This is a genomic window from Ruegeria atlantica (assembly GCF_013032455.1).
GTDB classification, from domain to species: domain Bacteria; phylum Pseudomonadota; class Alphaproteobacteria; order Rhodobacterales; family Rhodobacteraceae; genus Ruegeria; species Ruegeria atlantica_B.
Genome location: NZ_WQCF01000002.1, coordinates 452,804 through 508,683, shown reverse-complemented (window position 1 = coordinate 508,683; position 55,880 = coordinate 452,804). Strand labels below are relative to the sequence as shown.

Annotated in this window: 59 protein-coding genes (2 of these 59 running past the window's edge); 32 read left to right on the top strand and 27 right to left on the bottom strand. The window is 56.6% G+C overall.

Going from position 1 to position 55,880, the window contains the following annotated elements:
* Positions 1 to 927, bottom strand: the 5' portion of a protein-coding gene (locus tag GOW93_RS06550) for a COG4223 family protein (protein ID WP_170381827.1). The gene continues 348 nt to the left of window position 1, outside the view; 927 of the gene's 1,275 nt are visible here — the first part of the coding sequence; it begins with the start codon at positions 925 to 927; its stop codon lies beyond the left edge, outside the window.
* Between the two features lie 54 nt (positions 928 to 981).
* Positions 982 to 1,707 carry a uroporphyrinogen-III synthase gene (locus GOW93_RS06545; protein WP_254443474.1) on the bottom strand — a complete coding sequence of 242 codons (726 nt, stop codon included), beginning with the start codon at positions 1,705 to 1,707 and terminating at the stop codon, positions 982 to 984.
* Positions 1,708 to 1,792: 85 nt separating this feature from the next.
* Here GOW93_RS06545 and tsaD point away from each other — a divergent pair, with 85 nt between their 5' ends.
* From tsaD to GOW93_RS06525, 4 genes are read left to right on the top strand one after another with little or no spacing between them, the layout of a single operon-like run.
* Positions 1,793 to 2,890 carry a tRNA (adenosine(37)-N6)-threonylcarbamoyltransferase complex transferase subunit TsaD gene (gene tsaD, locus GOW93_RS06540; RefSeq protein WP_170382408.1) on the top strand — a complete coding sequence of 366 codons (1,098 nt, stop codon included), beginning with the start codon at positions 1,793 to 1,795 and terminating at the stop codon, positions 2,888 to 2,890.
* Entirely contained in the window at positions 2,887 to 3,849 is a 963-nt protein-coding gene (locus GOW93_RS06535) for an NAD(P)H-dependent glycerol-3-phosphate dehydrogenase (RefSeq protein ID WP_170382406.1), read from the top strand. Before tsaD ends, GOW93_RS06535 begins: the two co-directional genes overlap by 4 nt.
* Position 3,850: 1 nt before the next feature.
* Positions 3,851 to 4,120 carry a YciI family protein gene (locus GOW93_RS06530; RefSeq protein ID WP_170382404.1) on the top strand — a complete coding sequence of 90 codons (270 nt, stop codon included), beginning with the start codon at positions 3,851 to 3,853 and terminating at the stop codon, positions 4,118 to 4,120.
* Positions 4,120 to 4,542, top strand: coding sequence for an EVE domain-containing protein (locus GOW93_RS06525; protein WP_170382402.1), 423 nt, complete (start codon positions 4,120 to 4,122; stop codon positions 4,540 to 4,542). Before GOW93_RS06530 ends, GOW93_RS06525 begins: the two co-directional genes overlap by 1 nt.
* A 238-nt stretch (positions 4,543 to 4,780) precedes the next feature.
* Here the strand turns inward: GOW93_RS06525 and GOW93_RS06520 are convergent, their stop codons facing one another.
* The 4 genes from GOW93_RS06520 to GOW93_RS06505 form a co-directional block, all read right to left on the bottom strand.
* Entirely contained in the window at positions 4,781 to 5,122 is a 342-nt protein-coding gene (locus tag GOW93_RS06520; protein ID WP_170382400.1) for a DUF2853 family protein, read from the bottom strand.
* 138 nt (positions 5,123 to 5,260) lie between these two features.
* The gene (locus GOW93_RS06515; RefSeq protein WP_170382398.1) at positions 5,261 to 6,007 is read right to left on the bottom strand and encodes an extensin-like domain-containing protein; all 747 of its coding nucleotides are present in this window, start codon (positions 6,005 to 6,007) and stop codon (positions 5,261 to 5,263) included.
* Between the two features lie 13 nt (positions 6,008 to 6,020).
* Entirely contained in the window at positions 6,021 to 7,409 is a 1,389-nt protein-coding gene (gene ahcY, locus GOW93_RS06510) for an adenosylhomocysteinase (protein WP_170382396.1), read from the bottom strand.
* Positions 7,410 to 7,510: 101 nt separating this feature from the next.
* Positions 7,511 to 7,825: a hypothetical protein gene (locus GOW93_RS06505; protein ID WP_170382394.1), complete on the bottom strand. Its 315-nt coding sequence runs from the start codon at positions 7,823 to 7,825 to the stop codon at positions 7,511 to 7,513.
* 206 nt (positions 7,826 to 8,031) lie between these two features.
* Here GOW93_RS06505 and GOW93_RS06500 point away from each other — a divergent pair, with 206 nt between their 5' ends.
* Positions 8,032 to 8,625 (top strand): HD domain-containing protein, encoded by a 594-nt coding sequence (locus GOW93_RS06500; protein ID WP_170382392.1) that lies wholly within the window; start codon positions 8,032 to 8,034, stop codon positions 8,623 to 8,625.
* 21 nt (positions 8,626 to 8,646) lie between these two features.
* Here the strand turns inward: GOW93_RS06500 and GOW93_RS06495 are convergent, their stop codons facing one another.
* The 3 genes from GOW93_RS06495 to GOW93_RS06485 form a co-directional block, all read right to left on the bottom strand.
* The gene (locus GOW93_RS06495; RefSeq protein ID WP_170382390.1) at positions 8,647 to 9,240 is read right to left on the bottom strand and encodes a hypothetical protein; all 594 of its coding nucleotides are present in this window, start codon (positions 9,238 to 9,240) and stop codon (positions 8,647 to 8,649) included.
* 27 nt (positions 9,241 to 9,267) lie between these two features.
* Positions 9,268 to 9,822, bottom strand: coding sequence for an ActR/PrrA/RegA family redox response regulator transcription factor (locus GOW93_RS06490; RefSeq protein ID WP_058283361.1), 555 nt, complete (start codon positions 9,820 to 9,822; stop codon positions 9,268 to 9,270).
* Positions 9,823 to 9,907: 85 nt separating this feature from the next.
* Entirely contained in the window at positions 9,908 to 10,528 is a 621-nt protein-coding gene (locus GOW93_RS06485) for an SCO family protein (protein ID WP_170382388.1), read from the bottom strand.
* A 92-nt stretch (positions 10,529 to 10,620) separates the two neighbouring features.
* On the opposite strand from GOW93_RS06485, the gene regB reads away from it, so the two are divergent.
* The 10 genes from regB (at position 10,621) to GOW93_RS06435 (ending at position 23,223) form a co-directional block, all read left to right on the top strand.
* Positions 10,621 to 12,018 (top strand): sensor histidine kinase RegB, encoded by a 1,398-nt coding sequence (gene regB, locus GOW93_RS06480; RefSeq protein WP_170382386.1) that lies wholly within the window; start codon positions 10,621 to 10,623, stop codon positions 12,016 to 12,018.
* A gap of 64 nt (positions 12,019 to 12,082) precedes the next feature.
* Positions 12,083 to 13,588, top strand: coding sequence for a PAS-domain containing protein (locus GOW93_RS06475; protein ID WP_170382384.1), 1,506 nt, complete (start codon positions 12,083 to 12,085; stop codon positions 13,586 to 13,588).
* A gap of 41 nt (positions 13,589 to 13,629) precedes the next feature.
* On the top strand, positions 13,630 to 14,103 hold the full coding sequence (gene tsaE, locus GOW93_RS06470; protein WP_170382383.1) for a tRNA (adenosine(37)-N6)-threonylcarbamoyltransferase complex ATPase subunit type 1 TsaE: 474 nt from the start codon (positions 13,630 to 13,632) through the stop codon (positions 14,101 to 14,103).
* Positions 14,100 to 15,104 (top strand): aminoglycoside phosphotransferase family protein, encoded by a 1,005-nt coding sequence (locus GOW93_RS06465; RefSeq protein WP_170382374.1) that lies wholly within the window; start codon positions 14,100 to 14,102, stop codon positions 15,102 to 15,104. Before tsaE ends, GOW93_RS06465 begins: the two co-directional genes overlap by 4 nt.
* On the top strand, positions 15,101 to 15,787 hold the full coding sequence (locus GOW93_RS06460; RefSeq protein ID WP_170382372.1) for a nucleotidyltransferase family protein: 687 nt from the start codon (positions 15,101 to 15,103) through the stop codon (positions 15,785 to 15,787). The genes GOW93_RS06465 and GOW93_RS06460 overlap by 4 nt, the downstream gene beginning before the upstream one ends.
* On the top strand, positions 15,780 to 18,707 hold the full coding sequence (addB, locus tag GOW93_RS06455; protein ID WP_170382363.1) for a double-strand break repair protein AddB: 2,928 nt from the start codon (positions 15,780 to 15,782) through the stop codon (positions 18,705 to 18,707). Before GOW93_RS06460 ends, addB begins: the two co-directional genes overlap by 8 nt.
* Complete coding sequence (gene addA, locus GOW93_RS06450) at positions 18,704 to 22,063, top strand: double-strand break repair helicase AddA (protein ID WP_170382361.1); 3,360 nt, start codon at positions 18,704 to 18,706, stop codon at positions 22,061 to 22,063. Before addB ends, addA begins: the two co-directional genes overlap by 4 nt.
* Positions 22,064 to 22,069: 6 nt before the next feature.
* Entirely contained in the window at positions 22,070 to 22,444 is a 375-nt protein-coding gene (gene trxA / locus GOW93_RS06445) for a thioredoxin (RefSeq protein WP_368039644.1), read from the top strand.
* A gap of 69 nt (positions 22,445 to 22,513) precedes the next feature.
* Positions 22,514 to 22,864 carry a Lin0512 family protein gene (locus tag GOW93_RS06440; RefSeq protein WP_170382357.1) on the top strand — a complete coding sequence of 117 codons (351 nt, stop codon included), beginning with the start codon at positions 22,514 to 22,516 and terminating at the stop codon, positions 22,862 to 22,864.
* The gene (locus GOW93_RS06435; protein WP_170382355.1) at positions 22,861 to 23,223 is read left to right on the top strand and encodes a Lin0512 family protein; all 363 of its coding nucleotides are present in this window, start codon (positions 22,861 to 22,863) and stop codon (positions 23,221 to 23,223) included. Before GOW93_RS06440 ends, GOW93_RS06435 begins: the two co-directional genes overlap by 4 nt.
* Positions 23,224 to 23,279: 56 nt before the next feature.
* On the opposite strand, the gene GOW93_RS06430 is transcribed toward GOW93_RS06435, so the two are convergent.
* Complete coding sequence (locus tag GOW93_RS06430) at positions 23,280 to 23,474, bottom strand: DUF1127 domain-containing protein (protein WP_170382353.1); 195 nt, start codon at positions 23,472 to 23,474, stop codon at positions 23,280 to 23,282.
* 197 nt (positions 23,475 to 23,671) lie between these two features.
* On the opposite strand from GOW93_RS06430, the gene hslV reads away from it, so the two are divergent.
* Entirely contained in the window at positions 23,672 to 24,223 is a 552-nt protein-coding gene (hslV, locus tag GOW93_RS06425) for an ATP-dependent protease subunit HslV (RefSeq protein ID WP_170382351.1), read from the top strand.
* Between the two features lie 96 nt (positions 24,224 to 24,319).
* Here hslV and GOW93_RS06420 read toward each other — a convergent pair whose 3' ends face one another.
* Both GOW93_RS06420 and GOW93_RS06415 read right to left on the bottom strand, forming a co-directional pair.
* Entirely contained in the window at positions 24,320 to 25,561 is a 1,242-nt protein-coding gene (locus GOW93_RS06420; RefSeq protein ID WP_170382349.1) for an MFS transporter, read from the bottom strand.
* A gap of 106 nt (positions 25,562 to 25,667) precedes the next feature.
* Positions 25,668 to 26,069: a DM13 domain-containing protein gene (locus GOW93_RS06415; RefSeq protein ID WP_170382347.1), complete on the bottom strand. Its 402-nt coding sequence runs from the start codon at positions 26,067 to 26,069 to the stop codon at positions 25,668 to 25,670.
* 200 nt (positions 26,070 to 26,269) lie between these two features.
* On the opposite strand from GOW93_RS06415, the gene hslU reads away from it, so the two are divergent.
* The 3 genes from hslU (at position 26,270) to GOW93_RS06400 (ending at position 29,988) form a co-directional block, all read left to right on the top strand.
* Positions 26,270 to 27,577: an ATP-dependent protease ATPase subunit HslU gene (gene hslU / locus GOW93_RS06410; protein ID WP_170382345.1), complete on the top strand. Its 1,308-nt coding sequence runs from the start codon at positions 26,270 to 26,272 to the stop codon at positions 27,575 to 27,577.
* A 99-nt stretch (positions 27,578 to 27,676) separates the two neighbouring features.
* The gene (locus tag GOW93_RS06405) at positions 27,677 to 28,771 is read left to right on the top strand and encodes an alpha/beta hydrolase (protein WP_170382343.1); all 1,095 of its coding nucleotides are present in this window, start codon (positions 27,677 to 27,679) and stop codon (positions 28,769 to 28,771) included.
* The gene (locus tag GOW93_RS06400) at positions 28,768 to 29,988 is read left to right on the top strand and encodes an MFS transporter (protein WP_170382341.1); all 1,221 of its coding nucleotides are present in this window, start codon (positions 28,768 to 28,770) and stop codon (positions 29,986 to 29,988) included. The genes GOW93_RS06405 and GOW93_RS06400 overlap by 4 nt, the downstream gene beginning before the upstream one ends.
* Here GOW93_RS06400 and GOW93_RS06395 read toward each other — a convergent pair.
* From GOW93_RS06395 to GOW93_RS06385, 3 genes are read right to left on the bottom strand one after another with little or no spacing between them, the layout of a single operon-like run.
* On the bottom strand, positions 29,985 to 30,572 hold the full coding sequence (locus tag GOW93_RS06395) for a Smr/MutS family protein (protein ID WP_170382339.1): 588 nt from the start codon (positions 30,570 to 30,572) through the stop codon (positions 29,985 to 29,987). The genes GOW93_RS06400 and GOW93_RS06395 overlap by 4 nt on opposite strands.
* A complete protein-coding gene (gene mltA, locus GOW93_RS06390; protein WP_170382337.1) occupies positions 30,572 to 31,612 on the bottom strand; it encodes a murein transglycosylase A in 1,041 nt (346 codons plus the stop codon). Before mltA ends, GOW93_RS06395 begins: the two co-directional genes overlap by 1 nt.
* Positions 31,609 to 32,268 carry a Tim44/TimA family putative adaptor protein gene (locus GOW93_RS06385; RefSeq protein WP_170382335.1) on the bottom strand — a complete coding sequence of 220 codons (660 nt, stop codon included), beginning with the start codon at positions 32,266 to 32,268 and terminating at the stop codon, positions 31,609 to 31,611. Before GOW93_RS06385 ends, mltA begins: the two co-directional genes overlap by 4 nt.
* Before the next feature lie 107 nt (positions 32,269 to 32,375).
* On the opposite strand from GOW93_RS06385, the gene GOW93_RS06380 reads away from it, so the two are divergent.
* Complete coding sequence (locus GOW93_RS06380) at positions 32,376 to 32,873, top strand: FxsA family protein (protein WP_170382333.1); 498 nt, start codon at positions 32,376 to 32,378, stop codon at positions 32,871 to 32,873.
* Positions 32,874 to 32,927: 54 nt separating this feature from the next.
* Positions 32,928 to 33,425, top strand: a complete 498-nt coding sequence (gene secB / locus GOW93_RS06375) for a protein-export chaperone SecB (RefSeq protein WP_170382331.1) — start codon at positions 32,928 to 32,930, stop codon at positions 33,423 to 33,425.
* A gap of 28 nt (positions 33,426 to 33,453) precedes the next feature.
* On the opposite strand, the gene dnaQ is transcribed toward secB, so the two are convergent.
* Genes dnaQ through GOW93_RS06355 form a run of 4 tightly spaced genes read right to left on the bottom strand, consistent with a single transcriptional unit; the run spans position 33,454 to position 36,188 of the window.
* The gene (gene dnaQ, locus GOW93_RS06370) at positions 33,454 to 34,176 is read right to left on the bottom strand and encodes a DNA polymerase III subunit epsilon (RefSeq protein WP_170382329.1); all 723 of its coding nucleotides are present in this window, start codon (positions 34,174 to 34,176) and stop codon (positions 33,454 to 33,456) included.
* Positions 34,169 to 34,762 (bottom strand): dephospho-CoA kinase, encoded by a 594-nt coding sequence (coaE, locus tag GOW93_RS06365; RefSeq protein ID WP_170382327.1) that lies wholly within the window; start codon positions 34,760 to 34,762, stop codon positions 34,169 to 34,171. The genes dnaQ and coaE overlap by 8 nt, the downstream gene beginning before the upstream one ends.
* Complete coding sequence (locus GOW93_RS06360) at positions 34,759 to 35,592, bottom strand: shikimate dehydrogenase (RefSeq protein WP_170382325.1); 834 nt, start codon at positions 35,590 to 35,592, stop codon at positions 34,759 to 34,761. Before GOW93_RS06360 ends, coaE begins: the two co-directional genes overlap by 4 nt.
* Entirely contained in the window at positions 35,589 to 36,188 is a 600-nt protein-coding gene (locus GOW93_RS06355) for a Maf family protein (protein WP_170382323.1), read from the bottom strand. Before GOW93_RS06355 ends, GOW93_RS06360 begins: the two co-directional genes overlap by 4 nt.
* Positions 36,189 to 36,592: 404 nt before the next feature.
* Between GOW93_RS06355 and GOW93_RS06350 the strand changes: the two genes are divergently transcribed.
* From GOW93_RS06350 to GOW93_RS06320, 7 genes are all read left to right on the top strand, one after another.
* The gene (locus GOW93_RS06350) at positions 36,593 to 37,042 is read left to right on the top strand and encodes a CopD family protein (protein WP_170382321.1); all 450 of its coding nucleotides are present in this window, start codon (positions 36,593 to 36,595) and stop codon (positions 37,040 to 37,042) included.
* 122 nt (positions 37,043 to 37,164) lie between these two features.
* Positions 37,165 to 38,436, top strand: coding sequence for a transcription termination factor Rho (gene rho, locus GOW93_RS06345; protein ID WP_170382319.1), 1,272 nt, complete (start codon positions 37,165 to 37,167; stop codon positions 38,434 to 38,436).
* Between the two features lie 30 nt (positions 38,437 to 38,466).
* Positions 38,467 to 39,753 (top strand): tRNA uridine-5-carboxymethylaminomethyl(34) synthesis GTPase MnmE, encoded by a 1,287-nt coding sequence (gene mnmE / locus GOW93_RS06340; protein ID WP_170382317.1) that lies wholly within the window; start codon positions 38,467 to 38,469, stop codon positions 39,751 to 39,753.
* Positions 39,754 to 39,765: 12 nt separating this feature from the next.
* A complete protein-coding gene (gene mnmG, locus GOW93_RS06335; protein ID WP_170382315.1) occupies positions 39,766 to 41,634 on the top strand; it encodes a tRNA uridine-5-carboxymethylaminomethyl(34) synthesis enzyme MnmG in 1,869 nt (622 codons plus the stop codon).
* Positions 41,631 to 42,245 carry a 16S rRNA (guanine(527)-N(7))-methyltransferase RsmG gene (rsmG, locus tag GOW93_RS06330; RefSeq protein WP_170382312.1) on the top strand — a complete coding sequence of 205 codons (615 nt, stop codon included), beginning with the start codon at positions 41,631 to 41,633 and terminating at the stop codon, positions 42,243 to 42,245. Before mnmG ends, rsmG begins: the two co-directional genes overlap by 4 nt.
* Positions 42,238 to 43,041: a ParA family protein gene (locus tag GOW93_RS06325; protein ID WP_170382310.1), complete on the top strand. Its 804-nt coding sequence runs from the start codon at positions 42,238 to 42,240 to the stop codon at positions 43,039 to 43,041. The genes rsmG and GOW93_RS06325 overlap by 8 nt, the downstream gene beginning before the upstream one ends.
* A 20-nt stretch (positions 43,042 to 43,061) precedes the next feature.
* Complete coding sequence (locus tag GOW93_RS06320) at positions 43,062 to 43,955, top strand: ParB/RepB/Spo0J family partition protein (protein ID WP_170382308.1); 894 nt, start codon at positions 43,062 to 43,064, stop codon at positions 43,953 to 43,955.
* On the opposite strand, the gene GOW93_RS06315 is transcribed toward GOW93_RS06320, so the two are convergent.
* The 4 genes from GOW93_RS06315 to rph are packed head-to-tail and all read right to left on the bottom strand — an operon-like array spanning position 43,945 to position 46,769.
* Positions 43,945 to 44,298 carry a YbaN family protein gene (locus GOW93_RS06315; protein WP_170382306.1) on the bottom strand — a complete coding sequence of 118 codons (354 nt, stop codon included), beginning with the start codon at positions 44,296 to 44,298 and terminating at the stop codon, positions 43,945 to 43,947. The genes GOW93_RS06320 and GOW93_RS06315 overlap by 11 nt on opposite strands.
* Before the next feature lie 2 nt (positions 44,299 to 44,300).
* On the bottom strand, positions 44,301 to 45,455 hold the full coding sequence (gene hemW / locus GOW93_RS06310) for a radical SAM family heme chaperone HemW (protein WP_170382304.1): 1,155 nt from the start codon (positions 45,453 to 45,455) through the stop codon (positions 44,301 to 44,303).
* Positions 45,445 to 46,059, bottom strand: a complete 615-nt coding sequence (gene rdgB / locus GOW93_RS06305; RefSeq protein WP_170382302.1) for an RdgB/HAM1 family non-canonical purine NTP pyrophosphatase — start codon at positions 46,057 to 46,059, stop codon at positions 45,445 to 45,447. Before rdgB ends, hemW begins: the two co-directional genes overlap by 11 nt.
* On the bottom strand, positions 46,056 to 46,769 hold the full coding sequence (gene rph, locus GOW93_RS06300; protein WP_170382300.1) for a ribonuclease PH: 714 nt from the start codon (positions 46,767 to 46,769) through the stop codon (positions 46,056 to 46,058). Before rph ends, rdgB begins: the two co-directional genes overlap by 4 nt.
* Before the next feature lie 112 nt (positions 46,770 to 46,881).
* Between rph and hrcA the strand changes: the two genes are divergently transcribed.
* Complete coding sequence (hrcA, locus tag GOW93_RS06295; protein WP_170382298.1) at positions 46,882 to 47,946, top strand: heat-inducible transcriptional repressor HrcA; 1,065 nt, start codon at positions 46,882 to 46,884, stop codon at positions 47,944 to 47,946.
* A gap of 10 nt (positions 47,947 to 47,956) precedes the next feature.
* Positions 47,957 to 48,520, top strand: coding sequence for a nucleotide exchange factor GrpE (locus GOW93_RS06290; protein ID WP_170382296.1), 564 nt, complete (start codon positions 47,957 to 47,959; stop codon positions 48,518 to 48,520).
* A 58-nt stretch (positions 48,521 to 48,578) separates the two neighbouring features.
* Here the strand turns inward: GOW93_RS06290 and mutS are convergent, their stop codons facing one another.
* Positions 48,579 to 51,194: a DNA mismatch repair protein MutS gene (gene mutS, locus GOW93_RS06285; RefSeq protein ID WP_170382526.1), complete on the bottom strand. Its 2,616-nt coding sequence runs from the start codon at positions 51,192 to 51,194 to the stop codon at positions 48,579 to 48,581.
* Positions 51,195 to 51,357: 163 nt separating this feature from the next.
* Between mutS and GOW93_RS06280 the strand changes: the two genes are divergently transcribed.
* On the top strand, positions 51,358 to 53,613 hold the full coding sequence (locus tag GOW93_RS06280) for an NADP-dependent malic enzyme (protein WP_170382294.1): 2,256 nt from the start codon (positions 51,358 to 51,360) through the stop codon (positions 53,611 to 53,613).
* Between the two features lie 3 nt (positions 53,614 to 53,616).
* Positions 53,617 to 54,486 carry a ribokinase gene (locus tag GOW93_RS06275; protein ID WP_170382292.1) on the top strand — a complete coding sequence of 290 codons (870 nt, stop codon included), beginning with the start codon at positions 53,617 to 53,619 and terminating at the stop codon, positions 54,484 to 54,486.
* Here the strand turns inward: GOW93_RS06275 and msrA are convergent.
* From msrA to GOW93_RS06260, 3 genes are all read right to left on the bottom strand, one after another.
* Complete coding sequence (gene msrA / locus GOW93_RS06270) at positions 54,483 to 55,154, bottom strand: peptide-methionine (S)-S-oxide reductase MsrA (protein WP_170382290.1); 672 nt, start codon at positions 55,152 to 55,154, stop codon at positions 54,483 to 54,485. The genes GOW93_RS06275 and msrA overlap by 4 nt on opposite strands.
* 95 nt (positions 55,155 to 55,249) lie before the next feature.
* Positions 55,250 to 55,531 carry an SCP2 sterol-binding domain-containing protein gene (locus GOW93_RS06265; RefSeq protein WP_170382288.1) on the bottom strand — a complete coding sequence of 94 codons (282 nt, stop codon included), beginning with the start codon at positions 55,529 to 55,531 and terminating at the stop codon, positions 55,250 to 55,252.
* 79 nt (positions 55,532 to 55,610) lie between these two features.
* Positions 55,611 to 55,880: the 3' portion of a DUF1810 domain-containing protein gene (locus tag GOW93_RS06260; protein WP_170382525.1), read on the bottom strand. It continues 135 nt past the right edge of the window; 270 of the gene's 405 nt are visible here — the last part of the coding sequence; its start codon lies off the right edge, out of view — the gene reads right to left on this strand; the stop codon is at positions 55,611 to 55,613.

The following is a 55,880-nucleotide window of genomic DNA, read 5'->3' as shown; positions in this document are numbered from 1 at the left end:
GCTTGCTGGGGCTGAAAGGGCCTCAGGCACGCTCAGGCCACCTGCTGCCAGTTCGGCGATCAGATCCCCATAAGGCTGGCCTGCATCCAATTGCCCGTGGATCTGAGACAGGACGGCAGCATTGGTCGCCGCCTTGGCGTCGGCGGCGGCCTTGGCCTCAAGCGCCTGCGCATCTGAAACCATTTTCTCAACCTCAGCCCGCTGTGCAGCCAAAGAGTCTTGCAGTTTCTTTAACTCGGCTTCAAACGCAGCGGTCGTATCAGGTGAGGCGCCCTGCGTCACTGCGCTGTTTTCCAACTCATTCAGGCGACTGGCCAGTGGGTCGACCTTAGCCGTCAACTCTTCGAGGCTGGATTTCAGCGCTTCCATATCCGCGCTAAGCGGTGTGACTTGATCGGTCAGAGCAGCGATTTTGCCGTCTACATCCGAACTGCCGGGCAAGGATTTCGTCAGGTCCTCAATCTGCCCAGCTTGGGTGCGAATGTTCGCCCTCAATTCGGCAATCGCATCAGGCTGATCGGAATTGAATAGTCCAGCGGTACCTGCCACAAACCCGATCGCCGCCGCAACCGCACCTCCGACCAAGGCGGGGAAGAAGCCACCACGCCTCTCATCCTCGTGCGCGACAGGATCTTCATAAGTTGCCGCTAGTGCGGCTTCGGCTTCGGCTTCGGCTTCGGCTTCGGCTTCGGCTTCGGCTTCGGCTTCGGCTTCGGCTTCGGCTTCGGCTTCGGAAAGAAGCTCGTCAGCCGGATCGGCCGCGTCAATACCGGTCTCTTTGGGCTCGGTCAGCTCGCCCTCCGCCGGTTCACCCTTTGGATCAGACAGTTCAACAGGTGACTCTTCCAAGGTTACTGCAGGATCCTTCAGGTCGTCCGACTTGGGGTCTTCCACCGGCTTTTGATCGGATTTCTTCTTACCAGCCACCGCAACATTCCCCTTATCGAATCCAAAATACCATGAATAACAGACCACTCTAAGTTAATCGGTGGTCTCGTCACCCTCAACCCGCATCGCATGTTTCACAAGCTTTTTAACGGCTTTCCGCATTTTCTTTGGGGTCGGCTCCTTGGCGATCTGCAAACGCACATAGTCCAAGGAATAAAGGGAATTGGCCGTTGCTTCGCTAATTGCCACCAACCACAACGGCGCTGTCCCGCCCCAAACTTCGGCAAAATGTCGCGCCGTCCTGGGAGAAAACAGGGGCGCAACAACGGCTGCTTTGCCCCTGGCGGCTGCGACAGCTTCGGGTGTTAGTGGTAACAAATGCTGTTGGTAGACGGCCTGTTCGCGCACGGTCAGCCCCGACTCGGTCAAGCGGGCAGCCACATTTCCCCGACTGTGCTCTCCGCGCAGATGCAACAGAGGGCTGTCGGGTCGATGTTTGATCAAATAAGCCACAAGTTCCTCAGCAGTTGCACCGACCATCTGTGCATTCCAGCCAGCACCTTTGGCGGTACCGGTGGTCGCCGGACCAACACAAAAGGCAGGAATATCCCGCGGCAATCCCTTTGAAATAGCTGCATTCACACCATTTGCCGACGTGAAGATCAGCCCCCTTACCCCTTCAGTATCTACACTGATTGGCAAGGGTTTGATTTCAAGGATCGGGGAATAGATGACTTTAACCCGGGATCTGGTGCGGGTTGAAAGCTGCGCGACGAACCGTTCAGAGGCCGCGCGCGGGCGGGTCATCAGCAAATACAACTGTCGGCGTCCTCGGCCTTGGGATTGTTTGCATCCGCGCAGGGTGATACCCCGCTTGGCAGTCATGATGTAACGGATCAGGCCAATGGTGCAAACACTTACCGTCCTCGGGTTGGAAAGTAGCTGTGATGACACAGCAGCAGCCGTCGTGCGCCAGACCGATGGCACGAGGGCCGAAGTTTTGTCGTCAGTCGTGCATGGCCAAACCGAATTGCACAGCGCTTTCGGCGGCGTTGTCCCCGAGATCGCCGCACGGGCACATGCAGAGAAACTGGATACATGCGTGGTTCAAGCGCTGGAGGCCGCAGGTCTGAGCCTGTCCGATATGGACGCAATCGCCGTAACTGCCGGGCCGGGTTTGATTGGCGGCGTCATGTCCGGCGTCATGTGCGCCAAAGGGTTAAGTGCTGCAACCGGGCTACCGTTGATCGGAGTGAACCACCTGGCTGGGCATGCCCTGACACCCCGCCTGACCAATGGCATTGCGTTCCCTTACCTGATGCTGCTGGTCTCGGGCGGGCATTGCCAATATCTGATCGCCCACGGACCTGAAAAATTCACCCGCCTAGGCGGCACCATCGACGACGCGCCGGGCGAGGCTTTCGACAAAACCGCCCGGCTGCTGGGCCTGCCGCAACCCGGTGGCCCCTCGGTTGAGGCCGAGGCGCGGTCGGGCGATCCCAAACGGTTCCGCTTTCCGCGCCCACTGCTGGACCGGCCCGGATGTGACCTGTCCTTCTCGGGGCTCAAGACCGCACTGATGCGGATGCGAGATCAGATTGTTGCCGAAAAGGGCGGCTTGACCCGTCAGGACCGCGCCGATCTGTGTGCAGGGTTTCAACAGGCGATCGTGGACACACTGGCCGAAAAAACGCGCAGGGCTATCGACCGTTATTTAGAAGAAGCCCCCTCAGACCCGGTGATCGCGGTCGCTGGTGGCGTGGCAGCAAATTCGGCTATTCGCGCTGCGTTAGAGACTGTTTGCGCCGAAAAAGGTGCAAGGTTTACCGCTCCGCCGCTGAACTTGTGCACCGACAACGCCGCGATGATCGCCTATGCCGGTATGGAGAGGTTTCGCACCGGGGCACGGGATGGTCTGGATCTGACCGCCCGCCCCCGCTGGCCTCTGGATCAAACCAGCCCGGCGATGCTGGGCAGCGGTAAGAAAGGGGCCAAAGCATGAGCGTTTCGGTTCTCGGATCAGGTGCGTTTGGCACGGCTCTGGCGATTTCACTGGCCGGAAACGGGCCGGTGACTTTGTGGTCTCGTAGTGCGGAACAGGCCCATCACATGCAGGACAGCCGCGAAAACACCGCGCGCCTACCGGATGTGACCTTACCGGACGGGATTGCGGTAACTGCGGACATTCAGGATGCTGTAACCGCCGATGTGCTGCTGCTGGCCGTACCAATGCAGAAACTGCGTTCGGCCCTGACCGAACATGCGTCGGTTCTGGCCGGGAAAACGCTGGTGGCCTGCTGCAAGGGGATTGAGCTGTCCTCGGGCCTGGGACCGCTTTCGGTGATCCGCCAGACAATCCCGGATGCGCGCCCGGCCCTTCTGACCGGACCCAGCTTTGCCGATGACATTGCGCGAGGCCTGCCCACAGCGCTGACCCTAGCCTGCGCAGACGCCGATCTGAGCAAAACCCTGCAGTCCGAGCTGACGACGGCCAATCTGCGCCTTTATCGCACGACGGATGTGATCGGCGCGGAGCTGGGCGGTGCATTGAAGAATGTCATGGCCATCGGCTGCGGGGCCGCCATCGGTGCAGGGCTGGGCGACAGTGCCCGCGCCGCCCTGATGACCCGCGGCTTTGCCGAGATGCAACGCTTTGCATTGATGCGCGGCGCTCGGCCTGACACCTTGATGGGGCTTTCAGGGTTGGGTGATCTGGTGCTGACGTGTTCTTCTGAATTGTCCCGAAACTACCGTTTTGGCCTTTGTTTGGGTCAAAATCGCCCGTTTGATTCCCATACCACCGTCGAAGGCGTTGCCACCGCCCGCGCCATGGCCGAGATCGCCGCAGCCGAGGGGCTGGACATGCCCATCAGCGCCGCAGTGGCCGACCTGAGCCACGGCACCTATAGTGTGGCCCAAGCCATTCAAACCCTGCTCAACCGACCCCTCAAGGAGGAATAATATGCTGATAGCCCTGATCGCCAAGGACAAGGACGACGCCCTGCAAACCCGCAAGGACAACCGCGCCGACCATTTGGCCTATATCGAGGAAACCGGAGTTGTCTCACAGGCCGGTCCGCTGATGAATGGCGATGACATGATCGGCTCTCTTGTCATTCTGGATGTCGAGGATATGGCTGCGGCGCAACGCTGGGCGGACAATGATCCTTATGCCAAGGCAGGGCTGTTCCAATCAGTTGAGCTGATCCACTGGAAAAAGGTCATCGGCTGATGGCGTATTGGCTGTTCAAATCCGAACCCTCGACCTGGAGCTGGGATCAGCAGGTCGCCAAAGGGGACGCAGGTGAGGAATGGGACGGCGTGCGAAATTATCAGGCGCGCAATTTCATGCGTCAGATGCAAAACGGCGATCGCGGGTTCTTTTACCATTCGCAAAAAGACAAGGCGATCGTCGGCATTGTTGAGGTTTGCGCCGAGGCCCATCCAGACAGCACCACCGACGACGAACGCTGGGAATGCGTGGATATCAAAGCGGTGCGCCCATTTTCAACGCCTGTCACGCTGGACCAGATCAAGTCAGACGAACGTCTGGCTGAGATGGTGTTGGTAAAAAACTCTCGCCTGTCGGTACAGCCGGTAAGCGAAGCGGAATGGCAGGTAATCTGCGATTTAGGTCAGACACTGGCAGACTGACCATATCCGGCAGATAGTCCAAAAAAGGGAAGGCCCTGACGGATGCAGAACCTTCCCTACCCCCGCGTGCTCCCTACTCACCACACGCGCATGGAATCTCTGGTTCTGACCGTCCTGGTCATACTTGGACCATAGCCGGGTTTCGGCAGGCGTTTCAAATGCCAAGTCTTTAAAATAAGGATCAAATACAAAACGCCCGCCGATGGGGAGGCGGGCGTTTCATTAGAAAGCGTGTGGCTTAGGCGTAGACGGCTTCTTTGCCGAAATGCTTGGTCAGCATGTAATACACAACGGCGCGGTATTTGTTACGCTCGGACATGCCATAGGTTTCCAGAACCGAATTGATCGCTTCCATCAGTTCGGGGCCATCCGCCAAACCCAGTTTCTTGATCAGAAAATTGTTTTTGACCGTTTCAAGTTCACCGTCCTGCGTGGCTGCTACGGTCGACGCGTCGGCGTCATAGATCGCCGGACCGCAACCGATGGTGACCTTGGTCAACAGGTCCATATCAGGGTCCATTCCGCATTTGTTTTTCAGATCATCAGCGTATTTGGCAATCAGCTCGTCGCGTTTTCCCATACCCCAGTCTCCTTAATCCGTTTCTGTGTCACTGTTTAGCTATGCCGGAAAGACTAACCTCCTCTCCCTGCTCGCATAAGGAAAAAAAACTGCAAATTCTCCCCCTTAGCTAACTTTCTGTGCATTTGGACGAGTGGGTCAGCGACAATAACCCCAACCGGGACCCTGCAGGTGGAAATGGTCAGCATGTAAATGGTTGAAATCAGGGCTAAGAACCACACGAAACCAATCACAGGCCCCGCGCCAGATATGACGCAGAAATAGGGCTTTTGACCCTGTCCCCTGCCAATCCTCCAGCAAGGTCAGATTACGACCATCTGTCAGCTCTACACCAATGATGTCGATCGAGTCTGCGCGGGCATGACTGCTCCACCGGCTGTTTTCGCCCTGCGCGGTCCGCATCCGACGACAATTGTAACTGCCGATATGGCGCAGTTTGGCCACGCCTGAACCAAACGCATCCCGCGCGGCAGGTTGCACCACGTGATGCTCCCACATGGCCAGCCGCAAAGTTGTGGTGCAGCTGGTTTCAACCGGATCGACCCTGGCTATCGTCAAACCCGACAACAAGCCTCGCCCGACAATGCCACAGTTCGGATCAATGGTCAGATCCTCCATGGCATCAAAGGTCACGCCGGCATCTGACAATGTTCCACGGCACAGCGCCTCATCCGCCAAGGCACGGGTCAGCTGATACGACGTGACCGGCGTGACCGGCGCGGTCACGGACAGGTCACGCAGAGGGTTCCAGTGGTCGGGCAGCGGTGATTTGGGATGCGACAGCAGCACATATCCGGCCGACCCAACAAGAAATAGAAATACGATGATCGAAAAGAAAGACGCCGCCAGATACAAGATCCGGCGGCGTCCTGTGCGTTTCGTCATACCCGATCAGCAATCAGTAGCGGTAATGCTCGGGCTTGTACGGGCCTTCCGGCGCAACACCGATATAGGCCGCTTGCTCGTTGTCCATTTTGGTCAGCTTCACGCCGATGCGATCCAGATGCAGGCGGGCTACTTTCTCATCCAGATGCTTGGGCAGGATGTAGACCTTGTTTTCGTACTGGTCACCCTTGGTGAACAGCTCGATCTGCGCCAGAACTTGGTTGGTGAACGATGCCGACATAACAAACGAGGGGTGCCCGGTGGCGTTACCCAGGTTCAGCAGACGACCTTCGGACAGCAGGATCAGGCGATTGCCCGAGGGCATCTCGATCATGTCCACCTGTTCCTTGATGTTGGTCCATTTGTGGTTCTTCAGGCTGGCCACCTGAATTTCGTTGTCAAAATGGCCGATGTTGCCGACGATGGCCATGTCCTTCATCGCGCGCATATGCTCGATCCGGATCACGTCCTTGTTGCCGGTGGTGGTGATGAAGATATCCGCGCTGGCAACTTCGTCTTCCAGCAGGGTGACCTCAAACCCGTCCATCGCAGCTTGCAGGGCGCAGATCGGGTCAACTTCGGTCACTTTCACACGGGCACCAGCGCCGCGCAGCGATGCAGCCGAGCCTTTGCCCACGTCGCCGTAACCGCAGACAACGGCAACTTTACCCGCCATCATGGTGTCGGTGGCGCGGCGGATACCGTCGACCAGCGATTCCTTGCAGCCATATTTGTTGTCGAATTTCGACTTGGTGACCGAGTCATTCACGTTGATCGCCGGGAACGGCAGGTGGCCGTCTTTCACCAGCTGATACAGGCGGTTCACGCCGGTGGTGGTTTCCTCGGACACGCCCTGAATCTGGTCGCGCATCTTGGTGAACCAGCCGGGCGAGGCCGCCATACGTTTGGCGATCTGAGCCTTGATGACCTCTTCCTCTTCCGAACCGGGGACGGGGATGATGTCTTCACCCGCTTCGGCGCGTGCGCCCAGCAGGATGTACAGCGTCGCGTCACCGCCATCGTCCAAGATCATGTTGGGGCCGTCTTCGAACAGGAAGGATTTGTCCAGATAGTCCCAATGCTCTTCCAAAGTCTGGCCTTTGATTGCGAAAACCGGAACACCAGCCTCGGCAATCGCTGCCGCCGCGTGGTCTTGCGTCGAGAAGATGTTGCACGACGCCCAGCGCACATCTGCGCCCAGCGCAACCAGTGTTTCGATCAGAACAGCTGTCTGGATAGTCATGTGCAGCGAACCGACGATGCGGGCGCCTTTCAGAGGCTTGCTTTCACCATATTCGGCACGCAATGCCATCAGGCCCGGCATCTCGGTTTCCGCGATATCCAGTTCCTTGCGGCCGAACCCGGCCAACGAAATGTCTTTGACGATATAGTCCCCGGCCATCAGGTGCTCCACTCCGGTAAATCACGTTCGGGCTGCCCCTAGCATTCCTTAGGACAGGTGGCAACGAACTTGGCCGGAAACGGGATATTCTGCCGGTATAATCAGCTTGGCTCACCCTTCAGTGCAATTTTCGGGGTCGCTTCAAAAAAATCTGTGCCAACGGCGACAATACAACTAATGCCGTTCGCCTGGGTCACCAGAACCGTATAGCTTCCGGTTTCCTTCGAGGTCCAAACCTCCATCACGGCCTGCGCTCCGCGGGTTTTCTGCAATCCGCCAAAGGTCAGCTCTTCTGAATAGTTGTTTTGCAATTTGGCAATCACATGCTCGCGTTGTGCACAGCCTTGAGCAAAGGCCGGTGGGGCAGTTGCGGCCATCCCAAAGGCCAGTGTCAGTCCAAACAGTCGCTTAAACATAGTTCGCTCCTTTCGATACGCGTTACGTTCCGAGAGGGGCACACCGAGAGGAGTATGCACCCCCCCTCAGCACAAATGTCGGTATCACCGCGCGCCAATTCAAAGCACGCCCGGTCAAGAAAAAGTTGGCAGCTGGTGATCTCGACAGGTAAAGCATAACACAAAAACGCGAAACTTACGTGTCCCACTTCACAAGGCATGGCAAAATGGCAACACAACCCCGAGCATGGCAGCGGATGTTGTCAGGGCGCAGGCTGGACCTGCTGGACCCGACCCCTGTGGATATCGAAATCGAAGATATCGCCCATGGATTGGCCTTTGTGGCCCGCTGGAACGGCCAAACAGCGGGGGATTTTGCCTATTCCGTGGCCGAGCATTCCCTGCTGGTTGAAGAGCTGTTTGGCCGTATTGCCCCCAAAGCGCCGGTGAAATGGCGGCTGGCGGCTTTGTTACATGATGCGCCGGAATATGTGATCGGAGATATGATCTCTCCGGTAAAAGCCGCCGTTGGCCCCGATTACGGCGCGCTGGATGACCGGTTGGCGGCAGCGATCCATATCCGCTTCGGTCTGCCCGCCGCAGTGCCGAAAACGGTGAAACGGCAGATCAAGAAAGCCGACAAGATCAGCGCCTGGATGGAGGCCACCCAGATAGCGGGGTTTTCCGAGGCTGAGGCGACCAAGTTCTTTGGCCGACCCGACAAGGCGGTGATGGAGGGTTTGACGATTGCGCTAAGGCCACCAGTTGAGGTGCGGCGTGCGTACATGGATCGGCATTCAGAATTGTTGTCTATGTATTAAAAATTGAGCTAAAATTGCCGCTCAATAGGCTGTGATGCTGTCGAAAAGAACTGAGCTGCGTGGTTTCCAATCCGATGTCATAGCTACATTTCCAAGCAGAAATCCTGCGTCGAGACTGAGCAGGGCTTGCTCATTGATCGTGCTACCCTTTTCTCGTTCAAGACTAGTCCGAACAACCATCACGCGGTAGCTGCAGCCGCCGATGCTAATTCGGCTTTTCTTGATTGGCTTAACGACAAAATGCCCTTGATCCACTTTATTGCCATTTATCAGTATTGAAACTGGATACTTATACATTTTTCCGGTCTTGCTCAAATCCGCCAGTTTAGCTTCTTCACTGATTTTCATTTTAATTCGACTCGCTTCGGATTTGCGCTCAACCGGGATTACGCCGTTCCAAAATCTTGTCGTAGCCTTTTCCAGCGAACCATCGCGCTTCATTCTGCTATTTGCTAAGACCGTACCATCCTCAGAAACGGTATTCGAAATTTCGAAGAAGGGGGCATTCCTTGTCAGAGTGAAGAAGTTTCCTTCAGCCAGATCAACGCAACGTGCGTAGGCCGGAGCAATGGCTAAACATAGAACCGAAAGCGTAGAGGCAATCAAAAGCTTCATGGTTGTTAGCGCCAATGAATCAAATCTCTACCGCGGACTGCGCTTCGCCAAAATCCGCTGCAACGTCCGGCGATGCATGTTCAGGCGGCGGGCGGTCTCGGAGACGTTCCGGTCGCACAGCTCATAGACCCGCTGGATATGTTCCCAACGCACGCGGTCCGCGCTCATGGGGTTTTCCGGTGGCGGGGGCAGTTCGTCCCCCTTGGCCAGCAGCGCGCTGGTGATGTCGGTGGCATCCGCGGGTTTTGACAGGTAATCGGTAGCGCCGATCTTGACGGCAGCCACAGCGGTGGCAATCGCGCCATATCCGGTCAGAACCACAACCCGGCTGTCGGGACGTTTTTCGCGCAGCACTTCGACCACATCCAACCCATTGCCATCCTCAAGCCGCAGATCAACAACGGCATAGGCAGGGGGACGAGCGGTTGAAATGGCGCGGCCTGCGGCGACGGATCCGGCGGTTTCAACTTCGAAGCCGCGCTTCTCCATGGCTTTGGCCAGACGTCTCAGAAACGGTTCGTCATCATCCACCAACAAAAGTGATTTATCGGGGCCGATGTCGAGGTCAGAGCTGTCCGCCATATTCTGTTCTTTCCGCTATTTCACGCCTTTGGCTTAACCATGAGTAATAGCAGCGCCATCCCAAAGGTCAAATCGACTGTTCGTGTTAGATCTGATCCAGAAAGCATCCGACCTTGTCAGCCATCTGCTCAGGCGTGTCATCGCGTTTGAAAAATTCAAGGAAACCGTGCTCGGGCGTCACCAGATAGGTAAAGGTGGAATGGTCGACCAGATAGAACTCATCGCCTTTGTCATGGGCCTTGTAATAAGTCTTATAAGCCTGACTGGCTGCCTTGACCTGTTCGGCCGAGCCCGTCAGCGCGATGGTCTTGCCACCAAGGTTGAACGCATAGTCATCCACCACCTCGGGCGTGTCACGGTCAGGGTCGATCGAAATGAACAGGGGTGTCACCGACTGGCCACGCTCGGCCAGGATATCCACGGCATCAGCATTGCGCGACATGTCAAAGGGGCAGACGTCGGGGCAGAAGGTATAGCCGAAATAGACCAGCGTCGGCTCGGTAATCACATCCTTGTCGGTAACGGTTTCGCCTTTGCCATTGATCAATTCGAACGGGCCACCAATGGTTGCTGAGCCACCGGCGATCTGGCTGGAACGACATTGCGCGAATTGATCATTCGACCCCACACCCCGTGTCAGCAGCCACATGGCACCCAGACCAACGGCCAGAACAACGGTTGCGAGTATGGCATAAAGACGGATCATGACATCAATCCTGCGATGAAAGGGGTTGTTGATCGTTTCGGCCGGGACACCTATCAAGATGTTCAGCCGATGCAACAGGACATAATAGACCGATGGCAAATTCCAACAGCACGTTATTGCGCGGTCAGGAACGCAGCAGCTGGATTCGGCTACGTACCCTTATCCTGCTACGCTGGGTCGCTATCATCGGCCAGTTCACGGCCATCACCGTTGCGCAACAGTACTATCACGTGCAGTTGGAACTGGCGCTGTGCTATCTGGCGATCGGTATCTCGGTCATGGGGAACATGACGGCCATCCTGTTGTTTCCCCAAAACAAACGACTGAGTGAGTTCCAGAACTTTCTGATGGTCCTGTTCGATCTGCTACAGTTGTCGATTCTTTTGTACCTGACGGGGGGCCTCAACAATCCGTTTGCCTTGTTGCTGCTGGGTCCGGTGACAATTTCAGCCAATGTAATGAGTACCCGTTCGACACTGATCGTCGGGGGCGTCGCGCTTGCGCTGACAACGGTGCTGGCAGAGTTTCATCTCCCCCTGCGCACGGCTGCAGGGGTTGAGCTTGTGATCCCTGGCATATTGCTGTTCGGAAACTGGGCCGCCATTGTCATCGCCATTGTCTTTATCGGCGCCTATTCCCACCGGGTCAGTTCCGAAGTGCAGTCCATGTCCGAAGCGCTTGCTGCAACCCACATGGCCTTGGCGCGCGAACAGAAGCTGACCGATCTGGGAGGCGTGGTCGCGGCCGCTGCGCATGAGCTAGGCACGCCACTGGCCACAATCAAACTGACCAGCGCAGAATTGATCGAAGAACTGGATGACCGCCCCGAACTGAAGGAAGACGCCGCCCTGATCCGCGAACAGGCCAACCGTTGCCGCGATATACTGCGCGACATGGGGCGTGCAGGCAAAGACGATCTGCATTTGCGACAGGCACCTCTGTCCACCGTTGTGCATGAGGCTGCCGAACCTCATATTCATCGGGGCAAGACCGTTCATTTCGCTGAAGGTCCGGTTGGGGACGGCGATGTGCAGCAGCCCTCGATCCTGCGAAAGCCCGAGATTATCCACGGCCTGCGCAACCTGATCCAGAATGCAGTGGATTTCGCCCGGGGCAACGTCTGGGTCGAAGCAGAATGGACCACCGATCATATTATCATCGACATTATGGATGACGGGCGCGGCTACCCTGTATATATGATCGGCAGGATTGGCGATCCCTTCATGCGTCGTCGCCGGGCCGAAACAGATCAGCAAACACGCCCGGAATATGAAGGAATGGGCTTGGGCCTGTTCATCGCTAAAACCTTGTTGGAACGCAGCGGTGCCGAGCTGCATTTTGCTAACGGCTCGGACCCCTATCAGAACTTGTGTGATGATCCCGAACGCCGGGGCGCAATCGTAAGGGTTTCATGGCCGCGTAACCTGGTAGACGCACAGACCGGCGATACACCAGTGCCTTCGGGCGCAAATCAACGTATTCAGGTCTGAATTAAGACCCCGTTAACTATTCCGGCGCATAGTTTTCTTTTGTGGTGTTATCCCCGAGGAACGCATGGTCGAGTGGATCATCCTGGCCGCTATCAGCCTAGTATCAGCCAGTCTGGCAGCGCAGTGGCTTTTACCCCGTCGCCGACAAACAGGTGACAATTTCGGACTGTCCGCCCCGGCATCGCTGTTTAACTCGGTATTCCTATTCGACGAAGACCGGTTAATCAGCCATTCGGACATCGCACTGGACGGGTTTGAATCTGTGCGCGATTGGGCCGATCTTCGCCGCCTGTTGCAAAGGGATTTCCCAACCTTTCCGGAGGTTCCCGATCATATTCGGCAGGCAGGTAGTTTGGTCATCCCTGCTATTGACTGCACCATCGAACGGGATGTTCTTTGTGAATGGATCGACGGGATCGTCCGCGTTCAGCTGCGCGATAGCATAGATCGACCGTCAGCGGTGCAACGCGACGCACAGGACCCAATCCGACTGGCGATGGAGCAGGCTCCGTATCCTGTCTGGTTGCAGGATCACCAAGGCAATGTACGGTGGTGCAATGCCGCCTATGTCTCTTTGGTGCGTAAAGTGCGCGGTCAGGATACCGATCTGACTGCTCCTCTGTTTCCGGGCGCGGACGGCGAAACGCGGTTGAGCACAAAAACTCGTATATCAATCTCGTCCCAAGACAGTGAAAACAAGCTATGGTTCGACCTGACATTAGTTGATCATACCGAAGGGCACCTGTGCTATGCGGTCGATATAAACGCCATCGTTGCGGCCGAAACCACCCAGCGCAAATTCGTCCAGACAATGACGAAAACCTTTGCCCAGCTTTCCATAGGGTTAGCCATTTTCGACCGAAACCGCCAACTGGCTCTGTTCAACCCGGCCTTGATCGACCTGACCGCCTTACCCCCGGACTTCCTGAGCTGCCGCCCTAGCCTGTCCAGCTTTTTTGACCGGCTGCGCGATCAGCAAATGATACCAGAACCCAAGAACTACCGAAGCTGGCGCAATCAGATGAATGATCTTCTCGAAGCTGCCGAGGACGGGAATTATCAGGAAACCTGGTCGCTGCCGTCCGGTTCAGTTTATTCGGTCAGCGGCCGCCCCCACCCTGACGGCGCCGTGGCCTTTTTGTTCGAAGATATCACTGCCGAGATCACTCTGACCCGGAGGTTCCGTTCGGAAATGGATTTGATGCAGTCAGTGCTGGACAAGTTGGTCGACGCCATCGCTGTATTTGGCGACGACGGAACCCTGGCCTTCACCAATCGTGCATATCAACAGCTGTGGGGCGATACCGGAGAGGTCGGGTTCGAGCCGGATTCCGTACTGGAAGTGACGCGCACTTGGCAGGAGCATTGCGCGGCCACACCAATACTGGGAGAAATCCGGGATTTTGTGGAAATGCGGGAAAATCGCGCCGAATGGTCCAGCGGGCTTCGCTTGCGAAACGGCACCAACCTAACCTGTACTGTCAGCCCTATGCAGAACGGCGCAACGATCGTCCGGTTCACGACCGAAGATGCACCGAAAGCTCTGCCAATCCGGCAAATCAGCGCTTGAACCGGGTTGCAGCCGACCGGACGTAAGGCCATTGTGGCGCCATGACGCCGCATTCACGTTCGATCACCCTGAATTCGCCTGAAGAAACCGCAGAACTGGCCACCGGCCTGGGTGCGAAATTGCAACCTGGCGATATCGTTTTGCTTGAGGGCGAGATCGGCAGCGGCAAAACCCATTTTGCCCGCAGCCTGATCCAATCACTGATGATTGTGCCAGAGGATGTCCCATCACCCACCTTCACACTGGTGCAAGCCTATGACACCCCGTCCGGCGATATCTGGCATTGCGATCTGTACCGACTGAGCGCGGTGGAAGAGATCGAAGAATTGGGCCTGACCGAAGCATTCGACACTGCCATCTGTCTGATCGAATGGCCCGGCAAACTGGGCCCGTTAACCCCAACCAACGCCCTGACACTCCACTTACAAACAGACCCTAATTCAATGGAAAAACGTCACTTGAACCTATGCTGGTCCGATCCGAAATGGCCCCAAAAACTGGAGTGCGCCGCATGACAAACCGGGCTGTTCTGGCCGAGGCCCTGATTGCACAAACACCTTGGTCCAACGCGATACGCACTCCGCTGGCCGGGGATGCCTCGCACCGCCGGTATGAGAGATTGACCGATCCTGACACTGGCCAGACAGCGGTTCTTATGGACTCTGCTCCCGACAAGGCTGAACCGGTCGAGGCCTTTGTCCGCATGGCAAAATACTTAAGAAAAATCGGCCTCAGCGCGCCCGAGATCTATGCCGAGGACACAGAATTCGGCTTTTTGCTGCTGGAAGATTTCGGCGATGACCTGTTCGCCCGCGTTCTGGAGCAACACCCGAAGAAAGAGCGCGAACTGTATGAGGCCGCAACCGATGTACTGATCGAGCTACATAAGGCGCCAACCTTGTCGCTGCCCTCGTACGACCCGACCCTGATGACCGAGCTAGCGGCGCTGGCTTTCACCAAATACGCACAGGCGGTTTTTGGTGAACACGACACGGACGCCCGGGTCCGATTCGAGCACCGCTTTTCGGACATTCTGCATCGCGAAACCTCGGGCAGCAAAGTGGTCGTCCAGCGCGACTATCATGCGGAAAACATGATCTGGCTGCCAAATCGCGAGGGAGTGAAGCGGGTAGGCCTTCTGGACTTCCAAACCGCCATGCTGGGGCATCCGGCTTATGACCTTGTCTCGATGCTGCAGGATGTGCGTCGCGACGTATCCCCGGGTACTGAGATGCGGATGGTGAACCGGTATATCACAGCAACAGGAGTGAATGATCACGATTTTCGCACCGCTTATGCTGTGCTGGGTGCACAAAGAAACTTGCGAATTCTCGGGGTGTTTGCTCGTCTGGCAACAGAACATGGCAAGCCAAATTACATTGACCTGATCCCGGCCACATGGGCGCATCTTATGCGCGATCTGAACCACCCTGCGTTGGTCACAGTCTCCGATCTGCTGCGAGATGCCCTGCCCGCACCAACCCCCGAGAATCTGGACAGGCTCAGACAGACATGACCCGACACCCCGACGCCGTGATGCTGTTTGCTGCCGGGTTTGGCACTCGCATGGGCGCGTTGACTAAAGACCGGCCCAAACCGCTGATCGAAGTCGCAGGTCGCCCTTTGATTGACCACGCGTTGGATATGGTCGACGATCTGCAACCGGCGCAAGTTGTTGCCAACCTGCATTACCTGCCCGACCAACTCGAGGCGCATCTGGCCCCGAAAGGCATAAAGCTATCGCGCGAAGAGCCCGAAATTCTGGAAACAGGCGGCGGTCTGCGCGCCGCCCTACCCTTATTGGGAGAGGGTCCGGTTTACACCCTGAACACCGATGCGATCTGGTCTGGGCCGAACCCGCTGACCCTTCTGCGCGATATCTGGGACCCTGACCGGATGGATGCCTTGCTGATGTGTGTGCCAATCGGGCAAACCATTGGCCATTCCGGGTCCGGCGATTTCACCGCGGATGCGGATGGGCGAATCATGCGCGGGCCGGGGCTTATCTATGGCGGGGCGCAGATCATGAAGACCGAAGGGCTGGTGGCGATTTCAGAAAAAGCGTTCTCGCTAAACATTCTCTGGGATCAGATGCAAAGGAAAGGGCGTCTGTTCGCCGCCATCTATCCCGGCCGCTGGTGCGATGTGGGCCGCCCAGAAGGTATCGCTTTGGCCGAAGGTCTGATTGCCGATGTTTGAGCCCAGCGCCGCGCCGCGTGTCTTTGCCGTTCCACCCGGCGCTGATTTCCCCAAAGCGTTGGTAAACGGATTGCGGGTGCGCAGCGCCGATCACCCGCCCGAAGCGCTGGCGCGCATACAACTGGTCGTCAACACCCGACGCATGGCCCGCCGCGTGCGCGAACTGTTCGATCAGGGCCCGGCCTGTCTTTTGCCGCGGCTTTCTTTGCTGACCGACCTGGGTGAAAGCGTCGATCTCGCGCAAATCCCTCCGGCCATTCCACCCCTGCGGCGCAGGTTGGAGTTGACGCAGTTGATCTCCAAGCTGTTGGAGCAACAACCGGATCTCGCTGCGCGATCCTCATTGTTTGACCTGTCCGACAGTCTGGCCGCGCTGATTGATGAAATGCAGGGCGAAGGGGTATCCCCCGACGCGATCCGGCAACTGGATGTCAGCGATATGTCCGGTCATTGGGCCCGCGCGCAGGCGTTTATCGGGATTGCCGATCATTTCATCGATTCCGGCCCCGATGCGCTGGATGCGCAAGCGCGACAGCGGCGCGTGGTGGAAAACCTGATTGACCGCTGGCAGGTTTCACCGCCGCAGCATCCGGTGATCCTTGCGGGCTCGACCGGGTCGCGCGGTACCACGCTTATGCTGATGGAGGCTGTGGCCCGCCTGCCGCAAGGGGCATTGATCCTGCCCGGCTATGATTTCGACCAGCCGGACACTGTCTGGCGGGGGTTGGACGAGGCGCTGACCTCGGAAGATCACCCGCAATACCGGTTCCGGAAGCTGATGACACGGCTTGAGCTTCAGCCCGGACAAATCAAGCATTGGACAAATGGTTCTGCCCCCTCACCCGCCCGTAACAAACTGATTTCACTTGCATTACGCCCTGCCCCAATCACCGATGCCTGGATGTCCGAAGGCCCTCAACTGACCAATCTGGACGATGCCACCCAAGACCTGACGCTGGTCGAGGCGCAATCCCCCCGGGCCGAGGCGCTGGCCATCGCTTTACGCCTGCGAGAAGCAGCCGAAACCGGCCAGACCGCAGCGTTGATCACGCCTGACCGGATGTTGACCCGTCAAGTCAGCGCTGCGTTGGATAGATGGGACATCCTGCCCGACGACAGTGCGGGCCTGCCGTTGCAATTGTCACCTCCGGGTCGGTTCCTACGCCACGTGGCGGGTCTGTTCGCCCGGAGGCTCGAAGGTGAGGCGCTGCTGACCCTGCTGAAACACCCGCTCTGCCATGGCGGCGGTGGTCGCGGCGCACATCTGCTGCATAGCCGCGATCTGGAACTGGATTTGCGGCGGCATGGCCCTCCGTTTCCCAACAGCGCCAGCCTGACCGCGTTCGCCATCCGCAAAGAGGTACCCGAGCGCTGGATGCTCTGGCTCGCCACGCATTTTTGCAACCAGCACGTAACCGGTGAGCTGCCATTGTCAGAGTGGGTATCGCGTCTGCGGAGTTTGGCCGAGGCGATTTCCGCCGGAAGCGAGGGTGAAACCGGACCACTGTGGGAGAAGAACGCAGGTCAAAAGGCATTGGCAGTTCTGACCGCAATGGAGAACGAGGCCCAACATGGCGGCCAGATGACCGCCCACGATTTTACCGATCTGCTGGGTGCATTGCTGGCCGGAGAAGAAGTTCGCGACCGTGATGCGCCGCACCCGCATATCATGATCTGGGGTACGCTCGAAGCGCGGGTACAGGGCGCCGATCTGCTGATCCTGGGCGGCTTAAACGAGGGCAGTTGGCCCGAGGCCGCTGCACCAGACCCATGGCTTAACCGACAGATGCGCGACAAGGCAGGTTTGTTGCTGCCTGAGCGCCGGATCGGTCTGTCGGCCCACGATTTCCAACAAGCTGTCGGCGCGCCCGAGGTCTGGCTAACCCGTGCAACCCGATCCGATGACGCCGAAACCGTGGCATCACGCTGGCTGAACCGCATGACGAACCTGTTGCAGGGCTTGACTGGGCAGGGTGGTCCCGAAGCCCTGTCAGCCATGCGTTCACGGGGTCAAAAATACCTGCGCTGGGCAGAACAGCTCGAGACTGCACCCCGGATAGAACCCGCCCCACGCCCGTCGCCGCGCCCCCCTGTTGCGGCCCGCCCGCGCCGCCTGAGCGTGACCGAGATCAAGCGCCTGATCCGTGATCCATACGCAATCTACGCCAAGCACGTGCTGCGCCTGCGGCCACTGGATCCTCTGGTACAGGCGCCGGATGCTTTGCTGCGCGGGATCGTTATCCACGAAATCCTCGAACATTTCGTCAAGGACAGTGTTCTTGATTCCGCCTTGCTGACCCGCGAAAACTTTCTGAAACGCGCAGAGACTCTGCTGGACCGGCACGTGGCGTGGCCCACCGCCCGAAAACTTTGGCTGGCACGGTTAGAACGGATCGCAGACGATTTCCTGCGCGCCGAAACGTCCCGGCGCGGTGACGGAGGGCCGGTGGCGTTTGAGGCAGCTATGAAATTGGTGCTGTCGCCACTGGATTTCACCATCGCAGGTCGGGCCGATCGGATTGACGTCAACAGCCGGGGCGCGCTGCGGATCGTGGATTACAAAACCGGTACGCCACCGACCGAAAGCCAGCAGGCCAAATTCGACAAGCAGCTGTTGATTGAGGCCGCCATGGCCGAGCAGGGCGCTATCGAAGGGATCGACCCGCTGCCTGTGGCCGAGGCTATCTTTATCGGCATGGGCGGAACCTACAAAGAGGTCCAGGCACCCTTGGCCAAGGAGCCGCCAGATAAGGTACTGGCCGAGCTAAAAGAGTTGATTTCGGCTTATTTAGAGCCTGATCAGGGCTTCACGTCCCGTAGAATGTTGCACAAGGACTCCGACATCGGGGATTATGACCATCTATCCCGCTTCGGCGAGTGGGACCGTACAGACGAAACCACGCCAGAGGACCTGATATGAGCGCCCGTAACGACGCAACCGAGCGGCAGGTGCAGGCGGCGCGGCCCGATGCCTCGACCTGGCTGGCGGCCAATGCGGGCTCAGGCAAAACCCGGGTTCTGACCGATCGGGTGGCACGGTTGTTGCTGAACGGGGTACAGCCGCAGCACATCCTATGCCTGACCTATACAAAGGCCGCCGCCAGCGAGATGCAGAACCGGCTGTTCAAGCGGCTTGGTAAGTGGGCAATGCTGGATAACAACGAGCTTGAGGCCGAATTGGTCGAGCTTGGCGTGACAGGTGCCATTGATCCCAATCGGCTGGCGCAGGCCCGCACCCTGTTCGCCCGCGCAATTGAGACGCCGGGCGGTCTGAAGATTCAGACGATTCACTCGTTCTGTGCGTCCTTGCTGCGGCGGTTCCCGCTGGAGGCTGGGGTCAGTCCGCAATTCTCCGAGATGGAGGACCGCGCCGCAGCCCTGTTGCGCGAAGAAATTGTCGAAGATTTTGCCGAAGGTCCGCAGGCCGCGCTGATCGAGGATGTCGCCCGGTTCGTTACAGACACCGGATTTGAAAACCTCACTGCCGCCATCACTTACAAGCGCAACCTGTTTACCAAACCCTTGGATTGGCACGATCTTTTACAGCAATTCGACCTACCAGATGGGTTTGACGAAGACGCCTTGCTGGATCGCGTTTTCCTGGGAGGTGAAGTCGATCTGATCCGATCGATCTTGCCCGCACTAACCGAAAGTGGCGGCAATAACGCCAAGGCCGCCGCCAAACTGGCAACATTTACCGATGCGCGGATCAGCAGCCTGCCCACATTGGAAAACGTATTTCTGACGGGAAAGTCGGCCAAGGAACCTTTCGCCGCGAAGATCAACAGCTTTCCCACCAAAGCCCTGCGCGAGGGTGCGCTGGCCGGGCAGATGCCTCAGTTGGAATCGTTCATGCTGCGGATCGAAGCCGCTCGTGAGCAGCGGTTGGCACTGGTCGCTGCACGCAAGACGCATGTCCTGCACCGCTTTGCCGCCGCATTCCTACCGGAATATGAACGACGCAAGCAGTTGCGCGGCTGGCTGGATTTCGACGACCTGATCCTGCGCGCACGGCAGGTGCTGAATGACCCCGCGGTGGCTGAATGGGTATTGTACCGGCTGGACGGTGGCATTGACCACATTCTGGTGGACGAAGCGCAGGATACCAGCCCGGACCAATGGGACGTGGTCGAAAAGCTGGCGCAGGAATTTACCAGCGGGGAAGGGGCGAGATCCGGAGTCGAGCGCACCATCTTCGTGGTCGGCGACAAAAAACAATCCATCTATTCATTTCAGGGTGCAGACCCAAAAGCCTTTGACCAGATGCAGGGCGAGTTTGGCCGCAAACTGACAGAATCAGGTTCTAAACTGTGGGATTTGACGTTGGAATACTCGTTCCGATCCTCCAGCGCGATCCTGTCTCTGGTCGATATCCTGTTTGAAAACCGCGTTGAGGCCGGGTTTCACAAGGACAGCCAGCATCGCGCCTTCAAGTCTTATCTTCCCGGTCGGGTCGATCTTTGGCCGGTGATTGAAAAGGTCGACGAAGACCACGACGGAGACTGGACCGACCCGGTGGATCGTCCGGGATCGCGCCATCACACCGTCATTCTGGCCGAGAAGGTGGCCAAGTCGATCAAGGACATGATCGACAGCGGCGAGACGATCCCCGAGGATGGCAAAACACCCGGCGCTTTCGTGCGTCGCAAGGTGCAACCGGGGGATTTCCTGATCCTCGTCCAGCGCCGATCAGACCTGTTTGCCGAAATCATACGCGCCTGCAAAGCCTTGCGCCTGCCCATTGCCGGGGCTGACCGTCTGAAGGTGGGCGCGGAGCTGGCCGTGAAAGATCTGGCCGCTTTGCTAAGCTTTCTGGCCACGCCCGAGGACAGCCTATCGCTGGCGACCGTGCTGAAATCGCCTTTGTTTGGCTGGACGGAACAGCAACTCTTTGATCTGTCGCACAGGCGGCAGGAACAATTCCTGTGGGCCGCGCTGCGCCATCGTGCCGAAGAGTTTCCTAAAACGCTGGAAATCCTAAATGATCTGCGTGGCCAGATCGACTTTCTGCGCCCCTACGACTTGATCGAGCGCATTCTCACGCGCCACGACGGACGCCGCAAATTACTGGGGCGTCTGGGGGCAGAGGCCGAGGATGGAATCAACGCGCTGCTGTCGCAGGCGCTGGCTTATGAGCGTACCGATATCCCCAGCCTGACAGGATTCCTCGTCTGGATGCAGACCGACGATCTGGAAATCAAACGTCAGATGAGCGGTGTTGGCAACATGATCCGGGTGATGACGGTGCATGGCTCCAAGGGGCTTGAGGCGCCTATCGTGATCCTGCCGGATACCGGCAAACGTCAGGCCCCGCGCGATGCCGAGATCATGGTGGGTGAGGGGATACCGCTGTGGAAAGTACCGGCAGACGCCTCGCCGGCCTTGATTGCACAGGCGCGGGCCGAGGCCCGCGACAGGGAGGAAAATGAGCGGCTTCGTCTGCTATATGTGGCTCTAACACGGGCGGAAAAGTGGTTGATCGTGGGCGCGGCTGGGGATGTCGGCAAGGACGGAACCAGCTGGTATCAGATGGTTGAGGCCGCGATGGCGCGCGCAGGGGCTACTCAGCTACCCGGCTCCGAGACCTTGCGTCTAGCCCACGCGGATTGGGACGCGTTGCCAATGGTGGAACACACGGAAGCAGAGGTTGCCGAAACGCCTTTGCCCGAACACTTCACGTCCTCGGCCACCGCCCCGGAACCAGCGCCGGATACACTCAGCCCTTCAGATCTGGGCGGAGCCAAGGCGGTTCCCGGCGACAGCGGCCTGGATGAAGAAGCTGCCAAACTGCGCGGCACGCGCCTGCACCTGTTGCTAGAGCATTTGCCATCCGTCGAACAGGACACGTGGTCGCAGCTTTGCGCCCGGATTCTACCTGATATGCAGGAAATCGAACGTCAGGAGCTGTTGAATGAGGCAATTGGCGTTTTGACAAGCGGGCGTCTGCAGGCCGTTTTTGCAGCTGACACACTGGCCGAAATCCCTATCACGTCGGACCTGAGCGGGGTGCGCATTCACGGTGTGATCGACCGGCTGATCGTGACGAAGACCGATGTGCAGGTAATTGATTTCAAATCCAATACCATCGTTCCGAATAGTCCGACCACTTGCCCCGAAGGCTTGTTGCGGCAGATGGGGGCTTACGCGCAGGCTTTGGCGCAGATCTATCCGGACCGCGAAATTCGCACGGCCATCCTGTGGACCCGCACAGCAGAGCTGATGTGGCTGCCACACGATCTGGTGACAGAGGCATTGGCACGCGCCCAGATATCTTGACCTCGGATTGTCCCGACCCTACGTTCAGTTCCCGAGTTTACCCCATTCAGGAGACAGAATATGTCGACCGTAGCCGTAACCGACGATACCTTTGACGCCGAAGTCAAGAATTCCGACATCCCAGTTGTTGTCGATTTCTGGGCCGAATGGTGTGGCCCCTGCAAGCAGATTGGCCCCGCTCTGGAAGAGCTGGCCGCTGAATACGGCGACAAGGTGAAAATCGCCAAGGTTGATGTGGACAGCAACCCGAACTCGGCCGCCGCCATGGGCGTGCGCGGCATTCCGGCGCTGTTCATCTTCAAGGATGGCCAGGTTGTTTCGAACCGCGCAGGCGCGGCCCCGAAAGCGGCGCTGCAAAGCTGGATCGAAGAATCCATCTGATCGGATGTGATCAGAAAACATCGAAGGCGCCTGACATCGGGCGCCTTTTTTTGTTCTGAGGAGGATCAGATGGCAAAAACACGGGTTCTTGTGGAATTCGGAATGGGCACGTCGCTGCGTCGTGAGGCCTATACCGAGGCCGCGTTGCGAGCGATCAAAGATGCACTGTGGCATAACTCGGTCAACATGGCCGAGCTGTTCGGTTTTCCGAAAGAGGCTATGATCATCGACGCTGAGATCGGTGTGCAGAAACCCGATCAGGTGGATCGGGACGCGCTGAAAGCCATTTTCCCTTATGGCCAGCCGAATATCACCGTCACGCAAGGTGGGCTGGATATCGAAAAGCCGCATACCGATGGTCGCACCGTCATCGCAAATGCCGCCATCATCGTCTCATTCGACATGGAGCCCGTGACATGACCGAGAAACGAATAATTCTGGAAATGGGCACCGGCAACGACCTGTATGGGCAGGATTACACAAAGGCCGCGCAGAGGGCGGTGCAAGACGCGCTGCATCATTCGTCGATCACCCTGTTTTCAAAGCTGGGCATCGACCATGCCGAGATGCGCGTGCAAGTGACGATTGGCGTGCAAAACCCGGATCGCGTGGATTGCGACTTGGTCGCCGCCGATCTGCCCCGTGGTCGTGCCGAGGTTCGGGCTGTCAAAGGTGGGCTGGATGTCGAGGATACTGAAGCTGGTACAGTGCACGTGGTTGCGACTGCCGCTATCGAGGCCTTCCTGCCGGATCTCGCCGGTCAATACAAACTGACCTGACAAAGAAAAAGCCGCTCGGACGAGCGGCTTGCTTTCTTCTTCGCACTGTTAGCGGATTAGACGTCGCTGATGTCCGCACGGCACAGGCCGATATCGTCCAGCTGTGCGTCGCTCAGTTCCGACAGGACCTTGCGAGTTTTGCGAGTTTCATTCCACGCGACCGCATTGTCATAGATTGCGTAGAACGTGTCCACTACGTGCAGGATGGTAGCTGCTCCGAGCGGCGCATGGATATTTGCAGTGGTTGCCATTTGCGCATTCCTTCAAACAGAAACAGCCGACCCTTCGTCGGTTGTGAGCTTCATTTAGGACCAACAGCCGAGTCTCACAATTGCTAGTCCGGTAACCCCGAATTGCGATTCTTGCATATCTTTTAAGCAGCTTGTGACCTGTTGCGCTGCGGGCGGGTCCGGCCCATATAGGGTGCCAGCGAAGAATGGAGGCCCTGATGGCAGACAGCGATTTTCCCGGTTGGCATGGCACAACGATCATTGGCGTCAAAAAGGGCGGCCAGGTGGTGATTGCCGGCGACGGACAGGTCAGCCTGGGTCAGACCGTAATCAAGGGCACCGCCCGCAAGGTGCGCCGCCTGTCCCCCGGCGGGTTCGAGGTTGTTGCCGGTTTCGCCGGATCGACCGCTGATGCGTTTACTTTGCTGGAAAGGCTGGAAGCCAAGCTTGAGGCCACACCGGGGCAACTGGCCCGTGCCTCGGTCGAGCTGGCCAAGGATTGGCGCACCGACAAGTACCTGCAAAAGCTTGAGGCGATGCTGATCGTCACCGACGGTAAAGACCTACTGGTGATCACCGGGGCAGGGGACGTGCTGGAACCGGAACACAACGTGGCAGCCATTGGATCTGGTGGGAACTTTGCTCTGGCTGCGGCCCGCGCGATGATGGACAGCGACAAACAGGCCGAGCAGGTTGCGCGTGAGGCGATGGCGATTGCCGCCGATATCTGCGTCTATACCAACGGTAATCTGACGGTTGAGACGATCTAAGACGATTTGCGTTTATCTAAAAACACATCATCGAAATACGTGTTCGACCGAAGGGAGAGGCAGCGTATTTCGATTCAAATCAAACGAAAAACTGTCTCAGGCTAGCAGCGCCTTTATTTCTTTTCCTTTCCAGCGCAGATGCATGCCGATCAGACCCATGATCGCGGCAATGATCACGATGTAATAAGGCACGCGGATGTCGATGCTCATCAATCCGCCGCCTACCAAGGACATGACCCCTCCGGCCAAACAGAAAACAGCGGTGGTAACGCCCATGACCCAACCTTGGTCGGCCTCACTGACGGATGATGAAAACAGGCCCAGCATGGTCGGGTAGGATACGCCAAAGAAGAAGTAGAAGAAGAACACCGGAATATAGCTCAACACTCCGCTGGGACTGAAGGCGAAGGCAAAGCCACAGACGACCATTGTGACCAGCGAGGTATAGATTATCTGGTGTTTACTGAACCGCTGCTGCGCAGGTTTCACAAGGAAGGTACTGGAGAACGCCAGCGCAAAACCGATTGTCACCATTGCCATGCTGCCACCGATCACGCCGTATCCCCATGCGCTGGTCAAGAAGTTGTCGACGAAGACATAAAACGTGACATTAGCGATCATGAATAGTGCATAGACCGGCAGGATTTTCAGAACCATCGGATGTTCACGCACCGCGATCAGACTGTCCGTGATATCGCGAGGACGGAACACAAAAGGTTCACGTTCGGTGCGCGTATCCTTGAAGAAGGTCATCACAAGGAAGATGGCAATCAGCACCAGAACGAAAGCCCCATAAAAGGGCGTTTTCAACGTTGCAAAGCTGCCCAGCAGGGCCGCATCTGAAAGGACGGCCCCGATAATCGGGCCCCCGACCAGGCCAAAGCTGACACCGGTCACGATGTAACCCATATTGCGGTCCCGGTCGGCAGCGTCGGTACTACCGTCAATCATCGCCGCCTGTGCGATCGGCTGATTGCCAGCAGTAAACCCCGTGATCGAGCGGCCAATGATCAGCAGCAGCAGACTGTTCATGTAAAGTGATGCGATAGTCAGGGCATAACCGACAAGCGCTCCGCCCAGACAAACCAGCAACGCATTTTTGCGCCCTATGGAATCCGAGACTTTCGACACGTAAACCACGCCCAGAAACCAGGACAGAAAAAAGCACCCGATCACCAGCCCATAAAAGAAATGGCGGCGGCCCACAGGCGTGCTGTCGGGCAGAAATCCGGATTTAGTTTCCATTATGAGGGAATTGATGATGGGAAAAACCAACCCTTGCCCGATCAGGTCTACAAACACCACGAACAGCAAGGTGATTTTGGCAATCTTCGTCATAAAATTCGCCCTCGGTTCCAATGCCTTGGGGCGAGTGTAGCAGACAGGCGTTGCGTCACCTAATGCCAAGTCAGAGGCCGGGCGAACCGGCCTCTGACCAGTAGAATTATTTCAGCGATGCAACACCCAGCGGGACACCGGCGACCTCGCACCAGATGTACACTTCGTTGTAGCCCGACACATCCATGGTCGGCGGCACGGCATAAGACTGTTTGCCGGTCAGGTTCAGCAGCGCGCCCAGTTTGCTGTCGGGGGCGTAGGTGCCGTCCTTACCAAAGGCCACGCGGGGATCGGGGCCGCCATCCAGCGAGAAGTCGTCGCCCAGCTCTACGATGTAGCGCTCGCCATCCTTGACCAGTTTCACCGAGCCGCTGGTTATGTGGTTCGAACGGCCCTCGAACGTGCCGTTCTTTTTGGCGCCGCCAGCCAAAGCAGTGGTGGTGCCGGCCAAGGTCAGCGCCGCACCGGTGGCAGCAGCTTTCACGAAAAGCGAACGACGAGTCATCATGATGAGGTATCTCCAAAAAATTGTCGCGGGCTAGGGTGCCCATCGCCGCAAGTTATGCCGCAGGCAATGGTCACAAAGCGATTCACATCATGGCGAAAACCCGTGTGCGTTCCGTGAGATGTCGTGATGTTGTCGTGATCGGCTTGTGTTTTCGCTCGGTATGATTAGGTTCCGCTGCGAAACAGACGGATAGATTTGACATGACCGACCTGACCCCGCGCGAGATCGTCTCGGAACTGGACCGCTTTATCATCGGGCAGAAAGACGCCAAGCGTGCCGTGGCCGTGGCGCTGCGCAACCGCTGGCGGCGCAAGCAATTGGCCGATGACATTCGGGACGAGGTCTATCCCAAGAACATCCTGATGATTGGCCCCACCGGCGTCGGCAAGACCGAAATCAGCCGCCGTCTGGCCAAGCTGGCCCGCGCACCTTTTATCAAAGTCGAAGCGACCAAGTTCACCGAGGTCGGTTATGTGGGTCGCGACGTGGAACAGATTATCCGCGATCTGGCCGATGCGGCCATCATCCAGACCCGCGAATACATGCGCGAAGACGTCAAGGCGCGTGCTCATCAAGCCGCCGAAGATCGGGTGATTGCTGCCATTGCAGGCGAAGACGCCCGCGAAGGCACGCGCGAGATGTTTCGCAAAAAGCTGAAAGCAGGTGAACTGGACGACACAGTGATCGAGCTGGAACTGTCCGACAGCTCAAACCCGATGCCAATGTTCGACATTCCCGGGCAGCCCGGCAGCCAGATGGGGATGATGAACCTAGGTGATATCTTTGGCAAAGCCTTTGGCGGACGCACTGTCAAGAAACGCATGACCGTCGCAGAAAGCTACGACGCACTGATCGGGGAAGAGGCCGACAAGCTGCTGGATGATGAAACCGTCAACCGTGTGGCGCTGGAGTCGGTCGAACAGAACGGTATCGTGTTTCTGGACGAGATCGACAAAGTCTGCGCGCGCACAGACGCACGCGGTGGCGATGTCAGCCGCGAAGGGGTGCAGCGGGACCTGCTGCCTCTGATCGAAGGCACCACTGTTTCAACCAAGTACGGCGCGGTGAAAACCGATCATATCCTATTCATCGCATCTGGTGCGTTCCACATTGCCAAACCGTCAGACCTGTTGCCGGAACTTCAGGGCCGTCTTCCGATCCGCGTGGAACTGCGCGCCCTGACCGAAGAAGATTTCGTTCGCATCCTGACCGAAACAGACAACGCCTTGACCCGCCAGTACACCGCATTGATGGGAACAGAAGAAGTCACCGTCAGCTTTACAGATAACGGCATCGCTGCGCTGGCGCGTATCGCTGCTGACGTGAACCAGAGCGTCGAAAACATCGGTGCGCGGCGGCTGTACACTGTGATGGAGCGCGTGTTCGAAGAGCTTTCATTCACCGCACCCGATCAGGCCGGAGCCGAGATCACGGTAAACGCGCAGTTTGTAGAGGACAATCTGGGCGAACTGACCAAATCAACTGACCTGAGTCGTTACGTCCTGTAACCTTTTCAGCCAGATTTCGCTGCTGTTCTGACCCTATGTCGCTGGACGTGGGGTCAGAATTCGATAGCTTAGCGCAAAAGGGCTCAAGGACCCCACGCGATGCGCTATCTAATCATTTTATTAGTGTCCCTTTCATTGGGCGCCTGCGTTGACAGGTCCGTATCTGAAATTGTGCCATCCGCTGCATCTGTTGGAACACCTAAAACGGTGTTTGCCAGTACAACCCGTGCTCGTGAGGCAGACGGGACTTATGGATTTCAACGCGGCGAAAAACTGAGGTTTCTGGAAACTACGGTATCCATACCCCCAACGCATACGCCCGGAACCCTTCAGTTTTCATATGCGAACCCGAATCCGAAAAAAGAATTCGTCCTTGCAAATGTGACCGAACTGGACGGGCCACAGGGGCTGCACGAGCATCTGCGCGGTCAAGACGACGTCACGATCTTTGTGCACGGCTACAACTCCACCCAAACAGAAACCATATTCCGTGCGGCTCAACTTTCCCACGACATCGGCATTCCGGGTTCTATTCTGGTTTATTCCTGGCCCAGTCGCGCGACCGGATTTGGATATGCTTACGACCTGGACAGCATGCTTTTCGCCCGCGATGGTCTGGAACAGACCATTCGTGAATTGAAATCCATGGGCGTCAAACGGGTTCTTCTCGTTGCACATTCCATGGGCAGCGCCCTTTCAATGGAGGTGATGCGCCAAGCGGAACTGCAGGAACCTGGATGGGCTAACAGAAACATTGAAGGTGTGGTTCTGATCTCTCCCGATTTGGATGTGGATCTGTTCCGGTCACAGATGGGACGGATCAATAACCCGCCTGACCCATTCATTGTCATGGTTTCACAAAAGGACAAGATTCTGAACATATCATCCCGCCTTCGTGGTACGGATGAAGGAGAGCGGCTGGGCAACATCAGCTCGATTGAGACATTAAAGGAATTCCCGATCAACGTGATCGACACGACTGCATTTAACAGCGATGCTCAATCTTCGCATTTCGTTGCAGCGACGTCTCCGGCTCTGCTGGCAATCCTTAGCTCGGTCCGCCGTGTCACAAATACGTTCGGGCCAGATGAAAAAACCCTCGACATTCTGGTTCCGCCTGACGAACGCAACCCTGTCGGCGCAACCGAAATCGTCTTGACGGAAACCGGGCAGGCGCAGGTTTCAACTCCGTGACGCAGTACAAACTGCTTGGTTTCCTTTACCAGAACGCCTCATGGCTGAGTGCCGGTGTTTTGTTGACCTTCCTGTCTAGTTTTGGCCAGACATTCTTTATCTCGATCTTCGCTGGTGAAATCCGCGCGGCCTATGGGCTAAGCCACGGATCATGGGGCGCAATCTATTCACTGGGCACTACCCTGTCGGCCGTTGTGATGATCTGGGCAGGAGGGTTGACTGACATTCTCCGCGTGCGGGTATTGGGCCCAGTGGTGCTGGCTGGATTAACACTTGCCGCGCTAGCCATGGCGCTGAACAGCTGGGTATTTCTGTTGCCTCTGGTGATTTTCCTGTTGCGTTTGTTCGGGCAAGGGATGAGCACCCATCTTGCTTTGGTCGCCATGGCGCGCTGGTTCACCGCAAACCGTGGCAAAGCGCTGTCGATTGCCTCAATCGGCTATGCGTTTGGCGAGGCGCTGCTGCCGCTGGCCTTTGTTGCGGCGATGGTTTTTCTGGATTGGCGCTGGCTTTGGGTTGTCGCAGCGGGCATCGCTGCTTTGGGTATTTCCATACTGATAAGGTTCTTGCGTCAGGAAAGAACGCCACAAAGTCTTGCGGCCAGGTATTCGTCTACCGGCATGCAAGACCACCATTGGACACGACGCGAGGCGCTGCTGCATCCATTGTTCTGGTTCATGATGCCCGCTGTTCTGGGTCCGTCAGCCTTTATCACCGCCTTTTTCTTTCATCAGGTTCATCTGGCAGAGGTTAAGGGCTGGCTACATATCCAACTTGTAGCGCTTTTTCCCGTCTACACAGGTGTATCACTGATTTCGATGTTCGCCGCAGGCTGGGCACTGGATAAGTGGGGCACGGCACGTCTGATGCCATTTTATCAACTGCCAATGGCGCTTGGTTTTGTCATCTTGGCCATATCATCAACCATTGGTGGCGCTACAGTCGGCCTGGTTTTCCTGGGGCTGACAGTGGGTGCCAACAGCACTTTACCAAGTGCATTCTGGGCCGAGTTCTACGGCACACAGCATATCGGCGCAATCAAGGCGCTGGCCACGGCGGTCTTAGTTCTTGGATCTGCCATTGGACCCGGCCTGACCGGAGTTCTGATCGACCTGGGTGTCCCGCTTAGCACGCAGTTTCTTTGGATTGGTGGTTTTTTTGTTGGAGTCTGCGTGCTGGTCTGGACAGGTGTTTCCCGCGCAGAGCGCAGCCTTTAGCGAATACGGCGAAGATAGACGTAATAGGCGCCGTCACCACCGTGACTGACATGCGCTGGCGTAACCTGCATAACCGCTTGCGCCAATGGTGGGATCGTCAACCAATGTGGAACCTGATTGCGCAGAATACCACGCGGGGTCGGGATTGGGCCGGGTTCGTCCCTGTCCTTTCCCTTGCCTGTCACCACAAGGACCAACCGTTTGCCCTGCGCCTGAGCTGTCAGAACAAAACGGATCAACGCCGGATGTGCTGCATCAACCCGCATTCCATGCAGATCCAACTTGCCTTCCGGCTTCAGCTTACCACGCTTCATCCGGCCAAAGGCCTTGCTGTCCATCTGAACCGGCGCATTGCGTAGCGTATCTGTTACCGATGGTTTCAGATCGTTGAGCTTTGTCTTTGGTTGATGTGACTGGCCCAGCTCGAACGCTTCAAAACGGGGTTTTGGTGCCTTTTTGGGCTTGGGTTTGGGCAAAGGCGTTGGATGTACCGTTTGCGGTATCTCGGGATGCATGCGCTCGGCCTGTTTGGCGACCTTGCGCCATAGCTCGATCTCTTCAGCGGTCAGTTTACGGCGAGACATCAATACTCATCCGTGATCAAGGCATAGGCGCGTTGGATTGGCAGCAAGACCACCATTCGGCCCGGATCTTTCAGACGCCCGGCCGCCTGACCGGCACTGTCGCCGGTGCCGAAAAAGATGTCGGCCCGCTGCGCACCTTTGATGGCAGCACCAGTGTCTTGCGCAATCATCAGCCTGCGCATTGGATCCTTTCCATCTTTCTCAACCCAAACCGGAGCCCCCAGCGGCGTGTAGGATGGATCGGCCGCGATACTGCGCATGGTAGTAACGGACCTATTCATCGCCCCCAACGGCCCAAACTCGGGAGCGACGCGCGTGACCTCGCGGAAAAACACATAGGAGGGGTTGTGAAACAGCAATTCAGCCCCGGCTTCGGGGTTCTTACGAACCCAAGCACGGATCATCTGGGCGCTGACCTCATGCGCGCCCAAAGCGCCGCGGCGGATCAACTCGGCCCCGATTGAACGATAAGGATGTCCATTCGCGCCGCCATAACCCACACGCAACGCGCCGCCATCTGGCAGGCGAATACGGCCCGAGCCCTGAATCTGCAAAAAGAACAACTCAACCGGATCATCGACCCAAGCGATTTCAAGCCCCCGGCCCGTCATGGCATCGGTAGACAGGATTTCTCGGCGGCTGAGCCACGGACCTTCGGCCCGTGCCTCGGGCGGCATTTTGTAGATTGGGTATTTGTATCGATCCGTCCGGGTGCGTGATCCGTCCAGTTCGGGTTCAAAATACCCGGTGAACAGCGCATCCTTTCCGTCCTCGACCAGAACCGGACGGAAGAACAGCTCAAAGAACGACCGCGCCGCGTCGACCTTATAGGTCCGGGCAACGCTGCATAAGGCACGCCAGTCCGGGTCGCTCAGATCGCCACATGTGTTCAGAAAAACTGAAAGGGCCGCCCCGTGATCATCGGCGGCCCAGTCTTCAAGGTCGTCAAACGACAGGATAGAGCGCGTCGCCTCAGCTCCGGCGGCACTTGCGGTGGTCATCGCGCCCACCAGTAAGAGCGACCGGAGTGCGGCAATCATGCGTCCGTGGCAACAAGCAGCCAGTTCGGATCGTCCGAGCCCATGACACGGGCAAAGGTCCAGCTGTCCTTTTGGCGTTTGACGGTATTTGGGTTGCCTTCGATGATGTCGCCGCCACGATCCCGAACAACCGAGGTCAACTCACCCACGAATTTCATGGTAATCTCGGCCTGATTGGTATCCTTGTCGAACTTCGCATCAGTCAGCGCTGTTTCGCGCACACCGATGAACTCGGCCTCGATGGTCAGGCCCTTGTCTTCACGGTCTGCAACGACAGAGACAAATGTGTCGAACACCTCTTCGGACAGGAAGGGCTGGATCTCGTCCAGATTTCCTTTTTCGAACCCCATGACAATCATCTCATAGGCGCCACGCGCACCCTGCACAAATTCACTGACGGAAAAGCTGGGTTCAATCCGCTTCATCGCGGCCAGCGTCTGTGCCTGTTCGCTGTCTTCGGCGACATGGTCTGTAATGTCGTGATCCGGGCCGCCGTCGATCACCTCGAACCCGCGGCGGGCACTGTGCCCTTCGGGTTGTTGCTGAACAGGAGGTTTCTCAAAACCTTCACGCGTGCCCAGCACACTTTTCAGGCGCAGGATCAGGAAAACGGCTATTCCGGCAAGGACCAGCAACTGGATCATCGGTTCGTTCATTTCATCCTCTTTTCAGACCGCGACTTTGTATACGCGGCCTCATGCCACTATGTAGGTGACAGTTCGTGGCAAGTCCACTGCCCGACCTCTGGTAAAGGATAACGCAAATGTACCTGTTCTTGGCATTTTTATTGGTCCCGATCATCGAGATTGCCCTGTTCATTCAGGTGGGTGGCCTGATCGGGTTGTGGCCCACGCTGGCAATTGTGGTGCTGACGGCCGTTCTGGGCACCGCATTGGTCAGGACACAAGGTCGCATGGCGCTGGCCGATCTGCAGCGATCTTTTGCCGAACTGGATGACCCGACCGAGCCGCTGGCTCATGGCGCAATGATCCTGATGTCTGGCATGTTGCTGCTGACGCCCGGATTTTTCACCGACGTGGTTGGATTTGCACTCCTTATTCCCGGCGTTCGAATCTCGGTCTTTCGCTATCTGAAATCCAGAGTGAAGATCACTCAATTCCAAATGGGCACTGGATCGCAGTTTCAATCAGGATCGGCACCGTTTGGCGATGACGTGATCGATGGCGAATTCACCGAGGTAAAGCCACGCCAAAACCCGGCGAAACCGTCGAAATGGGTCGAAGGACCGCACCAGCATTGAGGTACCGCGTCCAACTTGCTAAGCAATGGCGGATTTTATTTTTGGAGTAGTTCCATGGCCGAAGAAAACGCTGCAGAAAACACTGCGGCCCAAACCGCCCCTCAAGTTCAGATGCGCGTTCTGGGACAATTCATTCGCGATTTGTCCTTTGAAAATGTAATGGCGCAAAAGGGCGTATCCGGGGACGTACAGCCCGAGATTGCAGTTCAGGTAAACCTGGATGCGAAAAAGCGTAAGGTAGAACATCAGTACGAAATCTCGATAAAACTGAATCTGACGTCCAAAGCCAAAGGCATGGAAGACGTCCTGTTTCTGTGCGAGATCGACTATTGCGGTCTGTTCCACGTGGAAGGCGTTGCCGAAGATCAACTGCATCCGTTCCTGCTGATTGAATGCCCGCGGATGCTGTTCCCGTTCCTGCGCCGCATCGTCAGTGACGTCACCCGCGACGGTGGTTATCCGCCGGTCAATCTGGACAATATCGACTTTGTTGCACTGTATCGCAACGAGTTGATGCGCCGTCAGGCCGAAGCTCAGAAAGCGCAAGCTTAATAAGTCTGACCCGCGCTGGGTTAGTTTCTCAGGCGCGGGTCCACAGGGCATTCTCGCCCAGTTTTTCTACAAACGCCTCATGCGCAGAACGCTCTTCTTCGGTGATCTTCGACGCCAACGGGGTTGGGCGCGCTGTTGGGCGCCAGTCGTCCTGGCCACCCGCACCCGAGGAAGCAGCAGACGACAGGCCAAAATCCGGTTGCCGACCCCCGATCAGTTCCAGATAGACCTCGGCCAGAATTTCCGAGTCGAGCAAGGCTCCGTGCAGCACCCGGTTCGTATTGTCGATGTTAAATCGCCGGCATAGCGCGTCTAGTGACGCGGGCGAACCCGGAAACCGTTTGCGCGCAATCGCCAGCGTATCCAGCGCCTGATCCATGGGGATCTGGGGCAAACCCATCCATCTGAGTTCCGCGTTCAGGAATTTCATATCGAAGGATGCATTGTGGATCAACAACTTTGAATCCTTGATGAAATCAAGAAATCCCTGACCCACCTTGGCAAAGACCGGCTTGTCCTTCAGCGTGACCTCGCCTTTTTCTGCCGGGCGCGGGCTCTCCAAAAGGTCGGGGCCGATGCCGTGCACGCCAAACGCCTCTTCAGGCATGGACCGTTCGGGGTTGATATAGACGTGATAGGTCTCGCCCGTGGCCACGTGGTTCCACAACTCAACCGCGCCGATCTCGACAATCCGATCGCCGCTTTCTGGGTCGAACCCGGTGGTTTCGGTGTCGAGTACAATCTCACGCATCTGCCATCCCCGCCCGTATCTGCCTGACCACATCCTGCACCTGCGCACGGGCATGGTCCAGAGTGTCGGTAACGATCACATAATCCGACCGCGCGCATTTCTCATCATTCGGCATCTGCTTGGCGCGGATATGTTCGAACTGCGCCTCGGTCATCGTACCGCGCTCCATCACCCGGCGCTTTTGTTCATCGGCGGGAATCGAGACGCAGGCAACGGCATCCATCGCCGCATCGCCACCGGTTTCAAACAGCAAGGGAATATCGAACACCAGAATATCCGCCGAGGCCTGTTCCCGGAACACAGCACGATCAGCGGCTACCAGAGGGTGCACGATGGCCTCGATCTGTTCCAGTGCAGATGGGTCCTGCACAATGATCCGTTTCAGCGCATCACGACTGACGGTATCCTCGACAATCGCCTCAGGAAAGGCCTCGCGCATGGGCTCAACTGCGGCTCCTTCCCTTGAATAGAGTCTATGTACGGCCGCATCGGCATCCCACAGTGCGCAGCCTTCCTGAACGAACATCTGCGCCGTAGTGCTTTTGCCCATCCCAATCGAGCCTGTCAGGCCAAGCGCAAAACTCATCCCAGAACCGCCGCGCGTAGATCGTCGGTCACCTCGGGGCGGATGCCGAACCAGCGTTCAAATCCAGGTGCAGCCTGATGTAGCAACATACCCAACCCGTCGACCGTCGTGCAGCCCGCCTCGTCCGCCGTTTTCAGCAAATGTGTTTGCAGCGGGGCATAGACCAAATCCGTAACCACCGCGCCAGACTGCAACCCATCCAGTGGCACCCGTAGTTCAGGCTGGCCCTGCATACCCAGAGAGGTAGTGTTGACAACCAGTTCAGCCTCTTCAACAGAATTTCCAGCCTGAACCCAATCCACCACGGTAATGCGTTCTCCGAATTCCTCTTTCAGCTGCTCTGCCCGCTCTCGCGTACGGTTGGTCAGCATAACTTTCGGTACGCCAGCCTCAAGCAACCCTTGAAGAACCGCCCGCGCCGCGCCGCCTGCGCCAAACACCACTGCTGGTCCGTCTGATGGCACCCAGTCCGGCGCGCCGCTATGCAGGTTCTGCATAAACCCGTAGCCATCTGTGTTGTCCGCATGGATTGAGCCGTCGTTCTGAAACACCAATGTATTGGCAGCACCAATCAACTTGGCCCGCTCAGATACATGGTCTGCAATCCGCAGCGCAGCCTCTTTATGGGGTACTGTCACATTTACGCCCACAAAACCCGCTTTGGGTAAAGTGCGCAAAACAGTCTCAAGATCCGCAGGCGCAACATCCATAGGAATGTAATGTCCGGACAGCCCATAGCTTTTTAGCCAGTGCCCATGCAGCTTGGGCGATTTGGAATGTGCAATCGGATGCCCGATCACCCCGGCCAGCGGAATATGATTATGCGTCATTGGTCGATCACCCCTTTGACAGCCAGATAATTGAGCAGTTCCAACAGGGGCATACCCAAGACATTAAAATAGTCTCCGTCAATGGTGGCGAACAGGCGTACGCCTTCCTCTTCCAGCTTATAAGCACCCACCGCATGGCGGATGCTGTCCCAGTTGCGGTTGATATAATCGCGCAGATACGCATCCGAGCTCATCCGCATCCGCAGGCGCACTTGCCCGACGTGACGCCAGATCGGCTCTCCATCCTGATAGATCACCGCAGCAGACAACAGCATATGCCGCTTGCCCCGCATCGCCTTGAGCTGCCCCAGCGCATCCTCGGGTGTTTCAGGTTTCGACAACAGTTGCCCGTCAAAGTCCAACACCTGATCGCAGCCCAGAACCATCGCCCCAGGATTTTTATCGCTAACTTTGCGAGCTTTCATCTCGGCCAGTGCATCAGCAATATCACGGGGAGATGCCTCTCCGGCCAACAGTGCGCGTTTCATGGTATCCTCATCCACGCGCGCCACCTGAACGGAAAATGGCACGCCTGCGTTTTCCAGCAGCTGTGCGCGAATAAATGACCCCGAGGCCAGGATGATGGGGACAGACATGTGGACAACCCCGTGTGCAAATCGTTGAGCGTTACTGGACGGTTTGTATGGTTTTCAGATTGACACGCAACCCCGGGATTTTCGCCCAAAACTTCCCTGAGTCGCTCAAACCCTGTCCATCCGGGACAAGGATAAGTCTAACGACATGGATAACCCAGCATTCCGGGTTTACCCAAAGAGTTATCCTCATAGATATTCTAGTTATTACCGCACAACACATTGTTATAAAACAAAAAATAATGAAATTCACAGAATCACCTGAAAATCACGGAACTCTTTCCACCTGGGGAAAAAGCATGTGTAAAAAAGTAATCCACGGATTTTGTTCGCCCTACAAAACCATCTTCCTTTTTCTTTTCTTATTTTTTTATTAGGGAGAGTTCCGAACAACGCCCGGAGCCAGAATGACTGATCTGCTTTTCACGATTTACCCGTGGGTGAAGTCTTTACACATCATGGCCGTGATCTCGTGGATGGCAGGGCTGTTCTATTTGCCCAGGCTGTTCGTCTATCACGTAGAAAAGGCACAGGCGGTAGACGGGGCCGAAACCATCTTCTTTGAAATGGAAGACAAGTTGCTGCGTGTGATCATGCGACCAGCGATGTACGTGGCATGGGTTTGCGGGCTGATCATGGTGTTTACGCCAGGCATCGTAGGATGGGACTGGTCCTGGCCCTGGGTCAAGGGCGCCGCTGTGCTCGGGATGACCTGGTTCCATCATTGGCTGATGGCACGGCGCAAGGACTTCTTAGAGGGCGAAAATAAGCTCACTGGGCGGCAATATCGCATGATGAACGAGGTTCCGACCATTCTGATGGTTGCCATCGTTCTGGCGGTCGTTCTGAAGTTCTGAAGGCCTGTTTGACTCCGAAGGCTGCCGCGCTTATGTAGGGATCAACACGCCCGTCCGGGCGGCGTATTTTCCGTACTGAAATTCCACTTCAAGCCGCACAGTCAGCGGTGAAGGTATGTATCATGTCCACTGAATCCCTGAATCTGGCCGACCTGAAAGCCAAAAGCCCCAAAGATCTTCTGGCGATGGCCGAAGAACTGGAGATCGAAAACGCCTCGACCATGCGTAAAGGCGAGATGATGTTCCAGATTCTGCGCGAACGCGCGGATGAAGGCTGGACCGTTGGCGGCGATGGCGTGCTTGAGGTTCTGCAGGACGGCTTCGGTTTCCTACGCTCACCCGAAGCGAACTATCTGCCGGGCCCTGACGACATCTATGTTTCTCCGGACATGATCCGCTTGCACTCGCTGCGCACCGGCGACACCGTTGAAGGTGAGATCAAAGCGCCGGACGAGAATGAACGGTACTTTGCGCTGACCAAGGTCACCAAGATCAACTTCGAAGATCCCGAAAAAGCCAAGCACAAGATCCTGTTCGATAACCTGACGCCTCTGTACCCGGATGAACGTCTGAAGATGGAGATCGAAGATCCCACCATCAAAGACAAGTCGGCCCGTGTGATCGACCTTGTGTCGCCCATCGGTAAAGGCCAGCGGTCGCTGATCGTGGCCCCGCCGCGGACCGGTAAAACCGTGATCCTGCAGAACATCGCGCACTCTATCGAACAGAACCACCCCGAGTGCTACCTGATCGTCCTGCTGATCGATGAACGCCCCGAGGAGGTGACGGACATGCAGCGCTCGGTGAAGGGCGAGGTTGTGTCCTCGACCTTTGATGAACCGGCGACCCGCCACGTGGCTGTGTCGGAAATGGTCATCGAAAAAGCCAAGCGTTTGGTCGAACATAAACGAGATGTTGTTATCCTTCTTGACTCAATCACAAGACTTGGTAGAGCCTTTAACACTGTGGTCCCATCTTCGGGTAAAGTTCTGACCGGTGGTGTAGATGCGAATGCTCTGCAACGGCCAAAGCGGTTCTTTGGTGCGGCGCGTAATATCGAAGAGGGTGGCTCGCTGACCATCATCGCCACCGCCCTGATCGACACCGGCAGTCGGATGGACGAAGTGATCTTCGAAGAATTTAAAGGCACCGGTAACTCTGAAATCGTTTTGGATCGCAAGATTGCAGACAAGCGCGTGTTCCCGGCGATCGACATCCTCAAGTCCGGTACCCGGAAAGAAGACCTGCTGGTCGACAAGGGCGATCTGGCCAAGACCTTCGTTCTGCGCCGCATCCTCAACCCGATGGGTACCACCGACGCAATCGAATTCCTGTTGTCCAAGTTGAAACAGACGAAGACAAATGGCGAGTTCTTCGATTCGATGAACACCTGACACAGGTCTAAACTGACGCGAGGCCTTCGAATGGATACGATATTCGCCTTGGCCAGCGCGCAAGGCAAAGCAGGGGTGGCGGTCATCCGCCTCTCTGGTCCTTTGGCGCATTCTGCAGCGGCTGATCTAACAGACGGCCCGCTGCCAGCCCGCGGTATGCGGGTTCGATCTTTGTATGCGGATGATGGATCGCGCCTGGACGATGGGCTGGTTTTGACGTTTCAAGCGCCGGCGAGTTTCACCGGTGAAGATGTCGCTGAGCTTCAGATTCACGGAAGTACGGCTGCGATCAATGCTGTGATGCGCTGTTTGTCGGACACAGATGGTTTGCGTTTGGCGGAACCTGGAGAATTCACACGGCGCGCGCTTGAGAATGGCAAAATGGACCTGACGCAGGTTGAAGGACTTGCTGATCTGATTGATGCGGAAACCGAAGCGCAGCGCAAACAGGCCCAGACCATTCTGGCTGGCGAACTGGGCGGCTTGGCGGAGCGTTGGCGTCGTGATCTGATACGGGCGGCATCATTGCTGGAGGCGGTCATTGATTTTGCCGATGAAGAAGTGCCCACAGATGTCACGCCTGAGGTTCGGAACTTGATTACCGGAGTCATGCAAGATCTTCAGCGTGAGGCAGATGGCGTCAAGATCGCTGAACGTATTCGTACTGGATTTGAGGTTGCAATTGTTGGTTTACCTAACGCGGGTAAGTCTACCTTATTGAACGCACTGGCAGGGCGGGAAGCAGCGATTACCTCAGAATACGCGGGAACGACACGAGACGTGATCGAAGTTCGTATGGATCTTAGCGGTCTACCCGTCACTTTGCTGGACACAGCTGGGTTGCGTGAAACTGAGGATCACGTTGAAAACTTGGGAATCGAACTGGCCCGAAAACGCGCTGATGCGGCTGATCTGCGCGTGTTTCTAACAGAGAATCCAAAAGAGCTGAGTGTTCCTATGGTAGATGGGGATATTCAACTTTTGCCGAAATCTGATCTTCGTGATGGCGCCGAAGGCGGTGTTTCTGGGAAAACTGGTCAAGGGATTGATCAGCTAATTTCCCATATATCGCGTGAGTTAGCTAATAGATCTACTAGCCATGGTATCGCAACGCGAGAACGGCATCGCGTCGCGCTAAATGACGCCAGCTCGGCGCTAGCCGATGCAATGACGGTTCTGGAATCAGGACCGGACTTGTATGATATCGCGGCAGAAGAGCTACGTACGGCGATCCGCGCACTTGAAACATTGGTTGGTAGAATAGGGGTCGAGGACCTGTTGGATGAAATATTCTCCAGTTTCTGCCTTGGGAAATAAGGAGTGTTTCACGTGAAACATTCGAAGTTTGATGTGGTGGTCATTGGGGCTGGCCATGCTGGAACCGAAGCAGCTCATGCGGCTGCCCGGATGGGTGTCGAAACTGCTTTGGTAACCTTGTCAGGGCAGGATATCGGCGTCATGTCTTGTAACCCTGCTATTGGTGGCCTTGGTAAAGGTCATTTGGTGCGTGAAATCGATGCGCTGGATGGCGTCATGGGGCGTGTGGCTGATCAGGCCGGGATTCAGTTTCGCCTTTTGAACCGCCGAAAAGGCCCGGCAGTGCAGGGGCCAAGAACGCAAGCGGACCGAGCGCTGTATCGTGCGGCCATGCAGAAAGAGACGAAGCAGCAAGAGCATCTATCCATTGTTGTAGGAGAAGTTGTCGACTTTCTGATGGATGGCTCGAAGGTTGTTGGAATCAAGCTGGCGGACGGTTCGGAAATTCATGCCGGAGCTGTCATCCTAACATCTGGTACATTTTTGCGGGGCGTCATTCACATTGGAGACGTATCCAAACCCGGTGGCCGGATGGGGGACCGGCCGTCGGTGAAGTTGGCTGAACGTCTGGACAGTTTTGATCTTCCGCTAGGTCGATTGAAAACCGGTACACCACCCCGGCTGGATGGTCGCACAATAGATTGGACAGATCTTGAACGACAGGACGGCGATGAAGATCCCACGCTGTTTTCTTTTCTCTCGACCTCAGTTGTTGCGCCGCAAATTTCTTGCGGAATTACGCATACAAATGCGCGGACGCACGAGATCATCCAAAAAAACCTGTCACAATCAGCAATGTATGGCGGGCATATTGATGGTGTAGGTCCTCGCTATTGCCCATCCATCGAGGATAAAATCGTCCGGTTTTCCGACAAGGAATCGCACCAAATTTTCTTGGAACCCGAAGGAGTTAACGACAACACGATCTATCCAAACGGGATTTCAACGTCTTTGCCGCAAGATGTACAGCAAGATTATGTTCGATCAATCAAGGGATTGGAGAATGCAGTCATATTGCAACCTGGCTATGCCATAGAATACGATTACGTCGATCCACGCGTATTGACGTCATCTTTGTCATTGCCAGAGGCGCCGGGTCTATATCTTGCTGGTCAAATCAACGGAACAACAGGATATGAGGAAGCAGCAGCGCAGGGACTTGTTGCGGGGTTGAACGCTGCTCTAGCCGTTTTGGGACGTGACCCGCTCCATTTCACGCGTGCGGACAGTTATATCGGTGTGATGATTGACGATCTTACTACTCGCGGAGTGGCGGAGCCTTACCGAATGTTTACCTCTCGCGCAGAATTCCGTCTATCGCTGCGAGCAGATAACGCAGATCAAAGGTTAACGCCAATGGGTATTGATATTGGGTGTGTTGGTGATACGCGAAAAATTCACTTCGAAGGGAAAATGGACAAGCTGGAGACAGCTAAGTCTAAATTGACAGATCGCACATTTACACCGAGGGAAATGCGATCAGCAGGCATTAATGTCAACCAAGATGGGAATCGCAGGGACGGAATGGCGATTTTGGCATTTCCAGATGTGTCATTCGAAAACCTTTTGCCACTTGTTCCGGAGCTAGAGGGTATTGAAGCAGATATCCGCCTTCAGGTCGAACGGGACGCGCTATATGCGAACTATATTGCGCGGCAAAAGAAGGATGTTGAAGCTATGAAACGCGATGAATCTTATGAGATTCCGCGAGATTTCGACTATTCAACGTTGGAAGGTCTGTCATCTGAGGTGAAACAGAAGCTATCGACGGCAAGACCGGTAAATATTGCACAGGCAGGGCGCGTAGAAGGTGTAACACCCGCTGCACTGACTTTGTTGCTGGCCAAGTTGCGGCGTGAACAGCGGGTGCGCAAAGTATGAGCTCCGAAGTGCTGAACGGGTTGAATGTTTCACGTGAAACACTCGATCGGCTTGAGGTCTACGTAAATCTGGTGCAGCGATGGAATCCCAAGATAAACTTGGTCTCTAGGAACAGTCTTAATGACATCTGGACCCGGCATATATTGGACTCGGTCCAAGTCTTTCGGTGTGCAGAAGCTTTCCAAACCTGGGTAGACTTAGGAAGTGGAGGAGGCTTTCCAGGGATGGTTTGCGCGATTATGGCCGCTGATGAAGCGCCAGATACACATTTTACATTTGTTGAAAGCGATCAGAGAAAATCGGCGTTTCTACGCACCGTTGCGCGGGAGTGTGGGGCAAAATGTACTGTCGTTTCAAAGCGAATCGAAGACGTAGACCCCTTGAGCGCAGATATCCTGTCAGCGCGCGCGCTAGCTGATTTGAAGATGTTATTGTCCTTTTGCGACAGACATTTAGGAGAACACGGCACGGCGTTGTTGCCTAAAGGCGCAAACTGGAAAAAAGAGCTGGATGACGCACGCGAGGAATGGAAATTCGATTGCGAGCCGATTACAAGTTTAACTGAACCCCAAGCTGTTATCCTAAGGATCAAAGGAGTATCGCGTGGTTGATCTGTCTCGCCCTTCAGGGCCCCGGATAATTGCGGTTGCCAATCAAAAGGGTGGGGTGGGAAAAACTACGACAGCGATTAACCTTGCCGCTGGACTTGCCGAAGCAGGGTGCCGGGTGTTGGTCGTTGATTTGGACCCTCAGGGCAATGCGTCGACAGGATTAGGGGTCGAGGATAGGGATTGGACGACTTATGATCTGATCCTGGATGAAGCACCGCTTGAGGCAGTACTGCAGGAAACGGATATCGAAGGGCTTTTTGTTGTGCCTGCGACCGTTGATTTGAGTTCGGCTGATATTGAACTGATTTCCAATGAAAAACGCAGCTATCTTCTTCATGACGCACTGCGTCAGACGGCTATTGATAAATTCAAGTTGGATTTTATCCTGATTGATTGCCCTCCGTCTCTCAATCTTCTGACTGTGAATGCGATGGTGGCATCGCATTCGGTATTGGTTCCGCTGCAAAGTGAGTTCTTTGCCTTGGAGGGTCTTTCGCAATTGATGCTGACGATCAGAGAAGTTCGTCAAACCGCAAATCCTGACCTCAGAATCGAAGGTGTTGTGCTTACCATGTATGACAACCGCAATAACTTGTCCCGTCAGGTCGAAAAGGATGCACGTGACAATTTGGGTGAGATGGTATTTAAAACCAAAATACCCAGGAATGTGCGGGTCAGCGAAGCGCCGTCTTACGCTTTGCCAGTTCTGCAATATGATTCGGGATCGTTGGGTGCGATGGCGTATCGGCATCTGGCTCGCGAAGTCATTCACAAGAACAAAAATGTCGCCGCCTGAGCGGCAGTGAGGAGGGCTCAGTGACCGCCAAAAAAACTAAACACAGAGGTCTAGGCCGAGGCCTTTCCGCCTTGATGGCTGATGTAACACAAGAAGCAGAAGGTCTGGTCTCATCAGAGCCGCGCCGCCCGGACATGACGGTTCCTATTGAAAAGTTGCGGGCCAACCCAAATCAGCCGCGCCGGACATTTTCGGCTGAACATCTTGATGAGCTCGCCGCGTCTGTTAAGGAAAAAGGTATAATCCAGCCGCTGATCGTACGCGAAATAAGTGGCGGCGAGTATGAAATTGTTGCCGGTGAACGTCGTTGGCGTGCTGCTCAGATGGCGCAGCTGCATGATATCCCGGTTATCGTGCGTGAATTCGACGATACCGAAGTGCTCGAAGTTGCGATTATCGAGAATATTCAGCGTGCAGATCTGAATGCCGTTGAAGAGGCTGCTGGATACAAGCAGCTTATGGACCGTTTCGGGCACACACAGGAAAAGCTGGCTGAAGCTCTTGGGAAAAGCCGCAGCCACATTGCGAATCTATTGCGATTGCTTTCCTTGCCGTTGGACGTTCAGACATTGGTCATTGAGGGCAAGTTGTCAGCGGGTCATGCACGGGCTTTGATAACAGCGGAAAACCCATCAGAATTGGCCAAAATTGTTGTTCGGGATGGCCTTTCGGTGCGTGCGACCGAAGCGTTGGTGAAAAAACAACAAGCAGATCCTGCCAAGGCCGCGCCGCGGTCCAGAAATCTGAATGCTGGCAAGGACGCGGATACGCGTGCATTAGAGAAAGATCTCTCGGCGATTCTGGCTATGAAAGTTGCGATCAACCACAAGGCTGGTACTGAAACTGGGCAGGTGGTTTTGACCTATGAAAATCTGGATCAGTTAGACGATCTTTGTGCCAAGCTCAGCCGTTAGGCCGTGTCCAGATAAAGATCATGACACAGCCTAAAACCACAGCCTGAATAATCAGAACGTGGGAAGGCAGGGCTAGCAGAATGGATAATCCAAACACGGCGGTGACTGAAATGGTGGCCGCCTTTTTTGCGCCCGGTCGAATGACACCAGAGGTTTGCCAATCAACGATCAATGGCCCAAAAGTCTGATGAGTCATCAGCCAGTGATGAAGACGCGAAGAAGAGCGGGCAAAGAAGAAAGCGGCCAACAACAAGAATGGTACAGTCGGCAGAAGAGGTAGAGCAATACCTACCGCTGCAAGCCCAACACAGATCAACCCCAAGGTGGCCCAGACATATTGCATCACTACCCCAACAGTTCCCGGATCACCGCATTAAGAACCGCGCGTCCATTCTTGGTGGCAATAAGACGACCATTTTTCTGTTCTAACATGCCGATTTCCATCAAATCAGACAGCTTTTTCTGCTGTAGAGGCTGATCAGTTAAGGCGTTAAATCTATCAATATCTAGTCCCTCTGTTATCCTCAATCCCATCATAAGGTATTCTACTGCTTGATCTTGCGTTGAGAGAGCTACCCGTTCTTTTTCTCCTGTCCCTTTTCCCACAGCGGTTAGCCATGCGTTCGGGGACAGATAAGTTTCCGTCGCCAGCTTTTGGCCGTTCAGTGTGATCCGTCCATGCGCACCGGGGCCGATTCCGACGTAATCGCCATAGCGCCAATAGATAAGGTTGTGTTGAGATTCGGACCCCGGCCGTGCGTGATTTGAGACCTCATAGGAGGGCAGGCCATGCGCTTCGCAGATTTCCTGTGTGGCCAGATACATATCGGCGGCGCTGTCGTCTTCCGGCAGACCGCGCAGTTTACCGACAGCATAGCGGTCACCAAAGGCGGTGCCGTCCTCGATGGTCAGTTGGTACAGAGACAAATGGTCGACAGCCATCGTCAAAGCTTCGGTCAACTCGGCACGCCAGGCTTCAAGGGTTTGATGCTGCCGGGCGTAAATCAGATCAAAACTGACTCTTTCAAAGCAATTACGGGCGATATTAAATGCACTACGAGCCTCGGCCACCGTGTGAATGCGACCCAAACGGCGGAGATCTTCGTCGTTCAGCGCTTGTATACCCATCGAGATACGGTTCACGCCAGCATCGCGATAAGCCGCGAACCGGCCGGCTTCTACCGAGCCGGGATTGGCCTCGAGCGTAATCTCCATATCGTTGGCTGGTCGCCAGAGGGCGCGGGCCTCGTCGATAACTGCGGCGACGGTGTCGGGATCCATCAGAGACGGCGTTCCGCCACCGAAAAAGATGGTGTTCAAGACACGGTCGGGAGTTTCCAGGGCAGAGCGGCGAAGCTCGCTCAGATACGCATCAAGCCATTGTTTTTGATCAATAGTTTTGGAAACATGGCTGTTGAAATCGCAATAGGGACACTTGGCCTCGCAGAAAGGCCAATGCACGTACAGGCCAAAGCCCCCATTGCGCCAATCATCCGCCAAAACAGCCCTTCACGAACATCTCCACCGCACGACCGCGATGGCTGATCTTGTTCTTTTCCCAGCGATCCATCTCGGCAAAGGTAATGTCATGCCCTTCTGGGACAAACATTGGGTCATAACCGAACCCATCCTTGCCGCGGATTGGCCAGACCAAGTGGCCGGGCGCAACGCCCTCAAACACTTCATCGTGCCCGTCTGGCCAAGCCAGAACCAACGTGCAGCGGAATTGCGCCGCGCGGGGATGTGCGGCGCCTTTTGCCTCAAGCTCTTTGTGGGCCCGGGTCATGGCCATTAGGAAATCGCGGCCATTGCTAGTTTCAGCCCAATCGGCGGTATAGACGCCCGGCGCGCCGTCCAGTGCGTCGATAGTAAGCCCGGAATCGTCCGACAGTGCAGGCAGGCCAGTGGCCTTGGCGGCGGCATGGGCCTTGATTCGCGCGTTGCCAACGAAAGTATCCTCGGTCTCTTCCGGTTCCGGCAGGCTCATTTCACCTGCGCCTATTACAGCTACCCCAAAGGGTTCGAGGAGATGTGCCATCTCCTCAAGTTTGCCTTTGTTATGGGTGGCCACCAGCAGCCTGTCACCGTCGAACTTACGGGTCATGCAGTTGCAGCTTTCTGTGCTGAGGCCAATTCGGCCACGCCTTTTTCCGCCAGATCCATCAGCTGATCCATCTGAGTACGGCTAAAGACCGAACCTTCGGCAGACATCTGTACTTCGATCAGTTTGCCAGAACCTGTCATGATAAAGTTGCCGTCAACACCGGCTTCGCTGTCCTCGGGGTAGTCCAGATCCAGAACTGGTTGACCTGCATAAATTCCGCAGGAAACGGCCGCAACAGGGTCTAACAAAGGGTCAGAGATCACATCACCTGCCTTCATCAGCTTGTTTACGGCCAGACGCAGCGCAACCCAGCCGCCGGTGATCGAAGCACAGCGCGTGCCGCCGTCGGCTTGAATTACATCGCAGTCAACGGTGATTTGGCGTTCACCCAAGGCAACCCGATCCACACCCGCACGAAGTGCGCGGCCAATCAGGCGCTGAATTTCCACAGTGCGACCACCTTGTTTGCCGCTTGCCGCCTCGCGCCGCATCCGGGTGTTGGTTGCGCGGGGCAACATACCGTATTCAGCGGTAACCCAGCCCAGGCCCGATCCTTTGATGAAGGGCGGTACACGATCCTCGATCGTGGCAGTGCACAGCACATGGGTGTCGCCCATTTTGATCAGGCAGGAACCTTCGGCATGTTTGGTGAACCCCGTTTCGATTGAAACGGCGCGCATTTCGCTTAAATCTCGTCCTGAGGGTCGCATGGAAAATCCTTTGTTTGCTGGGTTGGGGATAACGCCCCCTTGGCTTACGATGCAACCCCGATTGACCTTTCGCACACCTGCGATTTAATGACGACCCAGCAGGGGACCGCCGATGAGCGCAGCGAGCAAAATTCTGGACGAGATGAGTGACCGGTCGCGTGAGGTGTTCCGGTTGATCGTCGAGAGCTATTTGGACAGTGGCGAGCCCGTTGGCAGCCGCACATTGACTCGCACACTTTCAGAAAAAGTCAGCGCCGCGACCGTGCGCAATGTGATGCAGGATCTGGAGTTTCTGGGCCTGCTAGACAGTCCGCATGTCAGTGCAGGTCGGATACCGACGCAGCAAGGTTTGCGCATGTTCGTGGACGGCTTGCTTGAAGTTGGTGATTTGGGGGCCGATGATCGGCAGAAACTGGACGAGACATTAGGCTCTAACGCAGGCGATGTGGGCGGAATGCTAGATCGGGTCGGCTCGGCCCTGTCACACGTGACACATGGTGCGTCGCTGGTGCTGACGCCCAAGCATGAGGCCGAAATCAAGCATATCGAGTTTGTTTCGCTGGCACATGATCGTGCGTTGGTGGTTCTGGTGTTTTCGGATGGTCAAGTGGAGAACCGACTGTTCACACCGCCGCCCGGACAGACGCCCAGTTCGATGCGCGAGGCGGCGAATTTCCTGAACGCACTGATCGAGGGTCGCACGTTGAGCGAGGTGCGCCGCCAGTTGCAAAGCCAGATCGCCGCCCGCAAACAAGAGATAGACGTATTGGCGCGCGAAATGGTCGAAAGCGGCATGGCCGCTTGGGACGGCGACGGGAGCGACTCGGCCCGGTTGATCGTGCGGGGGCGGGCGAATCTGCTAGGTGAGACCGGTCAGGAAGAGGAATTAGACCGAATCCGCACCTTGTTTGATGATCTGGAACGCAAACGTGACATCGCCGAATTCCTTGAATTGACCGAAGAAGGCGAGGGTGTGCGCATTTTTATCGGGTCTGAGAACAAACTTTTCTCACTTTCGGGTTCCTCTTTGGTGGTGTCTCCATATATGAACGCTGATCGAAAGATAATCGGTGCGGTCGGGGTCATCGGACCCACGCGTCTGAATTATGGACGGATCGTGCCGATCGTGGATTATACGGCGCAACTGGTCGGCAAGCTGATATCCGACCGGAGCTAGAGGGTAAGAGATGGCAGAGCCCAAGAACGAAGATTTTCTGGATGATATCGCAACCGCTGAAGCGGAAGAGTTGGCCGAAGAATTTGCTGAGATCAGCGAAGAAGCGTTGGAAATAGACGCGCTGCGTGCTGAGAGGGACGACTTCAAGGACAAATTCATGCGCGCGTTGGCGGATGCAGAAAACGCGCGCAAACGCGGTGACAAGGCGCGTCGTGACGCGGAACAATACGGTGGGTCGAAACTCGCCCGCGACATGCTGCCGGTTTATGACAACATGAAACGCGCGCTTGAGGCCGCGACCGATGAGCAGAAAGAAGTTGCCGCCGGTCTGCTGGAAGGTGTTGAACTGACCATGCGCGCGCTGAAGGACGTGTTCCAGAAGCACGGGATTCAGGTAATCACCCCCGAGGTTGGTGATCGGTTTGATCCGAACATTCATGAAGCGATGTTCGAAGCGCCTGTACCGGGCACTCGTGCCGGTGACATCATTCAGGTCTCGGCTGAAGGGTTCATGCTACATGACCGTTTGCTGCGTCCGGCGCAGGTTGGTGTGTCGTCAATGCCTGCTAACTGATTGGCTTAAAAGAAGCCAAGCCTTCGGCGAGAGTATTTTTGAAAAGATGAAGAGGCGGTCAGGAATTGGCCGCCTCTTTCAATTTGTAGATCAGGTCCAGGGCCTCGCGCGGAGTGAGTTCGTCGGGCAGTACATCATTCAACATATCCGTAACTGGTGACGCTTTGGGTGCTGGGGGGGGAGGCGGAGCAGCAGCAGAGAACAGCGGCAGATCATCGATCAATGCCTTTTGCTTACCACCTTCACGTTCTGTCTTTTCCAACTGCTCTAGCACCACGCGGGCGCGGTCGACAACTGATGTGGGCAGGCCCGCAAGTTGGGCGACTTGCACGCCGTAAGACCTGTCGGCAGCGCCCTTATGGACCTCATGCAGGAAGATCACCTCACCCTCCCACTCCTTGACGGCGACGGTGGCGTTGTCGACACCTTCCAGCTTTCCGGCCACAGCGGTCAGTTCATGGTAGTGGGTGGCGAATAAGGCGCGGCACTGGTTGGTGGCATGCAGATGTTCCAGCGTAGCCCAGGCGATCGACAGACCGTCATAGGTGGCGGTGCCACGGCCAATCTCGTCGAGGATGACCAGCGCGCGGTCGTCGGCCTGGTTCAGGATGGCGGCGGTTTCGACCATCTCGACCATGAAGGTCGAACGACCCCTCGCCAGATCGTCGGAGGCTCCGACACGGCTGAACAGTTGGCTGACCATGCCAATATGCGCCTGTTCGGCGGGGACATAGCTGCCCATTTGGGCCAGCAGGGCGATCAACGCGTTCTGGCGCAGGAAGGTCGATTTACCAGCCATGTTGGGACCAGTCAGCAGCCAGATGGCAGCTCCGTTTTCTGCGCTGAGGCCGCAATCATTGGCGATGAAGGCATCGCCGCTTTGTTGGCGCAGGGCGTGCTCGACAACCGGGTGGCGGCCGCCTTGCACATCAAAGGCACGGGAGGTGTCGACTTGCGGGCGGCACCAGTTTTCTCCACGCGCGAGATCGGCCAGGGCCGTGGTCAGGTCGAGTTCAGCCAGCCCTCGGGCGGCCTGGTTCAGGCGCGCGGCGAGGGTCAGAATCTCTTCAGATAGCCTTTGATAGAGCCGCTTTTCGACATCAAGCGCCAGATTGCCTGCGTTCAGGATGCGGGTTTCAATCTCGGACAGTTCTACGGTTGTAAACCGTACCTGGTTGGCTGTGGTTTGGCGGTGGATATAGGTTTCACTGAACGGCGGGTTCAACATTTTCTCGGCATGCGTGGCCGTGGTTTCAATAAAATAGCCGAGCACGTTGTTGTGCTTGATCTTCAACGAGGTGATGCCGGTGTGTTCCGCGTATTTTTGTTGGAACCCGGCAATAACTGAGCGGCCTTCGTCGCGCAAGGTGCGGGCTTCGTCCAGTTCGGAATCGAAGCCGGGCGCAATGAAGCCGCCGTCGCGGGCCAACAGCGGGGGCTCAGCCACCAAGGCTTCGTCTAGCAGGGCAAGCAGGTCGTCAAAGCCGACAAGGTTTTGCACCGCGGTCGCCAGAAGGACCGGCAGGTCTTGCTCTGCACAGATTTCGGCGATTGACGCAGCTTGCGTCAGCCCGTTGCGGATAGCGGCCAGATCGCGCGGGCCGCCACGTTCCAGCGACAAGCGGGACAACGCACGGTCGAGATCAGGGGTTTTGCGCAGCGCTTCGCGCAAGTCTGATGCGATCAGGCTTTCCTCAGCTGCGAATGACACGGCGTCGAGCCGTGCATGGACCACATCCAGATTGCGCGAGGGGCTGGAGAGGCGTTGTTCCAGCAGCCGCGCGCCGCCAGGGGTCACGGTGCGGTCGATTACGGACAACAGCGATCCGGCGCGACCACCGGACAAGGACCGGGTCAGTTCCAGATTGCGGCGCGTGGCGGCGTCGATCTGGACCACGCGGTCCTCGGATTCTTTTAGCGGCGTTTGCAGGAGCGGAAGTTTGCCCTTCTGTGTGATCTCTAGATAGTCGATCAACGCGCCCATGGCCGAAACTTCTGCGCGACCAAAGCTCCCGAAAGCATCCAGTGCACCCACGTGAAACAAACCGCAAATGCGCTTCTCTGCCGCAGTGCTGTCGAAACTGGCGCGCCCGATGGGGGTCAGCGAAATCCCTAGATCGCGGACCGTTTCGTACAATGGCTGCTCCGACCCGTCAGCCACGATCAGTTCGGAGGGGGCCAAGCGTGCCAACTCGGGGCTGAGCCTCACGGAGGTCAACGGCATCACGTGAAAGGCGCCGGTTGAAATATCGGCCCAGGCCAGCGCGGCCTCATCCCGTACCTCGGCATAGGCTGCGAGAAAGTTGTGGCGGCGGGCTTCAAGCAGCGCGTCTTCGGTCAGCGTGCCGGGTGTCACCAGACGCACGACATCGCGCTTTACCACCGATTTAGAGCCTCTTTTCTTCGCCTCAGCCGGGCTTTCCATCTGTTCGCAGACGGCCACGCGAAAGCCTTTGCGGATTAAAGTCAGCAGGTAACCTTCAGCCGCATGAACCGGGACGCCGCACATGGGAATATCGGTGCCGTTATGCTTGCCACGTTTGGTCAGGGCGATGTCCAGTGCCTCGGCGGCGTTGACGGCGTCTTGGAAGAACATCTCGTAAAAGTCACCCATGCGGTAAAACAGCAGGGCGTCGGCATGCGCCTCTTTGATTTCGAGATATTGCGCCATCATCGGCGTGACTGTGGACAAAGGTGGCCCCCTTCTGGCGTGTTCCGGACGCGACCTTACAAATCCCGCATCTTCTGTAAAAGCCGAAAACTCATTCTCGTTGAGGCGCGCGTTCACCTGCGCTATGAGGCGACAGCCCAACAGATGTAAAGAAACGACATATCCGATGCCTAAAGCGAAGATCACCAAAGAAGAGGCGCTGGCCTTTCACCTCGACCCGACCCCCGGCAAGTGGGAGGTGCAGGCCACCGTTCCCATGACCACACAGCGCGATCTGTCGCTGGCTTACAGCCCCGGTGTGGCTGTTCCATGTGAAGCAATCGCCGAAGCACCCGAAACCGCGTATGACTATACCAACAAGGGTAATCTGGTCGCTGTGATCTCAAACGGGACGGCTGTTCTGGGTCTTGGAAACCTCGGCGCGTTGGGGTCGAAACCGGTGATGGAGGGGAAATCTGTCCTTTTCAAACGGTTCGCCGATGTGAACTCGATTGACATCGAATTGGATACTGAAGACCCGGATGAATTCTGCCGCGCCGTGCGGCTGATGGGGCCGACTTTTGGCGGCATCAATCTCGAAGACATCAAGGCGCCCGAGTGTTTCATCATCGAACAGCGCCTGAAGGAAGAGATGGATATCCCTGTCTTCCACGACGACCAGCACGGGACAGCGGTGATCTGTGCGGCGGGTCTGCTGAACGCGCTGCATATCTCTGGCAAGAAGATCGAGGATGTGAAGATCGTTCTGAACGGCGCGGGCGCTGCGGGTATTGCCTGTATCGAGCTGCTTAAGTCGATGGGGGCCAAGCACGAAAATTGTATCGTCTGTGACACCAAGGGCGTGATCTATCAGGGCCGCACCGAGGGGATGAACCAGTGGAAATCGGCCCACGCCATCACTACCGACCTGCGCACGCTGGAAGACGCCATGAAAGGCGCGGACGTATTCTTGGGTGTATCGGTCAAAGGGGCCGTGACGCAGGATATGGTTGCCAGCATGGCCGATAATCCGGTGATCTTTGCGATGGCAAACCCAGATCCTGAAATTACGCCGGAAGAGGCACATGAGGTCCGCGTGGATGCTATCGTCGCCACCGGGCGCAGCGACTATCCCAACCAGGTGAACAACGTTCTGGGCTTCCCATACCTGTTCCGCGGCGCGCTGGATATTCACGCCCGCGCCATCAATGACGAAATGAAGATTGCCTGCGCCCACGCGCTGGCCCGTCTGGCGCGTGAGGACGTGCCGGATGAGGTCGCCATGGCCTACGGCAAATCGCTGACTTTTGGTCGTGACTACATCATTCCTACACCGTTTGACCCGCGCTTGATTCACCGCATCCCGCCCGCCGTGGCAAAGGCAGGTATGGATACCGGAGCAGCGCGGCGTCCGATCATCGACATGGAAGCCTATGAGCTGAGCCTCAAATCCCGCATGGACCCGACTGCCTCCATCCTGCGCGGTCTGAATGCTCGTGCGCGCCAGGCGCAAAGCCGGATGATCTTTGCCGAGGGTGACGATCCCCGTGTGTTGCGTGCGGCGGTGATGTATCAACGCTCGGGTTTTGGCAAAGCGTTGGTTGTAGGTCGGCCCGATGACGTAAAGCAAAAGCTGGAAGAGGCCGGTCTGGGCGATGCGGTGCGCGAACTGGAGGTGGTGAATGCCGCCAATACCACGCATCTCGAGACTTATTCGGATTTCCTGTACCAGCGACTGCAGCGTAAGGGTTTTGACAGCAAGGACATTCACCGCCTCGCGGCTCGTGATCGGCATGTATTCTCGTCTCTGATGCTGGCGCATGGGCATGGCGACGGTCTAGTCACCGGGGCCACGCGCAAATCGGCGCATGTTCTGGACCGCATCAATCACGTATTTGATGCCGATGCCTCGCACGGGGCGGCGGGTGTGACAGCTTTGTTGCACAAAGGTCGGATTGTGCTGATTGGCGATACGTTGGTGCATGAATGGCCGGATGAGAACGATCTGGCCAATATCGCCGAGCGTTCGGCCGCCGTTGCGCGTCACATGGGGCTTGAGCCACGCGTAGCTTTCGTCAGTTTCTCGACCTTCGGTTATCCGGTGTCGGAACGGGCGGAGAAGATGCACCGCGCGCCTGCGGTTCTGGACCAGCGCGGTGTGAACTTTGAGTATGAGGGCGAAATGACCGTGGATGTGGCCCTGAACGTAGATCAGCAGGCAGGCTATCCGTTCCAGCGTCTGACTGGTCCTGCAAATATCCTGATCGTGCCAGCACGCCATTCGGCGTCGATCTCGACCAAGCTGATGCAGGAAATGGGCGGTGCTACCGTTATCGGCCCGATCCTTTCGGGCGTCGATAAACCCATTCAGATCTGTTCGACCGTGTCGACGGCAAATGACATCCTGAACATGGCCATTCTGGCCTCCTGCGATATCGGGTAAGCCATGACGATCTGGAATCTCGGCTCGATCAATGCGGACATGATCTATGATGTACCGCACCTGCCCGGGCCGGGAGAGACGCTTTCGGCCAACCGTCTGGATCAGTTTCTGGGCGGTAAGGGGGCCAATATGTCGGTGGCTTCGGCGCGGGCGGGCGCGCGGACGGCACATATCGGTGCTGTGGGGCCTGATGGGCGCTGGGCGCGGGATCGTCTGACCGAATATGGTGTGGATACGCGTCATATTGCTGTGGCCGAGGTTCCCACAGGCCACGCCATCATTGCAGTCGACGCTGAGGGTGAGAATAACATCATCCTGTTTCAGGGCGCGAACCATGCGATCTCGCAGGATCAGCTGGGGCAGGCCCTGTCATCCGCCGAACCGGGCGATCTTCTGGTGATGCAGAACGAAACCAACTTGCAGGTCGAAGCTGCAAAGATGGGGCGTGAACTTGGCCTGACCGTCTGTTATGCCGCTGCACCATTTCAAGCTGATGCGGTGCAGGCTGTGCTGCCTTACCTGGATTTCCTGATCCTGAACGAAATCGAAGCAGAACAGTTGCAACAGGCAACTGGTCAGACGGTGTCTGACCTGACCGTGCAGCACGTGATCGTCACGTTGGGGTCACAAGGTGCGCGGTATTTCCACAATGGCGCGGATTCTGACTTTCCGGCGCACAAGGTGCAGGCTGTAGATACCACCGGCGCGGGGGATACCTTTACCGGATATGTTCTGGCTGGGATGGACCGAGGCATGCCAATGGCGCAGGCGATCACCCAGGCAAATCGTGCCGCGGCCCTGATGGTCACGCGGCACGGGACGGCGGATGTTATTCCAGATCTTAAAGAGGTGCGCGAGGCGCAGTTGGGTTAAGACCCGGCAAAGGGAGCTTCACTTCCCCACAATTGCTTGACCCGGGCGTCGCGACCGCAGGCCTTGCGATAGGCTTTGTACGCGCTGGCCTGCCGTTTTGGGCCAAAGCGGGTGAAAACCAGTTTGGTGCCTTTGTAATAGTCCTGATGGTAGGCCTCAGCTGGATAAAACGCGCCTTCTTGCAGGATTGGGGTCACAATTTTCTGACCCAGCGCATTTTGAGCATTGGATTTGGCTTGTTCAGCAAGCGCCTTTTCTCCTGTGTTAGAGACGAAAATAGCTGTTCGGTAGCTATCCCCCCGGTCACAGAACTGACCACCTGCGTCGGTAGGATCGACTGATCGGAAGAACATGTTCAGCAGGGTTTCACGGGAAACGCGGGACGGGTCAAATGTGATCTGAACCGCTTCATAGTGGCCAGTGCCGCCTTTGGTGACCTGACTGTAACTCGGGTTGGCGGATGTACCACCGGTAAAACCCGAAACGGCACCGATCACGCCCGGAACGGATTCGAAATCGGATTCGACGCACCAGAAACAACCCCCGGCAACCGTCAAGGTTTCGGTCTCGGCCGCAGGTGCCGGAGCGGCCCGCAACAGTGTCGTCAGCGCCATTAGCGAAAAAAGAAGGGTTGGTTTGAGAAAGTCGAGATAGGCGATGCGGGTCATGGCAGGTCTCCTTTCAGGATCAGGTTGCCCTGACTTATGTACTGGCGCAATCTGCCGACATGGTTTGTCACGGGGTGGTGAGACGATTTTATCGCCTAACCCAGCAATTGCCCCAACTTCATTGCCACGCCCATATTGCCCGAGATTTTGAGTTTGCCTAACGCCACGCCGGTCATCGGGTTCAGCTTGCCGGTCAGTAATTTGGCCAGATTGTCTTGCGAAATCCGAATAGTGCAATCGGTGTCGCGATCTTGCGTGGTGGCCTGATTGTCAGCCAAAACGATAACGCCATCCTCGCCGCAATCGAATTTGAGTGAGCCTTCAAAGCTTTTGCCATTCAAACCTTGTTGAATCCCATTGGCGATGTCCTGAAGCATTCTCGTCCCCTTCACAATTTGCGTATGCGTAAAGAGAAGGGGCGTTCTTGTGCAAGGATGACCCAACTGGACTCTGCGTTTACGACATCTGCAAGATCTGCAGAGTCCGCTCACAGGGTTGCCCTGCATAGAAGGCATCAAGCACAGCCTGAAACTCGGGTGGGGCTCCGGGGACGGATGAAAACAACGTCATAGAGGACCGTAGTTTTTTTGCGTCGATCCCACCCAGAATGTCGCTGGCATCGCGTCCTTTGTGCTGCAACATCAGCCCTGCAACCTTGGTCAGGCGTTGGCGGAGGTCCGTGTGGTCCAGATAGGCCGTAGCTTCGTCAAGATCCTCGATCCCGTA

Coding starts and splice junctions, on each gene's coding strand:
- tsaD (WP_170382408.1), top strand. CDS start 1,793: ATGGTGCAAACACTTACCGTCCTCGGGTTGGAAAGTAGCTGTGATGAC.
- GOW93_RS06535 (WP_170382406.1), top strand. CDS start 2,887: ATGAGCGTTTCGGTTCTCGGATCAGGTGCGTTTGGCACGGCTCTGGCG.
- GOW93_RS06530 (WP_170382404.1), top strand. CDS start 3,851: ATGCTGATAGCCCTGATCGCCAAGGACAAGGACGACGCCCTGCAAACC.
- GOW93_RS06525 (WP_170382402.1), top strand. CDS start 4,120: ATGGCGTATTGGCTGTTCAAATCCGAACCCTCGACCTGGAGCTGGGAT.
- GOW93_RS06520 (WP_170382400.1), bottom strand. CDS start 5,122: ATGGGAAAACGCGACGAGCTGATTGCCAAATACGCTGATGATCTGAAA.
- GOW93_RS06515 (WP_170382398.1), bottom strand. CDS start 6,007: ATGACGAAACGCACAGGACGCCGCCGGATCTTGTATCTGGCGGCGTCT.
- ahcY (WP_170382396.1), bottom strand. CDS start 7,409: ATGGCCGGGGACTATATCGTCAAAGACATTTCGTTGGCCGGGTTCGGC.
- GOW93_RS06505 (WP_170382394.1), bottom strand. CDS start 7,825: ATGTTTAAGCGACTGTTTGGACTGACACTGGCCTTTGGGATGGCCGCA.
- GOW93_RS06500 (WP_170382392.1), top strand. CDS start 8,032: ATGGCAACACAACCCCGAGCATGGCAGCGGATGTTGTCAGGGCGCAGG.
- GOW93_RS06495 (WP_170382390.1), bottom strand. CDS start 9,240: ATGAAGCTTTTGATTGCCTCTACGCTTTCGGTTCTATGTTTAGCCATT.
- GOW93_RS06490 (WP_058283361.1), bottom strand. CDS start 9,822: ATGGCGGACAGCTCTGACCTCGACATCGGCCCCGATAAATCACTTTTG.
- GOW93_RS06485 (WP_170382388.1), bottom strand. CDS start 10,528: ATGATCCGTCTTTATGCCATACTCGCAACCGTTGTTCTGGCCGTTGGT.
- regB (WP_170382386.1), top strand. CDS start 10,621: ATGGCAAATTCCAACAGCACGTTATTGCGCGGTCAGGAACGCAGCAGC.
- GOW93_RS06475 (WP_170382384.1), top strand. CDS start 12,083: ATGGTCGAGTGGATCATCCTGGCCGCTATCAGCCTAGTATCAGCCAGT.
- tsaE (WP_170382383.1), top strand. CDS start 13,630: ATGACGCCGCATTCACGTTCGATCACCCTGAATTCGCCTGAAGAAACC.
- GOW93_RS06465 (WP_170382374.1), top strand. CDS start 14,100: ATGACAAACCGGGCTGTTCTGGCCGAGGCCCTGATTGCACAAACACCT.
- GOW93_RS06460 (WP_170382372.1), top strand. CDS start 15,101: ATGACCCGACACCCCGACGCCGTGATGCTGTTTGCTGCCGGGTTTGGC.
- addB (WP_170382363.1), top strand. CDS start 15,780: ATGTTTGAGCCCAGCGCCGCGCCGCGTGTCTTTGCCGTTCCACCCGGC.
- addA (WP_170382361.1), top strand. CDS start 18,704: ATGAGCGCCCGTAACGACGCAACCGAGCGGCAGGTGCAGGCGGCGCGG.
- GOW93_RS06440 (WP_170382357.1), top strand. CDS start 22,514: ATGGCAAAAACACGGGTTCTTGTGGAATTCGGAATGGGCACGTCGCTG.
- GOW93_RS06435 (WP_170382355.1), top strand. CDS start 22,861: ATGACCGAGAAACGAATAATTCTGGAAATGGGCACCGGCAACGACCTG.
- GOW93_RS06430 (WP_170382353.1), bottom strand. CDS start 23,474: ATGGCAACCACTGCAAATATCCATGCGCCGCTCGGAGCAGCTACCATC.
- hslV (WP_170382351.1), top strand. CDS start 23,672: ATGGCAGACAGCGATTTTCCCGGTTGGCATGGCACAACGATCATTGGC.
- GOW93_RS06420 (WP_170382349.1), bottom strand. CDS start 25,561: ATGACGAAGATTGCCAAAATCACCTTGCTGTTCGTGGTGTTTGTAGAC.
- GOW93_RS06415 (WP_170382347.1), bottom strand. CDS start 26,069: ATGATGACTCGTCGTTCGCTTTTCGTGAAAGCTGCTGCCACCGGTGCG.
- hslU (WP_170382345.1), top strand. CDS start 26,270: ATGACCGACCTGACCCCGCGCGAGATCGTCTCGGAACTGGACCGCTTT.
- GOW93_RS06405 (WP_170382343.1), top strand. CDS start 27,677: ATGCGCTATCTAATCATTTTATTAGTGTCCCTTTCATTGGGCGCCTGC.
- GOW93_RS06395 (WP_170382339.1), bottom strand. CDS start 30,572: ATGTCTCGCCGTAAACTGACCGCTGAAGAGATCGAGCTATGGCGCAAG.
- mltA (WP_170382337.1), bottom strand. CDS start 31,612: ATGATTGCCGCACTCCGGTCGCTCTTACTGGTGGGCGCGATGACCACC.
- GOW93_RS06385 (WP_170382335.1), bottom strand. CDS start 32,268: ATGAACGAACCGATGATCCAGTTGCTGGTCCTTGCCGGAATAGCCGTT.
- GOW93_RS06380 (WP_170382333.1), top strand. CDS start 32,376: ATGTACCTGTTCTTGGCATTTTTATTGGTCCCGATCATCGAGATTGCC.
- secB (WP_170382331.1), top strand. CDS start 32,928: ATGGCCGAAGAAAACGCTGCAGAAAACACTGCGGCCCAAACCGCCCCT.
- dnaQ (WP_170382329.1), bottom strand. CDS start 34,176: ATGCGTGAGATTGTACTCGACACCGAAACCACCGGGTTCGACCCAGAA.
- coaE (WP_170382327.1), bottom strand. CDS start 34,762: ATGAGTTTTGCGCTTGGCCTGACAGGCTCGATTGGGATGGGCAAAAGC.
- GOW93_RS06360 (WP_170382325.1), bottom strand. CDS start 35,592: ATGACGCATAATCATATTCCGCTGGCCGGGGTGATCGGGCATCCGATT.
- GOW93_RS06355 (WP_170382323.1), bottom strand. CDS start 36,188: ATGTCTGTCCCCATCATCCTGGCCTCGGGGTCATTTATTCGCGCACAG.
- GOW93_RS06350 (WP_170382321.1), top strand. CDS start 36,593: ATGACTGATCTGCTTTTCACGATTTACCCGTGGGTGAAGTCTTTACAC.
- rho (WP_170382319.1), top strand. CDS start 37,165: ATGTCCACTGAATCCCTGAATCTGGCCGACCTGAAAGCCAAAAGCCCC.
- mnmE (WP_170382317.1), top strand. CDS start 38,467: ATGGATACGATATTCGCCTTGGCCAGCGCGCAAGGCAAAGCAGGGGTG.
- rsmG (WP_170382312.1), top strand. CDS start 41,631: ATGAGCTCCGAAGTGCTGAACGGGTTGAATGTTTCACGTGAAACACTC.
- GOW93_RS06315 (WP_170382306.1), bottom strand. CDS start 44,298: ATGCAATATGTCTGGGCCACCTTGGGGTTGATCTGTGTTGGGCTTGCA.
- rdgB (WP_170382302.1), bottom strand. CDS start 46,059: ATGACCCGTAAGTTCGACGGTGACAGGCTGCTGGTGGCCACCCATAAC.
- rph (WP_170382300.1), bottom strand. CDS start 46,769: ATGCGACCCTCAGGACGAGATTTAAGCGAAATGCGCGCCGTTTCAATC.
- hrcA (WP_170382298.1), top strand. CDS start 46,882: ATGAGCGCAGCGAGCAAAATTCTGGACGAGATGAGTGACCGGTCGCGT.
- GOW93_RS06290 (WP_170382296.1), top strand. CDS start 47,957: ATGGCAGAGCCCAAGAACGAAGATTTTCTGGATGATATCGCAACCGCT.
- mutS (WP_170382526.1), bottom strand. CDS start 51,194: ATGATGGCGCAATATCTCGAAATCAAAGAGGCGCATGCCGACGCCCTG.
- GOW93_RS06280 (WP_170382294.1), top strand. CDS start 51,358: ATGCCTAAAGCGAAGATCACCAAAGAAGAGGCGCTGGCCTTTCACCTC.
- GOW93_RS06275 (WP_170382292.1), top strand. CDS start 53,617: ATGACGATCTGGAATCTCGGCTCGATCAATGCGGACATGATCTATGAT.
- msrA (WP_170382290.1), bottom strand. CDS start 55,154: ATGACCCGCATCGCCTATCTCGACTTTCTCAAACCAACCCTTCTTTTT.
- GOW93_RS06265 (WP_170382288.1), bottom strand. CDS start 55,531: ATGCTTCAGGACATCGCCAATGGGATTCAACAAGGTTTGAATGGCAAA.